We start from the raw sequence: 57,671 nt of genomic DNA, 5'->3' as shown, positions 1-57,671 counted from the left end.
CTTACGTGTTCACGCATTTGGATTTATTGAGTTAATTACTCGTACACCGATGATGGTTAATGCAGGATTAACTAGAGATTTAATCAATTTCGTTATCGTTTCATTAGTATTCTTCGGTCTGAACTTTACATTATTCAATTTCTTAATTAAAAAGTTTAACTTACCAACACCAGGACGTGCAGGTAACTACATTGATAATGAAGATGAGTCATTAGAAGGAACAGGAAATGTACAAGATGGTTCATTAGCGACAAAAGTTATTGATTTATTAGGTGGTAAAGAAAATATTGCTGACGTAGATGCTTGTATGACGCGTTTACGTGTAACAGTAAAAGACTTAGATGTTGTTGCACCAGAAGCACAATGGAAACAAAATGGTGCTTTAGGACTTATCGTAAAAGATAAAGGTGTACAAGCAGTATATGGCCCGAAAGCTGATGTATTAAAGTCAGACATTCAAGATATGTTAGGTGCGTAATAAGATGAAATTGCTAACTTTAAACTGTCACTCTTGGCAAGAAGAGAATCAACTAGAAAAGATAAAATATCTTGCTAATGTCATTCAAGAAGAAGATTATGATGTGATCGCATTGCAAGAGGTAAGTCAGTCTATACAAGCTGAAAATGTATGCGGTCACAAGAAAAAAGATAATTTTGGACTTTTACTATTAGAAGAGTTAAGAGCGTTACATGTAAAAGATTACAATATTACTTGGGATTTCTCTCATATTGGATATGATGTGTATGAAGAAGGATTAGCGATTCTAACGAAACATAATGTTATAAAAGAAGATACGTTTTTTGTATCAGAAAATAAGGATACAAAGTATTGGAAAACACGCAAAATTGTAAGTGCAACAATTGCTTATAATGGTAAGAACATCACGTTTTACTCTTGTCACCTCGGTTGGTGGAATGATGAAGAAGAGTCATTCAAAGGTCAAGTTGATCGTTTAATGGAGCGTGTAAATCGCAATGAACTTTCCTTCTTAATGGGTGATTTTAATAATAATGCCCGTTTGCAAGGAGAGGGTTATGAGTATATGATGCAAAAAGGTTTGTATGACACATATGAACTAGCAACAGAGAAGGATGAAGGAACGACTGTCCAAGGTGAGATTGCTGGTTGGGATGAAAATAAACATAATTTACGAATCGATCTAATATTGTGTAACCAAAATGAAAAAGTTCGCTCTTCAAAAGTCATTTTTAATGGTACAAACCGAAATGTAATTTCAGATCATTTCGGTGTAGAAGTACAAGTAGATATATAATAGAAGAAAACCTCACAGATAATGAAAAGCTGTGAGGATTTTTTTTAGGAATACAAGTATTTCCAAGAGAAAATACTTGTATTTTTTATGACATTTCCTATATATTTGTTATTATTGAATGTAAAACTAATTTGGTCATTTTGTATGCATACTTTTTTTACTTCGTTATATAATGAAGTAAGTGAAATATTTAATGGGAAAAATAGTGTGTTTTCGTTTAATCCACGATGTAGAAAGTGATATAATTGCAAAATGTATGTATCATTTTCTAAAGAAGGAAAAATATATAATTAGGTGATAACTTCTATGAAACAAATTTGGCGTATTTATAAGACAGATTTACGGAATGTAGCTAAACATTGGGCTGCAATTGTTATTGTTTTAGGGTTAATGATTTTACCATCGTTATATGCATGGTTTAACATTAAAGCTTCTTGGGATCCATATGGAAATACAAAAGAGGTTCCCATTGCAGTTTCTAACCAAGATGCAGGCTCTAATTTAAGAGGGAAAGATATCAATATCGGGGACGAGATTGTAGATTCTCTTAAGAAAAACAAAAATCTTGGGTGGAAATTCGTAGATCAAAAACAAGCAATTTACGGAGTTGAGCGCGGGGATTACTATGCAAGTATTACAATCCCAAAAGATTTCTCTGAAAAGATTGCAACTGTTCTGGATGAAAATCCACAAAAGCCAGAACTTGATTACTATGTAAATGAAAAAGTAAATGCGATTGCACCGAAAATTACAGCAAAAGGTGCATCAGGTATTACAGAAGAAATTAGTAAAAACTTTGTTAAAACAGCAAACGGTGAGATTTTTAAAGTTTTTAATGATCTTGGAATCGATTTAGAAACAAACTTACCAAGTATCGAGAAAGTAAAAGATCTCGTGTTTAAGTTAGAAGCGCAGTTCCCAGAAATGAATACATTAATGGATAAGGCGTTAGATGATGCGACTCGAGCAGAGGATCTGGTAAAAGTAGCTCAGAAAGAGTTGCCAGTTGTAGAAAGTGTTATCAATGATGGGCAAGAAGCGTTAGGGAACTTAGATAAGTTCTTTGCCAACAATGATGAAACATTAAAGAATGCACCTGGAACAATGAGGAATAATTTAACTGTAGCAAAAGATGTAATGGATAAGGCCAATACTTTTACGAACTTTTTAATGAATCCAGGGATAGACCTTTCTGGTATGAAGGGATTACCGGAGTTTCCAGCACGCCCGGATCTTTCAAAGATGAACGATGAAGGTTATAAAAATATTGCAAGAAACATTAATCAAACAGTGAATAATGTTTTAAACTCAGCACGTGCAGGAACAGCATACGGGAAAAGTGTTGTGAATGGATTGCAAAATGGCCAGTTTGATCCAGAAAAGGCAAAACAAGACCTTAATGCGGTTTCTGAAAATCTTCAAGGTCGTACAGATAGTATTGCATACCTTATTAATGTATTTACTGAACTTCAAAAATCGGCAACGACTGATTTTGGTCAAAGCTTTTTCCAAGGGCGAGTGGATCGCTTAACTAAGCTGAAAAGCGGTATGGAAAATGCAAACAACGGTATTAAAGATATTGTAAATGTTATCGGTACAGGACAAGAAGTAAAGAAAGATGTAACAGATGTAGCGAATCAAAAATTAGATGCAGCAAATGGATTAATTGATCAAGCGGAAAAAGATTATAATGAAACGTTTGTAGCAGATTATAAAAAAGCAGTTAGCACAGTCGATCAAGCTAAAGCTGATGCAAATGAAGCATACGATAGTGTGAAAAATGAATATGAAAAGGCAAAAAATAATTTTGAAGGTGTTATAGCAGACGTAAATAATAGAGGTGTTAATGGATTAGATAGTACAAAAGTAGCTTTAAATGATTTAAATGGTCAACTACAAGCTACTAATAATCTAATTGGTGATGCGATTCCGGTTCTAGAAAGTACAAATAAGGTATTAGCAGATGTAAATAGTGACAAAAACCTTAATGGCGGAATTGCAAAATTAAACAAAATACAAAATTCTGTTCAAAAAGGTATAGATGCAACGAATAAGGCAACTACACTAATCAATAATGGACAGAAGCCTACAAAAGAGGTCGTAGAAAGTATTAATGAAGCAACTAAAAATGCTTCAGCTCAATTAGGCGATTTCTTAGCAACATATGATTCAGAAATCGTTCCAAACTTTAACACAGCAATTGAACGTACGAAACGTATGTCTAAAAACACATCTCAAATTTTAAAAGAAGCAGACAAAAAGCTTCCAGATGTTAAAAAGCTACTAGAAGATTCATCAAAAGGCTTAGTAGACGGTAAAAAGAAATTAACAGACATTAAGGCTGACATGCCGGAAACTGAGAAAAAGATTAAAGACTTAGCAAATAAAATTCGTGATTTTGAATCGGAAGAGGATATAAAAGACATCATACGCTTATTGAAAAATGATGTTGAAAAGCAAAGTGACTACTTTGCGAATCCAGTAAATTTAAAAGAGAATAAATTATTTGCGATGCCGAACTATGGTTCAGCAATGTCACCATTCTATACAGTGCTTGCATTATGGGTAGGCGCATTATTAATGGTTTCATTATTAACAGTAGAAGTACACGAAGAGGGCGCGAATTATAAGAGCCATGAAATTTACTTCGGACGTTTATTAACATTCTTAACGATAGGTCTTTCACAGGCGTTTATCGTATCGATGGGAGATATATTCTTACTCGGTACGTACGTAGTCGATAAGTTCTGGTTTGTATTATTTAGTTTATTTATTGGTGGGGTCTTCGTTTGTATCGTATACTCACTCGTTTCTATTTTCGGAAACGTTGGGAAATCGATGGCGATCATTTTACTTGTACTGCAAGTAGCAGGATCGGGTGGAACATTCCCAATTCAAATGACACCAGCGTTCTTCCAAGCAATTTATCCGTTCTTACCGTTCACATACGCAATTAGTGCAATTCGTGAAACAGTAGGCGGAATGCTATGGGATATTGTAACTCGAGATTTACTTGTGTTAAGTGCTTTCGTAGTAATTATGATTGTTGCTGCGTTATTACTGAAAACACCAATTAACAAATCGAGTGAAAAATTCGTTGAGAACGCAAAAGGAAGTAAAATTATTCATTAATAATAAAAGGTTCCTACCGATAGAGGTAGGAACCTTTTTATTTAATCGAATTTTAATTTCTTTAAAGCTTCTGTTTGGTGATTCTTAAACGAGTTATGTCAATTATGACTGATATATAAGGTGCCCCTTACAGCTCTTCTTGAAAACTGTGGTATATTAAACAGTATATAGTTAGTAAAGGAGTTTGAATAAATGGCAAAGAGTGTAGTAATTGCTGAGAAACCATCAGTTGCACGTGATATAGCAAAAGTATTAAAGTGTACAAAAAAAGGTAATGGATTTTTAGAAGGTGACAAATACATCGTGACTTGGGCTCTTGGGCATTTAGTGACGCTTGCAGATCCTGAGGCTTATGATAATAAGTATAAAACATGGAATCTTGAAGATCTTCCAATGCTTCCAGAACGTATGAAATTAGTTGTTATAAAACAAACGGGAAAACAGTTTAATGCTGTGAAACATCAAATTACCCGAAATGATGTTAATGAGCTGATTGTGGCTACCGATGCAGGAAGAGAGGGCGAATTAGTCGCACGTTGGATAATTGAAAAAGCAAAAGTAAATAAACCAATTAAGCGTTTATGGATTTCTTCTGTAACAGACAAAGCCATTAAAGAAGGTTTTAATAATTTGAAACCAGGTAAAGCTTATGACAATTTATACGCTTCAGCTGTTGCACGTTCAGAAGCAGATTGGTATATCGGTTTAAATGCTACTCGTGCACTAACAACAAAATTCAATGCGCAACTAAACTGCGGTCGTGTCCAAACACCTACTGTTGCTATGATCGCTAATCGTGAAGATGAAATAAAGAACTTCAAAGCTCAAACTTACTACGGCATTGAAGCACAAACAACAAATCAGTTAAAACTAACTTGGCAAGATGCAAATGGCAATAGCCGCAGTTTTAATAAAGAAAAAATTGATAGTATTGTAAAAGGTTTAGATAAACATAATGCTAATGTTGTGGAAATTGATAAAAAACAGAAGAAGTCATTCTCTCCTGGTCTTTATGATTTAACTGAATTGCAGCGTGATGCAAATAAAAAGTTCGGTTACTCTGCAAAAGAAACATTAAACATTATGCAGAAATTATATGAGCAACACAAAGTGCTAACATACCCTCGTACAGATTCGCGTTACATTTCATCTGATATCGTTGGAACACTTCCAGAACGTCTAAAGGCGTGCGGAGTTGGAGAATATCGTTCTTTAGCACATAAAGTATTACAAAAGCCTATCAAGGCTAATAAATCATTTGTTGATGATAGTAAAGTAAGCGATCATCATGCGATTATTCCAACAGAAGGATACGTTAACTTCTCAGCATTCACAGATAAAGAACGCAAAATTTATGATTTAGTTGTAAAACGTTTCTTAGCTGTTTTATTCCCAGCATTCGAATACGAACAACTAACGTTACGCACAAAGGTCGGCAATGAAACATTCATTGCACGCGGAAAAACGATTTTACATGCTGGTTGGAAGGAAGTATACGAAAATCGATTTGAAGACGATGATGTAACTGATGACGTAAAAGAGCAGATTCTACCTCACATTGAAAAGGGCGATACATTAACTGTAAAGTTACTTATGCAAACATCAGGTCAAACGAAAGCACCTGCACGCTTTAATGAAGCAACTTTACTTTCAGCAATGGAGAATCCTACAAAATATATGGATACGCAAAATAAACAACTTGCTGATACGTTAAAATCGACTGGTGGATTAGGTACTGTAGCGACACGTGCAGATATTATCGACAAACTTTTCAACTCTTTCTTAATTGAAAAACGTGGTAAAGATATTCACATTACATCAAAAGGTCGTCAATTACTTGATTTAGTACCAGAAGAATTAAAATCCCCTACACTAACTGGTGAATGGGAACAAAAACTTGAAGCAATTGCAAAGGGTAAACTGAAAAAAGAAGTATTCATTTCGGAAATGAAGAACTATACGAAAGAAATTGTTTCTGAAATAAAATCGAGTGATAAAAAATATAAACATGACAACATTTCAACAAAGTCTTGTCCAGACTGCGGTAAACCAATGCTAGAGGTAAACGGCAAAAAAGGAAAAATGCTCGTTTGCCAAGACCGTGAATGTGGTCATCGTAAAAATGTATCTCGTACAACAAACGCTCGTTGTCCTCAGTGTAAGAAAAAATTAGAATTACGTGGTGAAGGTGCAGGACAAATCTTTACATGTAAATGTGGCTATCGCGAGAAATTATCCACATTCCAAGAAAGACGTAAAAAAGAATCTGGAAACAAAGCTGATAAGCGCGACGTTCAAAAATATATGAAACAACAGAACAAAGAAGAAGAACCATTAAACAACCCATTTGCAGAAGCATTAAAAGGATTGAAGTTTAATTAAAGTGGATTCTTAATGAATACCAATGGATTGTCAAAAGATAAATTGTTTTATAATTTAAAAGAAACCAATGTACTTTTATTTTAAAGTTTAGTTCTTGTTTAGAAGCTTCGAAAGGAAACACAATTGATTTTTTTCCTAAACAAAACAAGAAACCAGAAGGCTGCAAAGCGCTTTTTCAAGAAAGCTTTGCGGTCTTTTTATTTTTCAAAGCCATGTGTTATAACAGTCTATAAGAACCCAGCTTATCCTGTAGCAATTGAACAGTTAAAAAAAGAAAAAAGCATACCTGATGGTATGCAATTTAGACAACAAAAGTACTTGAATAACATAGTAGAACAAGATCATCGCTTTATAAAGAAGCGATGATCTTGTTCTATGCTAGGGTTCAAATGTTTTGATACAGCTACATCCATTCTTTCTGGAGTAGGAGTCAAAAAGAACAGCTTGATTTACGGGACCAGTCTGTCCAAAATCAGAAAGAATTCATTCAGCAATTGTTTGGATTTGCAGCATAAGCTACAATTCCGTTAGGAATATATGCGCTTTATGCTCTTTTATTTTAGCAATAGAACTAGAATTACTTACTATTCTTTATTAAAAATACTCAGGCCATTTTGAACAGTGCGTTGTAATCGTTTAAATTCAAGTTCTAAAACTTCTTTACCTAAGGAGGTTAGTACGTAATATTTCTTCCTATCCATGGATGCTACCTCAACAATTAGCTTTTCATTCAATAACTTTTTTGTATTCCCATACAATGTACCAGGTCCAAGTTTGACTTCTCCATGTGTAAGAGTTTCTACCGCTTGCATAATTCCATAACCATGTAGGGGTTTTAGTAATGATAATAAAATATAGTATTTTGCTTCTGTTAATGGGATGTATTGCCCTGCTGCATTATTTATTATAGCCACCTCCGATATATCGTTAATCGATATTTTAAGGCGTTTTTCCAATAAAAGCAACCAATGTTATTTTTAATATATACATTGGAAGAAAAAATTGAGGCACGTTCAATTAATCTGTTTTGAAAGTGCACTCTAAATAAAGGTGGTGCTCATGCCGTTAATTTTGGGCATAGATAGTTTTAGTATTAAAGGACAGGTTTGAATCTTTATATTACCACTAAATTTTTTTTTGATTACTAGTTACTAAATGAATATGCATTATTGCATATTCATTATTCGTAATTTTGTGTTATCCTTAAATTGTTATATATGGTATTTATTTATTATTTTCCTCCCAGATGATGGGTGGAAAATAATAATTAAAAATCATATATTGAATCATTTATTTTGTTTATATATATAATTTAATAAATGATTTTTAGTTGATGCCTCTGAAGGATAAATGAAAGGAGATGAACGAATAATGTTATGTCTAAAATTCTTAGAAATTGAAACTGAAGAATTAAATTGCGGCTGGTGCATGGGCGCTGGAGTAGTTGTAGGTGCAGGTGCCTCTGTAGGAGTCGGTGTTGGCATTGCTATATTAACATAAGGAATGATTAATGTAATTATGAAAAAATTATACTTTAAAGAAATTCAATTAGAAGAACTGAACTCGACACCATTATGGGCTCAAACAGCAGCTATGGCTGGGGTAGGAGCAGCAGCAGGCGTTGGGGTACTTATTATCGTAACCTGATTATGTGTATATTTCATTTTGTAAGGAGGTGAAAAGAATGAAGAAATTATATTTTAAAGAAGTTGAATTAGAAGAGTTAAATTCGTTCTGGGAGGGAGTAGCTACTGGAGCAGCTATTGGAGCAGGTCTTGCCGGTGGATTACTTGTAATTACATGATCACAGCAGTAAAAAAATAAAAAATTCAAATAAGGAGGCGAAAAAGTATGAAGAAATTATTCTTTAAAGAAATTGAATTAGAGGAATTAAATTCACATGGTACGGACTTCTGGACTGGAGTGGGCATTGGAGCAGGTGTTGTGGGTGCAGGAGCTACAGTAGCTGGAGTAATACTTACATGATTAATATCCATAATCAGTATATATATATTATAATCCCTGCATTAATAGTGTTAGGATTGGTTGCTATTATTAATAGTACTAATTTATACATTAATATTCTTTTAGGAACGTTAATGACTATAGGCTCTGGGATTTTAGTAAGTAATGTACTACAGAAACGTAATAATTAAATTAAATAGATTGTAAGATAAAAAACTTCAGAGGTATCAACTAGAAAAATCAGGGGGACAAACTTATGATTGGAATTTCTTGTGTAATTGAGGAGCAAGGTTTATTTAAAAATGCATTAGAAAGTAACTCAAAAGAGTTACTTTCTAATGCATCTATCGATATACATTTTGATAAATTTGATTTTGATAATAACACATTTATTGATTTTGTTGACTATCTAGATTTTCAAGAGTATCAAAAATATATATTTATCGTCAGTGGTAGCTTGGAAAGAATATATAAGTTAGTGGGATTTTTAGAAAAGGAAGTAGAAGGAACTGAATTTTATATAGTAAATGATAATTTAGAAATGAAACATGGTAATTTAGAGTTGCTAGATGTATTACAGCCTTTAAAAGGAAAATTCCAAATAGATCAAGAAAAGATGAAGATGACTCATTTACTATATTTAAGAAATGGGTTAATGTCATTGTTCTCAGGGGTATACCCGCATACTATAAATAAAAATTTATTAAAACATCTATACATGGATAATAGCAAAAATATTAAAAGTATTAACGCGGAAGTTTACTATAATATGGCAATTAATAGCTCGATTTTTATAGATCAATCAAGTGAGGAAGTTGAATTTGAAGCGGATTCCTTGAAACAAGTACCTAATATTATTCTTTTTAACAATACATTAACAAATTTCCAAAAAGAGGATTTAATTTCTGTAGATAAAGATGAGTTCGATACCTTAATAAGCAAGTTTAAACAAACGAGTGTAGTCGAGAACATGCAAAGTAAAAAAGCAATTTTTGATTATGCAAGTTTGACAGAAACTATTACAAATAATAGATTATTTTTCTTTTCGGATGGAATTTTCAATGATTATATGAAAGAGAATCTAGTTTCAAGAAATATTAATTTAAGTTATTTTGATATTTTGTCAAAATATCAGACGAATAATGGAGAACAAGATAAGTATGATTCTGTAATTAAGAGTATATTTCCATTGATATTCAATCTATCATCATCATTTAAGGGGGATGAAACCACCTTTATTACGCCATATACAAAGAATACATTGGATCCATTAATAGATACAATTGTTGAATTTAAGCTAATTGGTATTAAAAACAATAAAGGTTCTTTTGTTTATAATATCCAGACAAATAAAATTTTTGAAACAAACGCAACGTTCCTTGAAATTTTAGAAGCGGATCAAAAAAATAATCATAATTTTCTAAAGGAACGTTTTAATGAACAATATGATGAGATTTTGAATGAATATAAGGGATTGGTGGAAAATGCATAGTAAGTATATATTTGGTCCCTTTTTGAAGAAAATACAGAAGGGGAACGTGGAAATTTCAGATAACATTTATTCAGATTCACATTTTGCTGAATTTTATAACCTTTCGGTAGGTGATAAATTTGAAATAAATGATTTAGATTTTTATAGAGAAAAAATAACTAAACGTGATGTAGTACTGGAAATAGGATCTGGTAACGGAAGGGTATTTAATGTTTTATCTAGAGAAGGTTTCAATATTTATGGTGTTGAACCACAATTGGAAATGATAAAATATATAGACCCTAAATATAGAGAGAAAATTTTTACTATTGGCATTGAGGATTTAGAAACTATTAATAAAAATAATTTCACAAAAATTATTATACCAGCTACAACTGTATCTTTATTTTCAGAAGAACAGTTTAAAAGCTTTTTAATAAAGGCTAAAGGTATTTTGGATAATCATGGGGAGATAATATTTGATTTTCTTAATCATAATTATATCAAAGATAATTATGGAGAAGTTTTGAATTATAAAACAGATGATAGTATGTTTTTTATAAGTAATTCCATTATAGATAATAAGTATGTTTTGAATATTTACATGGAGGGAAATGGTGTGAAAAAGGTAGGGTATTCAGTAAAGTTTTTACATACCATGGAATTCTTTAAGGAAGTTTCTCGAGAACTAAATTATAAATTAAAGTTATTATACAATGGGAAAATGTTGTATTTTTTGGAGCTGAAAAATAATGAAAAATAATACTTATGTTGTTCCAATGGGAAGTATTACTCAAACCACCTTTTATAATATCGAACTTGAGGAAGCTAAAGATAGTTATTTATTTGATACTAATGGAAAAAAATATTTAGACTTAAGAAGTGGTCTATGGAATGTCTCATTAGGATATAATAAAGAGTTATATCAAAGAGTATCATCTCAATTCGATTCGTATTTACAAAAATCATTGCCTTTTTTAGATATCCATGCTTACAACCATCATATTTACAGTGATTATAGTGATGCTTTATTAAATTTTATTAATGAAAAAGATTTTGTATATAATAAAGTCTTTTTTACTAATAGTGGTTCGGAAGGAACAGAATTGGTTACAAAAATTGTAAGGCATTTAAACATGAATGACAAAAAAATAGTTACTTATGATAAAAGTTATCATGGAACATTTTTTGCGGGTATATCAGCTAGTGGATTAGATGATCAGATTACTGAAGAATACAAACCTAAATTAGAAGGGTTTTGGAGTATTAAAACACCTGAAAATCAGGATGATGAAGAAAATGTGCTGAATTTTATAGAAGAAAATCATCAAAATATATCAGCCTTTTTATTTGAGCCCATTATTGGTTCAGGTGGGGTTTTTATTTTTAATAAAAAATTTATTATCGAATTATATAGAACATTAAAAAAATTTGACATATTACTGGTTTTCGATGAGGTTGCAACAGGTTTTTATAGAACAGGTAATCGTTTTTTCTTTAAAGAATTAGGAGTGCAGCCTGATATTTTAATTTTAAGTAAATCTATAAACAATGGAATTCTTCCTTTTGGGGCAGTAATAATTTCAAAAGAAATAGAAGACGCGCTCAAAAATAAACATATAGAGCACTTCTCTACTCAAAATGGTAATTTGCTAGGAGTTTTATCAGCGAAAATGACATTAGATTATATTCTAGAAAATGAACAATTCATTATTAGTAATGTACAAGAAATAGATAATATTGTATCAAATACTCTAAGTAAGCAAAATATCACTTATACGGGTATTGGAGGAATGTTTTCTATCCCTATAAATGATCAAATCAAAACTATAGAATTAGTTAACAAGTTAAAAGAGTTAGGTATCTTAGTATACCATTATATGAATAACGAAGATGATAATGGTATTACATTATTTCCTACGCTTTTAATAAATACTAATGTATTGTCAAAAGCTATGAAAATAATTGCAAAGAGGGTATTAGTTTGAAAGAGGTACATAATTTAAATGTTTGCAATGTAAACCTTGAATACTACATAGAAGATTATGTTTATATATATAACCCTAAAAATGAAAGAATGTTACAAGCAGATCAGAATACATTAGAGTATCTTAAAAGTTATAATATCGAAACAAGTGAAAAAGTTGAAGGGTTAGAAAGATTTTTATTTGGTAATAAAAAATATAACCTTTTAAATTTTAAGTTACTAACTTTAAGTGTAAGCACAAAGAGGTTTGAGACATTATATAAAATAGAAAACATTAAATTTTTTAAATACTTATTCCTATGTTTACTTATAATTTTTGGAACGACTTTTCCTTTTGTTATTAAGGAGGCTTATTCATTTTACAATAGCAACTCAATGAACTTTAATGTGTATTATTTATTGTATATATACATAGCTCAGCTATTTATAATTTCGTTTCATGAATTTTCTCATTATTATACCTATAGAAAGTATATAAATTCTAATAATATGCGTTTTGGAATAATAATTAGATATTTCTTTTTATTGTTATTTTTCACAAATGTTAACTATATGAGAACGCTTGAAAGAAAACAGAAAATATCTATAATGTTATCAGGTATTGTTGGCCAAATGCTTTTAGGAAGCTTATTAGCCATAGTGTATTTCCTTTCAAAATCCGATGTAATATTATATGTATATTTAATAAATTGTATAATTATTTTTATTAATATGATGCCGTTTTTAAAATTAGATGGTTATTGGGTTATAAATCTAATTATAGGTTCAGAAGATTATATGAAAAACTTCAAAAAATTTATATTAAATAGACAAAAGATAAAGTCTTCTGAGTTACTGTTAGGGCTAGTAAATTTTATTCTCATAACAGCAGTTATTTCGAGTGGTGTATATTGGGTATTCGATATTGTAAGGAGAGGAATAAATTGAGTGGTAATATACTGATACTAGGTGCTAATGGATTTATCGGTAAAGATTTACAATTAGAAATTGAAGATACAAAAAATATATACTGTATCGATAAAACTTATAAAGAAAAAAGAATGAAAGATACTAATAAATTCTATTTTAAATTAGATGTTAATCAAGAAGAAGATATTAGATTTTTATCCAATTACTTAGAAGAGAATAATATAACTATAGATTGTATTATCAACTTGATAGGGCTTAATACTTTATCTAATTTTTATAATGTGACAAATGCAGAGTGGGATAAAACATTTGATTTAAATATCAAGTGTTTTGTTTTTTTACTCAAATCCTTATACAGTTCATTTTCACAACGTGTCTCAATAATTAGTGTAGCCTCACAAAATGGTATAGTGGCACATGAGGATAGAATTGCATATGGGGCATCGAAAGCGGCTCTAATTCACTTAACTAAAAATTTAAGTATTGATTTTTTGAAGGATAAAAAGAGAGATATTAAAGTTAATTGTGTGTCACCTTCCTATATTATAAACGATAGTAACGAAAATTTATTGAAATCTTTTGAAGGGGATAAGTTATTAAAAAAGATACCGTATAGAAAATTTGTTGAAATTTCCGATGTTACAAATGTCATTTTATTTTTAATGTCTGATAAGAGCGATGCAATTAGGGGACAAAATATTGTGGTTGACTATGGATATACAATTGTATAAAAAAATCATTTTGGGGATTAAGGGTGTGGATAATGACTTTAATAATTAAAGATTTAACAAAGAAATTTGATGATCATGTCGCGGTAAATAATTTGAATATCGAGATACCGAAGGGTGAAATATTTGGATTCCTGGGTGGGAATGGAGCTGGTAAAACTACTACATTTCGAATGATACTTGGACTATTATCAAAATCAAGCGGATCTATTTCATGGAATGGTAAACCTATAAATTATGATGTTACTGATAAGATTGGCTATTTACCAGAAGAACGTGGTCTTTATGCGAAAATGACTGTCAAAGAACAAGTTAACTTTTTTGCAAAACTAAAGAACATGAAAAGTAAAGATGCAGAAAAGGAGCTTCTATATTGGCTGGAGCGTTTTAATATATCAGAGTATTTGAACAAAAAAGTAGGAGAACTTTCAAAAGGTAATCAACAGAAAATCCAGTTAATAACAGCGATTATACATAAGCCTGAACTTTTGATTTTAGATGAGCCATTTAGCGGTTTAGATCCAGTAAATGTTGAAATGTTAAAAGAAGCTGTTCTTGATATGCAAAAACAAGGTTCGTCAATTCTTTTTAGTTCGCATCGTATGGAACATGTGGAAGAGTTATGCCAACACATTTGTATCATGCATAAAGGAGTACCTGTTGTTCAGGGTGACATTGCTAAAATTAAAAGTGATTTTGGTAAAAAGAATGTTGTAATCGTTGGCGATCATGACTTTGACCATTTGAAAGAAATAAAAGGTGTAGAAAGTATTAAGAAACGTAAGAATGCGGTTACTCTTAAAATTTCGTATGAAGAAGTTTCACATGTTTTATTTAAAGAAATAACGAAGTTAGGGTATGTTAAAAAGTTTGCAGTAGAAGAGCCTACACTAAATGATATCTTTATTGCGAAAGTAGGTGCACAATATGAGTAGTTTCTGGACAATTTTTTTACAAAACTATAAATCTAAGGTGAAATCAAAATCATTTATTGCTATTACAATAATAATTTCTATGTTAATTATAGGATTGATGAATGTTGACAAGATTTATGACTTTTTTGTGGGGAATGGGGAAGAAAACGTTGTTGTTGTTACAGAAAAAGAAGAATTATATACAACAATTCATCAAGTATTTAAAAATGTCGATAGTAAATTACATGTAAAGCACAGTACGGATAAACAAAAGGCAGAATCGGGCGTTAAAAACGGTGAATATACATATGCAATAGTTATAGAGGAATTGGATAATAAACAGCTGAATGCTACGTATATAGCTGAGACAGATGTAAATCAGGAAGATGTTACAAAGGTTCAAACTATTTTATCTCAAATACAATCTTCAAATTTCGCTCAGCAATTGAATCTTTCGCAAAGCAATTTAAAGGTACTAACTACGCCAGTAGAAATACAGACCAAAACAGTTTCAGATAAGATTAAAGATGGAGAGCATAAAGAAAGTGTAGCAATTTTAATTAATGTATTTATTTTCCTTAATTATTTAATGATACTAATGTATGCTGCACAACTAGCTACAGATGTTGCAACTGAGAAATCTTCGCGTGTAATGGAGTTAGTTGTTTCAAGTATATCGCCTACAAAACATTTATTTGCAAAGCTCTTTTCAACATTATTAGCTGGGATTACTCAAATAATAATTTGGGGCTTTGTCGCAACTGTAGGCTATAAAACAGCAATTAATGGATCGAAGAATGATATTTTAAATGGAATTGATTTATATTCATTCGCTCCTACCTTAGTGGTGTATGGGATTATATTCTTCACTTTAGGATTTTTATTATATGGCTCATTATCTTGTCTATTCGGCTCCATTATTAGTCGTATAGAGGAAGCTTCTCAAGCAGTTATGCCGCTGACAATCATGTTACTTGCTGCTTTGTATATCGCACTTTATGGCATTTCAAATCCAAGCAGCTCTTTTATTACCATTACTAGTTATATACCATTCTTCACTCCTATTGTTATGCTCGTACGAATTGGATTCTTGAATATCCCAGTATGGGAAATTGCTCTTGCATTAGTTATTCTATTAACAACAATATTTATAATGATAGGTTTAACGAGCCGTGTTTACCGCGGGGGGGTACTATTATATGGTAAAGGTGCATTCAGTAATATAAAAAAAGCAATCAAGTTAGGAAAGTAATTGTAGTCCCATATGGTGTATTGATAATTGTTAGCTAGGTAGTCAACTTGATTAATTCATCTGAATACTCATTTTCATTTTCAGATTCTTTTAGCTTGGCAGATCTGTCTATTTTGGGTGAGCACACTTTTAGTTCTGAAATTAAAGCGATACGGTTAAAATCATTAATGTTTAACCTCGTACTAGAAGAATTTTTGAAGAGTGTATCTAATACTTTTATTACAGTAAATAAATAAGAGGCACATAATTTAAAGATAAATTATGTGCTTCTTTTTATGTACAATTATAAAAGTATTAGATACCACAGTTAAATTAAGGATGAAAGGTGTTTTAGGATTTATGTGCAATTATATTTTATAGAGATAAATCAGCATCTGTCGCTACAATAATGTCATTTACATCTTTTCTAAGTAGCTGACTTTTTACAGCGTTAAATTGTTTCCCAGTTTGTTTAATAACTGTTAATTTCAAACGCTCAGGTAGCATCGGTAAATCTTCTAAATTCCACTTTTTATATTTCACATCGTAGCTTTCTGGATCTGCTAATGTAACAAGATGACCTAAAGCCCAAGTTACAATATATTTACTACCTTCAAGGTAGCCATTTCCTTTTTTATCGCACTTAAGTACACGCGCAATATCACGTGCAACGGAAGGCTTTTCAGCGATTATAACGCTTTTTGACATATTTAAAACATCCTTTCAAATTTCCATACGTTAACTATAGCATACATCTTCTTGAGATTCAGTTTCGCTCTAGATTTGAACGTTTTTTAGTGGGATAACATCCATTTGAAGGTGAATGATGGCGATAGAACATAATATGCACCATGATGAGACTATGAGAAATAGATATTTATTATGCGTGTTGTTTTATTATTGCTTCTATATGAAATAGAAAAGTAAAGAACTTGTTATTTTACTAGAATAAGAGTAGACTTTGAAGTAGATGAATACTAAACACATGGGAGTTTGTGGATGCAAACTGAGAGTATGACTAATCCGTCATTGACCATTTGAACCTGTTGGATAATGCCAGCGTAGGGAGAGTGTAAAAGCACATGTTCAGGCACTTTGCGTACGCGCAAAGTGCCTTTTTGTGTATCTCCCATCACTATAGTTAGGGGATGAGAAGGATGAATATGAAAGAAATTAGTAAAGTAGTGGATTTGGTGAGAGAATCTAATCCGCTCGTTCATAATATTACAAATGTGGTTGTAACAAACTTTACAGCTAACGGTTTGTTAGCGTTAGGGGCATCGCCTGTAATGGCGTATGCAAAAGAAGAAGTAGCAGAAATGGCTAGCATTGCTGGAGCGTTAGTATTAAATATGGGGACACTTCGTCCTGAAGAAGTAGAAGCGATGTTACTTGCGGGTAAATCAGCAAATGTGAATCATGTACCAGTATTGTTTGATCCAGTTGGTGCAGGAGCAACATCGTATCGAACAGAAGTTGCAAGACATATTCCAGCTGAAATTGATTTAGCGATTATCCGCGGAAATGCAGCTGAAATAGCGAACGTTATTAATGAGAGATGGGAAATTAAAGGAGTAGACGCCGGTGCTGGAAATGGAAATATCGTAAGTATCGCAAGGCAGGCAGCTGATGAATTAAATACAGTTGCGGTGATTACTGGAAAAGAAGATGTTGTTACAGATGGAGAGCGAACGATTCTTATTCGAAATGGTCACTCTATTTTAACGAAAGTTACGGGAACTGGTTGTTTACTAACTTCTGTAATAGGAGCATTTGTAGCAGTAGAAAAGGATTATGTAAAGGCAGCAGTAGCTGCATTAACGTTTTATGGTGTAGCTGCGGAACTGGCAGCTGCTAAGACGGTGGAGCAGGGACCTGGTAGTTTCCAAATTGAATTTTTAAATCAGTTAGCGAATATAACTTCAGATGATATTGAGAAGTATGGGAAGATTGAGCTTATATAGTAAGGAGGGGGAATTAGATGTCACGTATTACAAAGGCTGAAATGTCTAGATTGTTATCAGTATACTTTATTATGGGAAGTAACAATTGTACGAAGAAGCCACTACAAGTGTTGAGAGATGCACTTGAAGGCGGTATAACAATTTTTCAATTCCGTGAAAAGGGGGAAGGGGCTTTAACGGGAGAGAAACGTATTCGTTTCGCAAAAGAACTACAAGTAATTTGTAAGGAGTACGGTGTCCCATTCATTGTAAATGATGATGTGGAACTAGCTATCGAGTTAGATGCAGATGGCGTGCATGTTGGACAAGATGATGAAGGAATTACTTCTGTTCGTGAAAAAATGGGAGATAAAATTGTTGGTGTATCTACACATACAATTGAAGAAGCACACTGGGCAATTGAAAACGGAGCTGATTATTTAGGTGTTGGCCCTATTTTTCCAACGAGTACGAAAAAAGATACGAAAGCAGTTCAAGGAACGAAAGGTTTAGCTCATTTTAGAGAACAAGGAATTACAATACCGATCGTTGGGATTGGTGGCATTACAATTGAAAATACAGCCTCAGTTATAGAAGCAGGTGCGGACGGTGTTTCAGTTATTTCTGCGATTAGTTTAGCGGAATCTGCGTATGAAAGTACGAAGAAGTTAGTAGAGGAAGTAAATAAGAGTTTGTAGAAAAAAGCTATGTAGTATTAAAATGCTACATAGCTTTTTTGGTATTAATAATTAGAAATAGGGGGGATTATTTGAAACGGAATAGGTTTGTAGCGTTGCAAAATGAGTTGTTTCGTTTATTTGAAAAAGGGGAATTTGATGCAATTTATAGATGCATAAGTGAAGCGGAAAGAGAATTTCCTGAAAGAATAGATAAAACGAGTTTTTGGAAAGCTTGTGCATATTCAGTAGAAGGCAAGGATGAAGAGGCGATTGCTATTTTAAATGGGGCTATGCAAAAAGGGATATGGTGGAATCCCCATACACTTATGTATGATGAAGACTTAAAGGGGCTACAAGATAAAGCGGATTTTAAAGTAATAGTAAAAAGGTGTGAAGAAATATTTAAGAAACAGCAGTTAACAGCTAACCCGGAGCTATACAGTTATGGAAATGAAAAAGCAAAAACTGGACTATTTTCTTTACATTGGAGAGGATCAAATATAAATGATTTTGCACCATATTGGTGTGAAGAAAAAATACTAAGTGAGTATATGTTAGGTTTTTCTCAATCCTCGCAAATATATGGAATGAACTCTTATAGCTGGGATAATCATGATATAGCTATAAAAGATGCTATGACAACTTTTAATGAGTTCACAGATAAATATAGATTGGGGGACATCATTATTACAGGAGCTTCTCAAGGTGGGAATATAGCGATAGAGTTAGCGTTAAAGAATATGTTAGGGACTCAAAAATTTATTTCGGTTATACCTGCTATTCGAGATGTAGAAGCGATTGAAAGGATGGTTGCATCAAGCCAAGTAGCAAATGTGAAAGGATATATTATTACGGGAGATAAAGATCCATTTTATGAAAACACACTTCAATTAATGTCTATGTTTGAGAAATATAATGTGGACTGTAAATTAATTGTGAGAGAAGGCTTAGGTCATCTTTTCCCGGAGGACTTCACACAACTATTAAAGAACATAATGGAAGAATGGACGGTTAAAAATATTTAAACAAACGTTTGATTAAAAAAGCACAAACCCTTTAAAACTGTAGGTTTGTGCTTTTTCTTTAAAACATAATTGAAATTAAGAGCATTCCAATTCCGATAGAAGTGAATGTTGCGATTAGGCCTGGAATCATAAAGCTATGATTTAAAACATATTTACCAATGCCAGTTGTACCAGTGCGATCAAAGTTAATGGCAGCAACGATTGTTCCATAGTTTGGAATAAAGAAATATCCATTTACTGCAGGGAACATCGCGATTAGTAGTGCTGGTGGAATACCGAGTGATAATCCAAGAGGCATTAAAGCACGTACTGTTGCGGCTTGGCTATATAGTAAAATAGATAGAATGAATAATGCGATGGCAAATAGCCATGGTGCACTTGTTACTAGGTGCTGAATTGATCCTTGAATCATATTTAAGTTTCCGTTAAAGAAAGTATCTCCCATCCAAGCGATACCGAAAATAGCAACAACTGCTGTTGCCCCCGCTTTAAAGACGTTACCAGACACGATGCTTTCTACATTTGGTTTGCAGAAAATAATAATAAGAGCTGCGATAGTTAACATAACCATTTCAATTGTGTTTGGCATGGAAAGACGAGCTAACTTCCCGTCGACCATCCATCCTGGACGAAGTGCTTCAAATGAACCGAGAAGTACGACAAGGAAAGTTCCTACTAAGAAAAGGATAACGGATAGTTTAGCACCTTTTAAACCAACAAATTCTTTCTTCTCTTCAATTTTAGGAATCATTCCTTCTTTTAATCGCTTCAAGTATTCAGGGTCTTCATTTAATTCTTTCCCCATTTTGCTAGCAACAAATGCAGCTACCATACAAGCGATGAAGGTAGAAGGGATACTTACTTTTAAAATATCTAATAAAGTGATTTTATAGTCAGCTAACATTGCTAAAAGAGCAACTGTTGCAGCTGATATAGGGCTAGCTGTAATTGCTTGTTGGGAAGCGATTACGGCAATTGACATTGGTCGTTCCGGTCTAATCCCAGATTCGCGAGAGACTTCTGCGATAACAGGAAGTACAGAATAAGCAACGTGACCAGTTCCTGCGCACAGTGTAAATAAATAAGTAACAATTGGAGCAAAGAATGTAATGCGCTTTGGATTTTTTCGCAATGCTTTTTCAGCCAGATGAACAAGGTAGTCCATTCCTCCAGCGGCCTGCAGTGCACCGGCAGCTGTAATTACTGCTAAAATCATAAGCATTACATCAATAGGAGGAGCTGTAGGTTGTAAGTGGAAGACGAAAACAAGTATTGCCATACCAACGCCACCCATTACTCCTAGACCAACTCCGCCTAGGCGTGCGCCAATAAAAATGCAGAGTAGTAACGTAAGAAATTGTAGCCAAAACATAATAAACTACCTCCGAAATTCATTAGTTAAGATATATTTAAATAATTTAATTTGAATGAAAATTAAATTAAATACTCAAAACAATCCTTGTGTTATATATATTTTTTATTATATAACACAAGAATTGTAACATTCACGAACTTTGTTAAATTATTTCGAAAAAATAATACGTTGAAACTTTACATTTGCATCTCTAAATAGGTAGACATTTTAATTTTTATGTTGTAATCTTTGATAGAGAATACTTTAATTCTCATAGAACTCCCATATCGTTCAACTCGTTCAGCGAGAAAGGCAAACTAATGGAAACATTAGGACGCAAAACTACAGGAGCTAAGGCCGTAAGGCTATGCTAGCCAGTTACCGGACGGATAGGGTTGGTCTTGACCAATGCTCTTTTCATTGGTCTTTTTTTTGTGTGTAAACAAATGAGGATAATTATCATTTATTAATAAGGTGTATATTTTAATAGCGTTACTTTATAGTAAGTTAATTAAGAAAGGTGATGTTAATGAAAAAATATTGGCACAAGCTATCATTTCTTCAAAAAAATGTATTGCTAACTGTATCAGTTATTTTGACGCTTGTTGGTACTATGGGAGCGTTAAGTTTTAACATGTTTCAAAATAGCATGATGTCTATATTTGAAAGGCATTCTTTTGAAACAGGAGATACGGTATTACATAAATTAGACGCAGAAATATTAAGGGATGTTGCAAAAAATCCAACCGCAGAAAGAGAAAAAAGAGAGAAGTTAACAGAGAAATTAGATGAATCAACGGAAGAATTGAACAGTGTTGGACAAACGTATATTGTTGGAGCGAAAAAAAATGAAAAAGGTGAGCTACAAATCATTGATTTGTCCACAGGTTTAGCAAATGTTGTAGAAGTAAGACCGGGGGAATATTATAAACAACCAGATCTTTGGATGGAAGCATATGATAAAGTAATGAGCACAAAAAAAGCAAACATGACAGTAGTATATGAAGACGCATTGGGATCATGGGTAACGATATTAGAGCCAATTAAAGATGAGAAAGATAATATTGTGGCAATCGTTGCAGCCGATGTAGATGCCTCTATTGTTCCTATGACAAAAGAAAAGTTCATTATACAAGGTTTAATGTTTATTTGTATTTCTGTTTTAATTGCAACGGTTATTCAATTTCTAATCGTACGTAACGCACTTGCTCCATTGCGGGATTTACGTGAAGGATTGCGCAAAGTCGGTGAAGGTGACTTAAGTATTAAATTAGAGGAAAGACCAGATGATATTGGTATTATTAATGCGTATTTTAATAATACCATCGAGAAGTTTAAAGGGATTATAGATAAAGTGAAGCAGACAGCAGAACAGGTTTCCTCATCTTCACAAGAATTGTCAGTGAGTACGAAAGAGAATAGCATGGCAATCCAAGGAATCGTAAGTTCTATAGTTGAGTTAAGGGCTGGTATTCAATTACAAGAAACTGCAGTACCAAAGTATTTAGAGATTATATATGAAATGGAAGATAGGATGGAAGAGATAACTAATACTGCAAAACAAATGGCGAAAGAGTCTGAAGGTACAAAGCATCATTCAGTAAAAGGGAATGGTATTATTGAACAGACGATTAATCAAATGAACATAATACAAAATGCAGTACAAGATTTATCTTCTATTATTTATTCTTTGGAAACAAGATCAAAAGAAATTAGTGAAATTGTAACAGTAATTACTGGTATTTCAAATCAAACGAATTCGCTAGCTCTAAATGCTACTACTATTGAAGCTTCATGTGCTGAGAAAACTGGTGAGGGATTTGTCGTTGTTGCGGATGAAGTGCGTAAATTAGCAGAGCAGACCGCAGCGTCAGCAAAAGATATAGCAAAATTAATAGGGGAAACACAAGCTGGGACGGAAGAAGCTGTTGTTTCAATGCAAAATGTTTTAAAAGAAGTAGAATCTGGAATGAAACTTGTTGAAAGTAGTGGTGCTTTCTTTGATGGAATTTCAAAATCAGCACAATCTGTTACAAATCAAGTTAGAGTTGTTTCTGACAATTCAAGTGATATATTGCAAAATAGCCAAAATATTGTTCGGGTTATAAATGAATTATCACTTATCGCAAATACGTATGCGAATAGTAATAGTAATGTTGAAGAAAGTATGAAAGAACAGGAAATGTCTGTACAGGATATTGCTGAATTAGCTAGCTCTTTAAGCTGGCTTTCACAGGAGTTACAAGAGTTAATAGGGGAATTCAAAAGTTAAATGAAATGATTATACGTGCTTTTGTTTGTTCAATAAAATAAATCATGCTACAATGAAAACGAATTAAGGACCGGGGAGCCAATTGGCTGAGAGGATGTAAACAAACATCGACCCTCAACCTGATCTGGATAATGCCAGCGTAGGGAGTTACTTAAAGTGATGTAGCATATGTTATTCTATAATAACTTGCATACAAGGCTTTCCTACGTAGTAGGAAAGCCTTTTCTTGTTTTAAAATTTAATTTCATAAGGGGGATTTTACTATGTCACAACAAGTTACAATTTCATTTTCAGTAGTACCACAAGCGAAGCACAAAGATGTGTATTCTGTTGTTGATAAAGCAATTGAGGTTGTACAACAATCGGGAGTTCGTTATGAAGTAGGGGCAATGGAAACAACGCTGGAAGGAGAATTAGATGTACTTCTTGATGTCATTAAACGTGCACAACAAGCGTGTGTGGATGCTGGAGCAGAGGAAGTGATTACTTCTATTAAAATCCATTATCGTCCAAGCACTGGTGTAACGATAGATGAAAAGGTTTGGAAGTACCGTGATGAATATGCAAAACCAGAAGCAATCTAAAATAATTACAACTATTTGGCTTATCCTTCTCATTGCGATATGGGAAGGATCTGTTTCATTATTTAAAATTGAACCGTGGATTTTACCGAAGCCTTCTGCCATTGTTCAAGAATTAATTGGAATGAAAGATTTACTATTACCGAATACGATGCAAACGTTACAAGAGGTTCTAATCGGACTGTTTTTTGCGATTTTAATTGGGACAAGTATTGCAATTATTATGGATATTATCCCTTTATTTCGTATTTTAATAAATCCGTTGCTTGTTATTTCGCAAACGATTCCAATCGTTGTACTTGCACCGTTATTTATTATTTGGTTTGGATATGGAATGCTACCGAAAGTAATGGTAGTCATACTCGTTTGTTTCTTCCCGATTGCGCTTAGCATTTTAGAAGGTTTTCAAACGGTAGATAAAAATATGTTGAAGTTGTTGCAAACGATGAAGGCAACGAAATGGCAAGTTTACCAGAAAGTAAAGTTTCCAGCAGTGCTTCCGTACTTTTTCTCAGGGTTAAAAATTGCAGTTACATATAGCGTAATGGGAGCGATTATTGGGGAATGGCTCGGTGCCAGTGAAGGGTTAGGAGTTATGCTTACGCGAGCTACAAAATCCTTTTTAACAGCCCGAGTATTTGGTGTGGCAGCAATTATTGTTATGGTGACATTATGCCTGTATTTTATCGTGGAGTTTATGGCAAGAATAACAGCACCATGGATATATAGAAAGGACGGCAGAAAATGAAAAAAGGTTTAAAAGTTATGTTGGCTGCCTTATTAGCAGTAGGTGTGGCTGGATGTAATCCGGCGAAGAAAGAAGATAGTGCAAGTAAAGATCAAAAAGTAAAAGTAGTATTAGATTGGTTTCCAAATACGAACCATACTGGCTTATATGTAGCGCAAGCGAAAGATTATTATAAAAAGCAAGGCTTAGATGTAGAAATTATTCAGCCTGGTGATAATGTGACAGCGGAGCAAATGATAGCTTCAGGAAAGGCTGACTTCGCAATAAGCGCACAAGAAAATGTAACGTTGGCTCGTGTGGAAGGTATTCCTGTTGTATCTGTCGGAGCGATTATTCAGCATAACACTTCAGCTTTTGCATCGCTTAAGAAAGATAACATGACTTCACCGAAAGATTTTGAAGGTAAACGTTACGGAGGTTGGGGAGGACCAGCAGAAGAAGCAACGTTGAAGACAATTATGGAGAAACATCAAGCTGATTTTAATAAAGTTGAAAAAATCATCTTAGGACAAACCGATTTCTTTAAATCAATCGGCCGTGATGCAGACTTTGAATGGATTTATTACGGATGGGATGGAATTGAAGCGAAGCGCCAAGGAAAAGAGTTAAATACGATTATGGTGAAGGACTTAGATCCAGCGCTTGATTTCTATAGTCCTGTTATGATTACGAGTGAAAAACATACGAAGCAAGATAAAGACTTTGTGAAAAAGTTTATGAGTGCAACGACAGAAGGGTATAATTTTGCAATTAAAGAGCCGAAAGAAGCTGCTGATATTTTAATTAAAGCTGTTCCAGATGTAAATAAAGACTTAGTACAAGAAAGTCAAAAGTGGTTAAGTACGAAGTATCAAGATGATGCAAAAGCATGGGGAGTACAGAAGGAAGAAGTTTGGACGAATTACATGAATTTCTTATATGATAACAAAGTTATTAAGAAGAAGATTGATGTAAAAGATGCCTTTACAAATGAGTTCCTTCCAAGCGAAAAATGAGTGGATTACAAATAAAAGATATTGTGAAATCTTTCGATGGAAAGAATGTATTAGCAAATATTAGTGCTTCTATACGAGAGGGAGAGTTTGTATCCTTTGTAGGACCGAGTGGTTGCGGGAAAAGCACATTATTAAATATGATTGCAAATGTTGAAAATCCAACAAGTGGGGATGTAACGTATAACGATAAACAAATGCAAGAGCAAGATGTTGTAAGTTATATGCCGCAACAGGATTTATTACTGCCGTGGCGATCAGCTTTGCAAAATATAGTTCTTCCATTGGAAATCGAAGGGAAACCGAAAAAACAAAGGCTAACAGAGGGAATGGAAGCATTAAAGCAGTTTGAACTAGATGAATATGCAGACCATTATCCAGATGAATTGTCTGGTGGTATGCGTCAAAGAATTAGTTTTCTGCGCACATATTTATGTGAAAAGCCAATTATGCTACTTGATGAGCCTTTTGGAAAATTAGATGCCTTTACAAAAATGGAAGTACATAGCTGGCTTTTAAACTCTTGGCACCAAGAGAAGCAAACAATCGTTATGGTCACACATGACTTAGATGAGGCAATCTTGCTTTCGGACCGCATATTTATTTTATCTCAAAGACCAGCATCAATAGTTGGTGAGGTACAAGTGAAATTACCTAGGCCGAGAACGATGGATATGTTAACATCACTTGAGTTAAAGAAGGATAAGGAAGAAATTCTGAGAGTATTAGCTCCGTATATGAAAAAATAGAAAAAGCCTTTTAACAGTTATTGGTATAATTACTGTTAAGAGGCTTTTTTATATAGGGGGAGAAAGATGAAATCTATAGAGCAAATAGTTGATTCGTTAACTGCTGATAATCTTGAAGAAGGAAAGTCCTTATTAAAAAATCATATCTTATTAATGAAGTATGGTATGGAACATCATGAATTAAGAGAAGAAGAAATGACAGAAGTTTTAAAGTGGGTGCAAGGCCGGGATCAATTGAGAAAAGATGTTCCAGAATTACGTGATTTACATTTAGTTAAAAAGTTTCAAGCGCTATTAGATGAATTTATTCATTCTATAATTTCAACTGGTTATGTGGAAGATGCGGTAGAAGTTTTAGAGAGTGTATTGAAAAGTATGGGAGCAGTCGCTCATATTGTAAAAATTATGTTTGTTGGCAAAAGAAAAGTTAATAGAAATTCTTTAGAAATGGTAGAAGAGTTAAAACGAGAGTGCTACAACTTAATGGAACAGCGTGCTGCTGTCGGGTTGCATGCTCAAATCTTTCACGTTTTAGGTTTTGTTCATTCCATTCAGTTTGATTTAGAAGAAAGGTCGCAGGAACATGGACGAACTGTAATAGGGTTTTTAACAGATTTTAAAACGAATGAATTGAAGTCTGTACAACAGTTTCAAAACGAAGAACATATTCCAGAAGTGAAAAATATGGTTAGTAAAGAGTATGGGATAGAACTACAAAGAAGAATTTATATGTGGAAATCGTTAACGCTCATCTTTACAAGTCCATATGCATTAGAAAAGATGTATAAAGAAATTTACGCAGAAAATGAAAAAACGGAGAAGGAACAAAAGAAAAAATAGAGAATAGAATATAACAGAGTGGTTTATACTCTTAATATAACAAATGTTAAAGGAGTGAAAGGATAAAATGACTTTATCAACTGTTCTTCAAATGGTTTTAGCTTGATGCGGGAGAAGTCTGCCCATTTTTAACAATTAAGCTAAATTGAAGACAGCAGGTAAAGAACCTTAATCCTTTTTTACGATAATATGTAATGGGTAAGGTGTATTCACCTTACCTATTTTTTATATATACAATTAAATAAGGCTTTATACTGTTGTTCTCTCTATTTAGCTTATGAACTATAAGTAGAGGAGAGAAAAAAATGAGTATATTAACAGTAGAAAATTTAAGTCATTCGTATGGTGAGAAAACCATTTTATATAATGCGTGTTTTCGACTATTAAAGGGCGAGCATGTTGGATTAGTTGGGAAAAATGGAATTGGAAAATCAACATTGTTAAGGATTTTAACAGGAGAACTTATACATGATGACGGAAACATTGAATGGTTCCCACATGTGAAGATAGGTTTTTTACAGCAGCATATGGATTTACAAGAAGGAACAACAATTGAGGGATACTTACAAAGTGCATTTTCTAATCTGTATGCGATTGAGTGTGAAATGTTAAAAATTGCTGAAGAAATGAATGGGGCAGGAGAGATAGAAAAACTGTTAGTAAAGTATGGAGAATTACAAACTATATTGGAAAGTTCTAATTTCTATCAAATTCATACAGAAATTGAAGAAGTAGCAATCGGCTTAGGCTTATTTGAAATAGGTTTGAAAAAGGATGTTTCACAGTTAAGTGGAGGACAGCGAACGAAGTTATTACTTGGGAAGCTCCTTTTAGAAAAAGCTGATGTTTTATTGCTAGATGAGCCAACAAACTATTTAGATACAGCTCATATAGAATGGTTGCAATCGTATTTGAGACTGTATGAAAAAGCTTATGTGATCATTTCACATGACGAAGTATTTTTGAACAGTATTACGAATGTTATTTATCATCTAGAAGAACGGAAAGTGAAGCGGTACGTAGGAAATTATGAAAAATTTGTGCAAAGTTATCAATTACAAAGGAAACAATTACAATCGGCGCATGTGAAACAACAAAAAGAAATTGCTCAGTTAGAAACGTTTATTCAAAAAAATAAAATTCGAAAAGCGAAACAGGCTAAGAGTCGAGAGAAAGTATTAGAGAAAATGCAAAGGATTGAAAAGGTTAATCATGTAACTCGATCCCGTTTTGATTTTACTGTTTATGAGGAGCCAGTAAGTCGTATATTGCAGGCTGAGAAACTAAGGATAGGTTATAGTGATCCGTTATGTCCAGAGTTGAATTTACAAGTGAAAAAGGGAGAAAAGATAGCGATTGTTGGACATAATGGAATCGGAAAAACGACGATGTTAAAAACGTTATTAGGCCAAATAAAGCCGCTAAGTGGTTCAATTTCTGTTGGCGAGCGAGTAAATCCTGCCTATTTTGCACAGGAAGAGTTTGCTTCAGAAACAACACCATTAGAGAAAGTTTGGGCAGAACGACCAGATATGACAAGGAAAGAAGTACGCCAAGCATTAGCAAAGTGTGGTTTGAAAGAAGAGCACGTGTTAAAACCTATTCGTTTATTAAGCGGTGGAGAACAAACGAAAGTGCGTTTATGTGAACTTATCGTAACGAAAAGCAATGTTTTAATTTTAGATGAACCGACTAATCATTTGGATGTAGAAACAAAGAAGTCTTTGCAGGAAGCGTTACAACAATATACAGGAACAGTTTTACTTGTCTCACATGAGCCTTCTTTCTATGAAGCGTGGATCACAAAAGTATGGAATATAGAAGAATGGAACGCTGAACAATAATCACAAAGAAAAGGCATTAGCTTATATAAGCTAATGCCTTTTCTTTGTGATTAACATGATTTTCGAGAACTCTTACATGAGAATTGTATGAAGAAGCACTCTTATGGTGCGCTTATAAGCGTGCTTTTTCTTATGTTATGTTTATATTTAGATGCCTTTCCCTAATAGGCGACTATCTTTTCTTTGTATATATAGATAGTTTAAAGTGGAATGAAAAATAATTCCTATATGTAAAGGATAATGTGATTAGTATAGGAAGACAATAGAACTTAAAGGAAATTCATGTAAAATTCAGATGAACTTCACATGAACTTCATATTAGAAACCAAATATAATTATAATAGGTTATCGTAATATAGATTTGCGATTTTTCATAAAATTAAAAGTTTGAATTTAGGTCAGAGCATTCAAACCTAAATTCAAACTTTAGTGAAATAATTAATGGAGGTTACGTTTAGTTTTCGCTAATAGATGCATTTAAAAGTTCAGCAGGATTGCCTGTTCCTGCTCCTCCGATTGTAATCGATCCACCAGGAGGAATTTCACCATTCCATCCTGCATTCGTAATTACGTAATGATTATTTATTTTACTACTAATTTTAGAATCCCAAACTTGTGTTAAATTGCCGTTATAATCAAATTCTAATTTCCAGTTTTTAATAGGGGTCGTTCCACTATTTTTAATTACAATCGAGAAGTTGTAACCACTTCCCCAATTTGAAGTGACTGAAAAGGTAGCATTCCCATTTCCATCAGGAGGTGTTGTGTTAACGGCATCTGTTTTTACAAGAATAGAAGTAGGCTGTGATTTATTCCCAGCAGCATCCTTTGCTAATACTGAAAAGGTATATTCTGTATTAGGTTTTAAGTTTTTAATTGTAATACTATTTGTTGTTGTACTCCATTTTTCTTCTCCGGCATTAATTTCATATTCCGTAACTCCTACATTATCAGTAGATGCAGTCCAGTTTAATTGAACTGAGTTTGAATTTTTATTTGTAACAGCAATATTTTTTACGTTTGTTGGGGGCTCAGTATCTTTTTGAGCAATAGGTCCACCAAGTAATTCTTTTACTAACGTATCAAGTAATTTTGGTCCACTACAACTATATTTTGGACTTGTACGGCAATCCCCGCTTAGTTCCCAAAACATTGCGCCACTTAAACCCTTTGTCTTTATATAGTCTGTTTTATATTTCATAGATTCGTTGTCATCATAGCTAATAAACGCTCCTGTAGTCGCATTATATAAATAAGGTACTTTTGCTACATCGTTCCATCCGCGAACAAAACCATTTTTATTCACATAATTAGCTGCTAAATCACCGTAATCGTAGACACCTGTGTCACCGGTAGAATAATCATCCCAAGTACCTTTAGAAGCTAGCTTTCCGTCACTACCTGGTTTACAAGGTTGGTATTGCCCATTATTTTCTTTTCCGCAACTTTTCCATCCACGTCCGTAAAAAGGTACACCTAATACGAGTTTATCCGCTGGAACCCCTTCATTTGTATAAATGTCTATCGCACCATCTACGTAAAATTTTGTATCCGCTGCTGGGTCATTTGGATCTTTGTATAGTGCTGCATTATGGTTAGAAGTAGCTTCCCATCCACCGTGGAAATCATATGTCATAATATTAATCCAATCCAGTATTTGAGAGATCTTCTTTAGCTCTGTATGATCCGCATAACGTTGGCTTGCACCTGAAGCGATTGTTAGTAAATATTGTTTCCCATCTTCTGCACTAGCTTTTGTTAATGCATTTCGAACATCTTGAAGGAGTAGGGTGAAGTTTTGTTTATCTTCAGGACGATAACTACCACCAGGAATCGTTTCAACACCCGGGTATTCCCAGTCTAAATCCACGCCATCAAATCCATATTCGCGAAGAAAAGCTACTGTAGATTCAGCGAATACTTTTCTTGTTTTTTCATCAGCGGCCATATCAGAAAAACGGTTAGACCAAGTCCAGCCACCAACTGAAATAATTGTTTTTAAGTGAGGGTACTTAGCTTTTAATCGTTTCAGTTCTCCGAAATTTCCGCAGCGGGCATATTTATCACAATCTTCCCAAGTTGTACCCGATCCTGGATAAGATTTTGTGACATCAGCCCATGGTTCGCCGAGTACGAGAGTGCCATTAGGGACCTCTTTATTTTGCAGTGGTACACCAGATTCTTTACAGTTCCACGTTTGTTTATTTGGATTATCGGGGTGAGTAGAAGGGTTTCCATGTTTTCCATTCCAGCAAATATCAGCGAAAGCATAGTTTAAATGAGTTAGCTTTGATGCATCAATGTCTGCAACTTGATAATTACGTCCGTAAATGCCCCACGAAGGAAAATACCCAACAATTTTTTGACCTTGCTTTGGTGAATCTGCTAATGCGAAATTTGGAGTAATAAAGTTTGTGAGAAAAAGAGGTAAGAAGAGTAGTAGGGATAGTAATAGCAACGTGAATTTTTTTGATTTCATAGTCATTTCTCCTTTCAAAATAAAAAATATATTTAAAGGCATGCGCCAATAAACCAAAATGAATCTAGACGTATTAAAGCTTGATAAAAATGATCAGACATCACGAAGTCTATACAAGGGAGCTGGGGGTGATTAAATCGTAGCAAATGTAAGATTTGGTGTAAACGCTTTATTGGACTCGAAAAGACTTTCTCAATATGAAGTGGCTTTAATACAGATTACACATGAAAATAAAATATTGATTAGGGGGGAAAAGGCTCCTCGTAATTAAATTTGAGAAAAAATTGTATGGGGTCAATTTGTAATAGCGTAGCAAGATGAGAAAATATCATGTAAAATAATAGTAAAAATATGTAAAGGAGCGAATGGTGTGGATGTCTTTTTGAACATTGCTGAAGAAAAAATTCGACAAGCAATACGGAATGGAGACCTTGATCATATTCCGGGAAAAGGAAAACCACTACAATTAGAAGACCTTTCAATGGTACCTCCAGAACTTAGAATGAGTTATAAAATTTTAAAAAATGCGGGCATGATTCCACCAGAAATGGAACTACAAAAAGATATATTAAAAATACAAGACTTAATTGCGTGCTGTTATGATGAAGCAGAGAGAAAAGAATTACAAGAAGAGTTAACAGCAAAAATGCTTCGTTTTCAGCAGGTAATGGAAAAGAGAAAGATTAAAGATAGTTCAGCTTTTCGTATGTATCAGGGTAAAGTATTTCGTAAATTACGCTAAGAGGGATAAGATGAATACATTTGAAACGATCGAAGAATTAGCAACATATATTGAAGAACAACAATTAGTGCTGCTCTTTATTAAAACGGAAAATTGTGGTGTTTGTGATGTTATGCTAAGAAAAGTAAATGGTGTACTAGAGAATTATGAATACGTAGAGAAAGTAGAAATATTACTACAAGACATGCAAGAAATTGCGGGGCGATATGCAGTATTTACAGGGCCAACAGTTTTATTATTTTATAATGGAAAAGAGATCCTTCGTGAATCGCGCTTCATTTCACTTGAAAATCTAGAAAGAACCATTCAATTATTCGAAGATTAAGGGAGGCTTTTATATGGAATTTATTATTGTCATACTATTATTTGTTGTAGTTGGAACGATCGTAACAGCAGTTCGATCAAACAAAAAGAAGGTAAATCTTACGAAACAAAATAACATTCATAATTCATCTAACAACTCATCACCATTATTTTTCTTTGCTGGATCTGATAATGATAGCTCGCATGGAGGATCACATGATTGTGGGGGATCTTTTGGCGGAGATAGCGGAGGTAGCTGCGATGGTGGCGGAGGCGGCGGTGATTGATGAGAATACGCCCTATAACGGGCGTATTTCTTTTTAAACAAACGTTTGATTAGTTGGCTTACATATGCATAACAACAGTTAAACAAACGTTTGATTAATATTTTTAACGTACTAAGGGGAATAGAAATGAAAAGGGAACTGAAAGTGAAAAACAAGGGGAAAGTAGTGTTATTTTTATTAGCTGCGGGAGGCGTAGTTCTTGTTAAATTAGGATTTAAAATTGGAATCATACATATGATTCGAACGTGGTTTGAAAGTACGTTTTCTTAAATAAGGAATATAGCCTCTTGCGATAGAGGTTTTTAATTTGTTATTATTAGACTGAACGGTCGGTTTAAAGAGGTGTGAATATGAGAAGAAGCGCAGAAGAGATAAAGAAAGAAATTGCCTATAAAGCAGAAAGTCTGTTTTCACAGAAGGGCTATGCAGCTACATCTATGGAAGAGATTTGTGAAATTACAGAGAGAAGTAAAGGAAGCATTTATTATCACTTTAAAAGTAAAGAAGAATTATTTTTATTTGTAGTGAAACAGCATACGTATGATTGGCTTGAAAAATGGAATGAAAAAGAGAAGTTGTATAGTACGAATACTGAAAAACTATATGGTCTCGCGGAATATCATGTCGAGGACATACAGCAGCCCATTTCAAATGCAATAGAGGAATTCTCTATGAGCCAAGTTGTAAGTAAAGAGATTTTGGATGAACTATTGGCTTTAACTAGAGAATCATATGTTATGTTTGAGAAACTAATTGAAGCAGGCATACAGTCTGGAGAGTTTCGTGAAGATAATACGCGTGATCTTATGTATATTGTGAATGGATTATTATCGGGGCTTGGAGTACTTTACTACGAGTTAGATTATAAAGAGTTGCAACGTATTTATAAAAAGGCAATAGATGTATTGTTAAAAGGAATGGCAGCTGAATAATAAGTCAGTTGCTTTTCTTACAAAATTAATTAGACCGAACGGTCGGTTTATGAAAGGGGAATGAAAATGAACGCTTTATTTAAAAACCGAGCATTTATGCTCGTTATGGCGTCTGATATTTTACAACAATTTGCAATTTGGATCAGAAATATGGCTCTTTTATATTTCATAATGGAGCGAACGAATAATGATCCAGTTTCAGTTTCTTTGTTATCGGTTATGGAATATGCACCTATTTTTATTTTCTCGTTTATCGGTGGGGCGCTAGCTGATCGCTGGAATCCGAAAAGAACGATGGTTGCTGGAGATGTATTAAGTGTACTGTCTATTGTAGGAATTGTCTTGTTGTTAAAGTTAGATTATTGGCAGGCTATATTTTTTGCAACACTCATTTCCGCGATTGTAGGTCAGTTTTCTCAGCCATCATCTTCGCGTATATTTAAGCGCTACGTAAAAGAAGAACAGGTAGCAAATGCGATTGCATTTAATCAAACATTACAGTCATTATTTCTGATTTTTGGACCAGTAGTAGGATCGCTTGTGTACACACAACTTGGTTTATTTACGTCACTATATAGCTTAATCATTTTATTTTTGTTATCTGCTATTGCTCTTTCGTTTTTACCAAAATGGGTGGAACAAGAGCAAGTGGCGAGAGATTCATTGAAAAATGATATAAAAGAGGGGTGGAAATATGTTCTTCATACGAAAAATTTACGTATGATTACGATCACTTTCACCATTATGGGCTTAGCTGTTGGACTAACAAATCCATTAGAAGTGTTTCTTGTAATAGAACGGCTTGGAATGGAAAAAGAAGCAGTTCAATATTTAGCCGCAGCTGATGGAATCGGTATGTTAGTCGGTGGGATTGTTGCTGCAGTTTTTGCTTCAAAAGTGAATCCGAAAAAGATGTTTGTATTCGGTATGAGCATATTAGCAATATCATTTTTAGTAGAAGGGCTATCTACATCATTTTGGCTTACTAGTTTCATGAGGTTTGGAACAGGTATTTGTTTAGCTTGTGTTAATATCGTTGTCGGTACGCTTATGATTCAACTTGTACCAGAAAATATGATTGGAAGAGTAAATGGAACAATTTTGCCACTGTTTATGGGGGCAATGTTAATTGGAACTTCACTAGCTGGAGGATTGAAGGAGATGACCTCACTAGTTACTGTATTTTGTATAGCAATGTCACTTATTTTATTTGCGATAGGGCCAGTTCTACGCATGCAAATAAATAAAGAAGATGTCGCTAATAAAGAGGAACTAACAAATTCGTTAGCCTCGAAATAACCATTGTAAGGGAGCAGAATTGCTCCCTTTTCTTGTGGCAGTCTTTTGACAATGAAATGTACCGACTATATACTAATGTTGTAAAAACGATTTTACATGTTAGGAGAAAAGATGTGAAAAATCAAATTTATGAATTACGCACTGAAAACAATATTTCACAAGGTGCATTAGCTGATAAGTGTAAAGTTTCAAGACAGACGATAAATGCAATTGAGAATAATAAATATGATCCAAGCTTAGCGTTAGCATTCCGTTTAGCTGAAGTATTAGGAACAACTGTTGATAAACTATTTTTGTACAAGCTGTAGGGGGAATAGTTGTTGGGGAAAGAGAAAATAAGCCTTGTAGTTACGACATTAGTGGCTATAAGTACGTTAGTGTTTGCACTTTATTATTGGTTAATTGAACTTCAAGTAAACTGGTATGCACTATTTATTTGTAGCATCGCATTACATTATATGTTTAAAAGTTTGGCATCGCATAATGTGGAAGGGACAACGGAGGAGAAAGAAGATGTAGAAAAGCATGTATTAAAAACAAGTGCAAATGTTACGTATTATGTACTTGTTGTATTAATTTTTGGTTTGTTTTTCGCATCGGTAGGTTTTAATAAATGGATTGATTTTCATAACATACCGCTTTTGTTTGCGTTATGCGCTGCGATAGTTGTAAAGCCGGCTGTAGAATTTTTAATTGTAAGACGTTATCGATAAAATAAGAAAAAGATCCTCTTCTCATATGAAGAGGATCTTTTTCTTATAGCGTTTTCGTTTTTGGACTAGGTGGTGTAACGGATGTACTATTTTCAGGAACTCTAGTTAATAAAAATCCGCCGATAACGAACAGTACAATAATACTAAGGACACCAGCGTTTGTTTTTCCCGTTAATTGCGTTGTAACACCGACTAATACGGGACCCATAATCGCTGCGAACTTGCCAAATATATTATAAAATCCGAAGAATTCATTTGCAGATTCTTTAGGTACTAGTTTTGCAAAATAGGACCGACTAAGCGCTTGAATACCACCTTGAGAAGTGGCAACTAACATTGCTAAAATCCAGAAATCGAGTGTTGTTTTTAAGAAATAAGCATATGTGCAGATAATGATATAAATAATAATACCGACATATAGCATTTTTTTCCCTGTAAATGTTTCTGATAATTTTCCGTATAATAAAGCGAATGGACAAGCTACAATTTGTGTAACAAATAAGATGATTAATAGATTCGTTGCACTAATACCGAGATCTGTTCCGTAAGCGGTAGACATAGTAATAATTGTATCGACCCCGTCAATGTAGAAGAAATAGGCGATTAGGAACATAAAGACTGTTTTATATTCTTTAATATTTTTAAAAGTATCAGCAAGGCGTTTGAAGCTCATTGCAATTGGTCTTGGATCGCGTTCAATATAGTGCGTTTGCTCTACGTTTTTTAGCATTGGAATTGTAAACAATCCCCACCAAAGAGCTGTTATCGCGAATGAAATTTGACTAGCGATGCCGACTGATAAAGGGATAGTTCCTTTTTGAGCAAGAATAATAAGAGCGATACAACCGATAAAAGGAATGGTGCTCCCAATATAGCCTAATGCAAAGCCTCTTGTAGAAATTTGGTCCATTCTATCTTTAGAGGTAACATCTACTAAAAATGCATCATAAAAAATGTTTGCTCCCGCAAAACCGATTAGTGCTAGCATATAGCAGCCTAGTAATAAGTACCACTGAGATGTTGGGACGACTGCTAGCATACTTGTAAATACGATGCCGAGTCCGAAGAAGAATGTGAAAAATCGTTTTTTAAACCCTTTATAATCAGCAACTGTGCCGAGAATAGGAGCAAGTATAGAAATTAAAAGTGTAGCGAACGAGTTTGCATATCCCCAATATGCTGTTGAAGTTGCACCAGATAGTCCAGCTTCTTTTGCGGCTGCTTTAAAGTAAATTGGGAATAATGCAGTTGTAATGACGAGCGAATATACCGAGTTCGCCCAATCGTATAATATCCAGCTTTTTTCTTGTCTGGACATTTTTTTCATATAATGTTCCCCCTTAAATTTGTTCTACTAACAGTGTACAAAAATAAAAATTATAAAAAGAGAAACAGTGATGATTTTTACATAACTTTTACATATATACACAGTTCTTTACAATTGAAGTAAATCCTCTACAATTGATCCGTCTGTTTCACCTAAGTGTAAACCGAGTAGTCTAGCGATAGTCGGACCTTCATCAATAAGCCTCATATATGGAATGGTAATGCCGCTTTTTATCCCTTTCCCAGCAGCGATAAAAATTGTTTCATAGTTAGGTTTTGTTGGAGAGTATCCATGCGTACCAAATGTATATTTTTTACTAGGCGTAACATCTTTTTCAGTAATTTCCTTTATAAAATCTCCTGTATAGTTTTCAGTGAAATAATAGCCTTCTTGTGCTTCCAACATAAATAAACAATTACCATCTGCACCGCAGTCTTTTACAGCTTCATCATGTAGTATAAATTCAATACCGTTTTGTTTATTTTGAAGTAATTCTTCAAGTAGTAGTTGTACTTTTCGAATGGTATCTGTATCATTTTTGTCTTTCACATATACATAGGCAGAGCCGTCGCAACTTTGGCAATAGACCTTCCAGTCTATTAATTTTCCTTTTGAGTTTATAGATATAAGCTCGTTTTGATGGAATAGTACATTTAATTGAATGGCTTTGTTTTCACTTAAAGCGCTATGATCACCAAGAGCGATAATTGTACTCTCTTCGTATAGGTTACTGTCTTTTAAAGCTTGAATAATTTTTCCTAGCCGTTCATCGTGTCTATGAATTGCAGCTATTGTTTCTTTTGATTCAAAGCCGTGATAGTGTCTTTGGGTGTCTAAATCGGTGAAATGTACAAACATGACATTCGGCTTTTTCGTCTGAATTGTATGCACAGCAGAAGCGAGTACGAAATCATCGAGTTCAGGCTGTGATAAACCATTTCTTATATGACCAAAACGCTGATTCAAATCTAATTGATATAGCGGGCTACCGCTAAATAATGAAACTAAAATTTGATTTTGCCACGGTCTATTTGGAAAAATTTCAGGTAAATTGTAATCAATATTTGCTCTGCCGGTAACAGGCCATAGAAGGGCAGCTGTCGTTAAATTTGCTTTACGTGCTTCATCGTATAACGTTGTTCCTTTAATGGATTTTCGGTACCAATGCCAATCTGGTGACTCGCGTCCAGGTTGAAGTAACGTATTGCTAACTACGCCATGTTTATTAGGGTAGTTTCCAGTAACGATTGTTGAGTGACTTGGGTATGTTACAGAAGGATAAATAGGTTCCACTTTTCTCGCCATCGCGCCCTTGTTTATTAATGTTTGGAAATTAGGAAGTTTTTGTAATATAGGAAAATCTAAAGCTGATAAGCAATCGAAAGATAAAATAATGACGTGATTTGTTAATGCTTTATCCATAAAGTTCCCTCCTGATTATATAAAACCTATTCTTATATATTACTATTAATACCTAGTAATAAAAATATATTTCTAGGTAAAAATTTATTATTTATTTTCAGAAAAGTTAAACATATAATTAAGTATAAGGGAATGAATGGAAGGAGGGAATACTGTGGATTGGCTAGATGAATTTAGTATCTTTTATATCATTGGCGGAATTACGATTATTCTTGTATTTGCTATTTCGTATTTACTAAAGAAACGGTTTCCAAACAAACAGTTCGATATTATATTTGCACTTAGTTTAATACTTCTTTGCTTAGCATCCTTTCCGGTTACAATGATGGTGATTGGTGGATGGGAAGGAATGGGATATGGATTTATTGGTTTCTTCGTTCTACTTGGTACACTTATCGGTATGATTGCACATCAACTTTTAAAAATCACGAGAAAAAGCTACGTATAAAACTGCAAAAAATGAAAAGAATATATAAAAATGAGAAAATTAGCTATTGTTTTAAAAAAGAATTTGTATTATGATAATCAACAAATTTATTTCGTTATAACGATGAGAAAGGACTAGTACATGTTCAACCTTTTTAGCAGAGAGAGAATCCAGTAGGCTGAAAGATTCTTAAAAAGGCGATATGGAACCTACCTTTGAGTTCTGCATATGCAGCGGGAATTTCCCGTTATCAAAAAGAGAGCATGCGCAATTTTTGTGCATGAATCAGGGTGGTAACGCCGGCAAAGCTCGGTCCCTATTTAGGGACGCGGGCTTTTTTGTATTTTCAAAAGGAGGAAGACTGACTATGGCAAAAGAACAAGTACAAGCGATTACGAAGATGGAAGAGGATTTTGCACAGTGGTACACAGATATTGTAAAAAAAGCAGAACTTGTTGATTATTCAAGTGTAAAAGGATGTATGATTCTACGTCCGTACGGTTATGCCTTATGGGAAAATATGCAGAAAGTTATGGATGAGAAGTTAAAAGCAACTGGTCATGAAAATGTGTATATGCCAATGTTTATCCCAGAGAGTTTATTGCAAAAAGAGAAGGATCATGTAGAAGGGTTTGCTCCTGAAGTAGCGTGGGTGACACATGGCGGGGATGAAAAATTAGCGGAGAGACTTTGTGTACGCCCTACATCTGAAACTTTATTCTGTGAACATTTTTCAAAAATTGTGCAATCCTATAATGATTTGCCAAAGCTATATAATCAGTGGTGTTCAGTAGTTCGTTGGGAGAAAACGACGCGACCATTCCTTCGTACAACTGAATTCTTATGGCAAGAGGGTCATACAATTCATGAAACAGCAGAAGAATCTCAAGCTGAAACGTTACATATTTTAAATCTATATGCTTCTTTCTGTGAAGACTACTTAGCGATACCAGTAATTAAAGGACAAAAAACAGAGAAAGAAAAATTTGCGGGCGCAAAGGCGACTTATACGATTGAAAGCTTAATGCATGATGGGAAAGCACTTCAAACAGGAACATCTCATAACTTTGGAACGAATTTCTCTGAAGCATTTGATATTAAGTTTTTAGATCGTAACGGTAAGTGGCAATATGTACACCAAACATCTTGGGGTGTATCAACAAGAATGATAGGTGGACTTATTATGGTTCATAGTGATAATAATGGGCTTGTAATGCCTCCTAAAGTTGCGCCAGTGCAAGTTGTTATTGTACCAATTGCTCAGCATAAAGAAGGAGTTTTAGCGAAAGCAACAGAGTTACAAGAACATATTCAAAAGGTTGCACGAGTAAAAATAGATGCTAGTAATAAAACACCAGGCTGGAAATTCAATGAGTATGAAATGAAGGGCATTCCAATTCGATTAGAAGTTGGCCCTAAAGATATTGAAAAGAATCAAGTCGTACTTGTAAGAAGAGATACGAAAGAAAAAGAATTTATATCAATGGATCAATTAGAAGAACGTATTCCAGCATTACTTGAGGAAATTCATAATTCTTTATTTAATAAGGCAAAAGTATTTCGCGATGAGAATACGTATAGTGCGACGAATTTCGAAGAGATGAAAAAAGTAGCGGATGAAAAGCAAGGATTTATTAAGGCAATGTGGTGCGGAGAATTGGCTTGTGAAGAGAAACTAAAAGAAGAGGTTGGAGTATCTTCACGTTGTATGCCTTTTGAGCAAGAGCATGTAGCTGATGAATGTATTTGTTGTGGGAAAGAAGCTAAACAAATGGTGTATTGGGGAAAAGCGTATTAATGCGCTTTTTGATAGAAGATGAAAAGGACTTTGGGCTGCATAATAAAATGCAATCCAAAGTCCTTTTTAGTTTTACAATTTGCTTCATGTATGTTTTAGATGGAAGGATGTGTTTTATTTTGCATTTTTACGGCGAATAAATAGTAACATACCGATTAGGAATGTTGAAATTCCCATTAAAATAGATGCAGGATAATGTGTTGCCGTATTAGGTAACTTATCGCCTTGTTTTTTCTCATTATCTTTTACATTGCCACCTTGAGAACCGTTGCCCCCCTGAGAGCTGCTATCGCCTTTAACGCGGTTGCCGCCTTGAGAACTGTTATCGCCTTTAACACGGTTACCACCTTGAGAGCCGTTACCACCTTGAGAGCCGTTGCCATCAGAGCCATTGCCACCAGAACCATTGCCACCAGAGCCGTTGCCACCAGAGCCGTTGCCACCAGAGCCGTTGCCACCAGAGCCATTGCCACCAGAACCATTGCCACCAGAACCATTGCCACCAGAGCCATTACCACCGGAGCCATTACCACCAGAACCGTTATCACCAGAACCACTGCCGCCAGAACCACTGCCGCTAGAACCACTGCCACCAGAACCGTTACCACCAGAACCGTTACCACCAGAACCATTACCACCAGAGCCGTTGCCGCCAGAACCGTTATCACCGGAACCATTGCCGCCAGAACCACTGCCACCAGAACCGTTACCGCTAGAACCGTTGCCGCCAGAACCATTGCCACCAGAACCATTGCCACCAGAGCCGTTGCCGCCAGAGCCGTTGCCACCAGAGCCGTTACCACCGGAGCCGTTGCCACCAGAGCCGTTGCCACCGGAGCCATTGCCACCAGAGCCGTTATCACCGGAACCACTACCACCAGAACCGTTACCACCGGAACCACTGCCACCGGAGCCGTTGCCACCAGAACCGTTGCCGCCAGAGCCGTTATCACCGGAACCACTGCCACCAGAACCGTTACCACCGGAACCACTGCCACCGGAGCCGTTGCCGCCAGAGCCGTTATCACCGGAACCACTGCCACCAGAACCGTTACCACCAGAACTGTTGCCGCCAGAACCACTATCGTCCTGAGAACCATTGTTTCCTGGTGGTTTATTATTATCTTTTGAGTTGCCTTCTGCTAAATGATCGTTATTTTGTACAATTGCGTTTGTTGCTGGAGAGAAGTTTTCCGTTGCTGCATTACCGATATTTAAACCGCTAAAAAAAGATAAAGAGAGTGTTGATGCTAAAATGAAGATTTTCGTCATTGTTTTCCTCCTAAGAAATTAATATTCCATCTAAAATACATCCCTTTGTAATATTTCTTAGGAAAAAGAGTTTTATGCAAAAAAAACTATATATAGAAAAAGGTGGTGTATTTCTGAAGAGAGAAAAGAGTTAGTGTAAATTCTTTATAATAGTAGAGTGGTGAGAATGTTACACGCATTACAATAGAGGAAGTGACAGCAGATGAAAGAATATATTGCATTTGATATTGGTGGTACACAAATCAAATATGGAATTGTTTCAGAAACAGGAACAGTACGAAAGCATAAAACAGTTTCAACAGAAATTCATTTGGGTGGGGAACAAATCATTCAAAAACTTATTCTTCTATCCAAACAATTAATGAATGAACATACGATTTCAGGAATTGGCATTAGTACTGCGGGAATTGTTAATATTCATAAAGGAGTTGTAACGGGAGGGGTGGAGCATATTCCGAACTACGCGACTATTCCTATTATCGATAGATTGCAAGAGGTATTACAAGTTCCTGTGTCTCTTGAAAATGATGTGAATTGTGCAGCTTTGGGTGAGAAGTGGAAAGGTATTGGAAACGGAAAAAGAAATTTTATTATGCTTACTCTTGGAACTGGTATTGGAGGAGCGATTTTTATAGATGGAGAGTTATACAGGGGACATTCTTTTAGTGCTGGTGAATGGGGAAATATGTTAATAGAAGGAAAGCAGTTTGAAGAGGTCGCTTCCATTTCAGGGTTAATTCGTCTTGTGCGAAAATATAAAGGTGAAAGTGATTGGAATGGAAAAACGATTTTCGAACTGTATGATAAAGGAGATAGAGAAGTTACGCAAGCGGTTGAGGTTTTCTTTAAACATTTAGCGATTGGAATTAGTAATCTTGCTTATATTTTTAATCCAGAAATGATTGTTATAGGTGGAGGAATTACTGGTAGAGGAAATCAGTTCTTAAAAGAAGTAAAAGAAGAGATAGAAAAATATTTAAACAAAGAGATTTATAGTAATTGTGAGATTGAACTTGCACAAAACGGTAATTGCGCAGGAATGATTGGTGCTATTTACCACTTCTTACATCATCATAAGTAAATTATATGAATGTTTTCATATAACTGAGAATTTATCCTTTTTATCACTAGGTAAATAATGCTACAATATAAGGGAAGAATACAATATTTTCCGCCTTGGAAAATGCTTTGTAGAAAGGAAGAAACTGCATGCCTATTATTTTAGAAAAAGGTCAAAAGATCGATTTAACGAAAGGACAACCAAAAGTAGCAAAACTACAGGTTGGCTTAGGCTGGGATCCAATTGGGCAATCAGGTGGGTTTCTGTCTTCATTATTTGGAAGTAAACCAAATGTAGATTGTGATGCATCTGTTGTTATGTTAGAAGGGGATCGTTTTTTAAACAAAAACGATTTAGTTTACTTCGGAAACAAGCTTTCTACTTGTGGTAGTATTATTCATTCAGGAGATAATTTAACAGGTGAAGGCGCTGGTGATGACGAAACAATTTTCGTAGAATTACATAAAGTTCCGAGCCGTATTAATCGTTTAGTATTCGTTGTAAATATTTATGACTGTGTAAATCGTCGTCAAGATTTCGGGATGATTCGTAATGCATATATTCGAATTCAAAACCCGCAAACTGGTGAAGAATTAGCACGCTATAATTTATCGGATAATTATGCTGGAAAAACGACTCTAATTGCAGGTGAAATGTATCGCCACGGAAGTGAGTGGAAGTTTTCAGCTGTTGGAGAAGGCACACAAGATAAAAACTTAAGTGAGATTGTATCACGTTATCAATAAAATAAACCGAGGAGGAATTGAATATGGCATCAATTTCATTGAAAAAAGGACAAAAGGTAGACTTAACAAAAACAAATCCAGGTCTTTCAAAAGTTCTTGTAGGACTTGGTTGGGATACGAATCGTTATGACGGACAAAACGATTTCGATTTAGATGTTAGTATTTTCTTAGTAGGTGCTAACGGTAAAGTTTCAGGTGCAGAGGATTTCGTCTTCTATAATAACCCAAAAGGTGCGAATGGTGCTGTCGAGCATTTAGGAGATAACCGAACTGGTGAAGGTGAAGGCGATGACGAATCGATTAAAGTAGATTTGAAAAATGTACCTGCACATATTGAACGTATTTGTTTCACAATTACAATTTATGATGGAGAAGGGCGTAGCCAAAACTTCGGACAAGTTTCTAACTCTTTCGTACGTATTTTAGATGAAGAAAAGAATGCAGAGCTAATTCGTTACGATTTAGGAGAAGATTTCTCTATTGAAACAGCTGTTGTAGTAGGGGAATTATACCGTCATGCAGGTGACTGGAAGTTCAATGCAATCGGAAGTGGATTCCAAGGTGGATTAGCGTCTCTATGTAACAATTTCGGTTTAGATGTAGAGTAATAGCTTCGTATATCCATCGGTGAAACAGATGTTTACTGATGGATATATTTTTTAAGATTAAAATATAGAGGTGAATATAAATGGTTATTCAATTACAAAAAGGACAGAAGATTGATTTAGGTAAGACAAGTCCTGGTTTAACAAAAGCAGTAATTGGTCTTGGGTGGGATATTAAATCTTATGACGGTGGATCAGATTTCGATTTAGATGCATCAGCATTCCTATTAGATGCGAACGGAAAATGTACGAAGGAAACTGATTTTATCTTCTATAATAATTTACAGTCTCCTTGTGGATCTGTTATGCATACAGGGGATAACCGTACAGGTGAAGGTGAAGGCGATGATGAGCAACTTGTTGTGGACTTAAAGAAAGTTCCAGCAGATGTGCACAAAATTGCTATTACAGTTACGATTTATGATGCAGAAGGCCGTAGTCAAAACTTTGGTCAAGTAGGAAATGCGTTCGTTCGTTTAGCGAATGAAGAAACGAATGAAGAAGTTCTTCGCTTTGATTTAGGGGAAGATTTCTCCATCGAAACAGCAGTTGTCTTTTGTGAATTATACCGTCATAATGGACAGTGGAAGTTTAATGCAGTAGGAAGCGGTTTCCAAGGTGGCCTAGGTGCGCTTGTAAGAGCGTATGGCTTGGATGCATAGAAAGGAAACGATATTCGTTTCCTTTTTTTGACCTTTCTATAAATCTAGCAAAGAATAGGGGATAAAGGTAAGATGAGTATTTTGCAAGGAATCCTTGATACGTATGCTCAGTTTTTCGACTTGGACATGTGGATTAAAGTGTTGCAAGATCCAGTATCTTGGGGATTAATAGGTACACTTGTTGTACTTGAAGGTTTGTTATCTGCTGATAATGCACTTGTATTAGCAGTAATGGTAAAACACCTTCCGGAAGAAAAACGTAAAAAGGCATTATTCTATGGACTCATTGGAGCTTATGTATTCCGATTTATTGCGATTGGAATTGGAATGTTTTTAATTAAATTAGCGTGGGTAAAAGTGTTAGGTGCACTTTACTTAGCTTGGCTTTCAGTTAAATACTTCATTGATAAAAGAAAAGGTAATGCAGAAGAAGAGGAAGCTCATGGTATGAACCAAAACAGTATTCTCTTCAGAATGTTTGGTGTCTTCTGGGGAACAGTTGCGATGGTTGAATTAATGGATATCGCGTTCTCTGTAGATAGCGTACTTGCTGCATTTGGTGTATCAAATGAAGTGTGGATTCTATTATTAGGTGGAATGCTCGGTATTTTAATGATGCGTGGTATCGCTGGTGTATTCTTAAAATTGTTAGAGCGTATTCCAGAACTGGAAACGACAGCATATATTTTAATCTTAATTATTGCAGCAAAAATGTTACTGTCTGTTATTCATATTGAAATAAGTCATATGCTATTCTTTATCATTTTAGTTGTAGCATTTGGAGCAACATTTATACTTCACTACATGAAGAATTCTGGACAAGCTAAAGAAGAAGTTGCAGCTACTAAAGAAGACAATAAATAATTGAAATGGGTTTGCTCGTTTTACGAGCGCCCATTTTTTATAACCAAAAATAGTTTATAATAGAAGAAAGACTTAGAAAAAACGTAAATGTTTTTGGAGGTGAACTGTTATGTTTTCACGTTTTACACTTCAACCATATGGATTAAAAGATGAATCAGATTTAAAGCAATTTGAAACACTTTTAGAAAAACGCCCACAATATGAACTGACAGAGAATGAGATGAAATTTAGTTATATAGCATGTCGAATCCTTGGCGTTCCTAATGATGTAGATGAATATTTTAATGAGCTATTTGATTATAGTGAAGCAAAAGGAATCGAAGTTTTACACGAACAAAATTTAAACAAAGTGATTGATTCGGAAAAGCTTCGTCATATTCAAGAAGTGTTCGGATTACATCAAGAAGCACCAAACGGTCTGACAGTAAATAGGCTAGTGGCACACTTATCTGGGAAACAACTTTTACCGAAAGTAGACAATCCTGACTTACAGCATTATATACATACGACGTTTATTTCTTTATTGAAATTGTATGAGAAACAACATAACCAATCGTTAAAAACAGAGGGATTCCGTCGTTTCTTAATTGATATAATTAAATTAAGTGAAAATTACGTAGCGAAGTGGTTTTCTACGGTTAATTATAAGAAACAAATGCCGCGTATCGTTTGGTACGGTGATGCGACGGAAAGCCGTATATATTTCTTATACTTCCTTATTATGCTCGGCTGTGATGTACTTTATTATCATCCAGAAGGAAAAGATGGATTTGAGAATGTTGATGAGGAAGGAAGAAGTTTTGTTGTGTCTCATTCAGGTCGCATTTCTCTTGAGCAATTTCCAGATCGCCGCCGCGAACGTGTTGCAACAGTAGCGTATCAAGCTTCAAAAGAAATTGAGCAAGTACTTCACCACGATAATTCACTGCTGTACAAGCCGTGGCAATTCCGTTCATATACGCCTGTAGCTCGTACGCTCAAAACAACGTATGATGAACTCTTTTTAATTACGAAAGAAAAGGCATTTGTACGCCCGACATTCTTTGTTGAGAATAAACACATTTATATCCCTTCTTTATTTGCAAAAATATCAGGTGTTTCAAAAAATGATAAAGAGTATTTTCAGCGATTAAAGGCTGTTACATCATTTGATAACAGTTTATTAATTAATACATTCCCGTTTACGAAAGAACAAAAAGCAAATTTCCAATATCATTACCGAGATGCTTTAGACCGCGGGGGGAAATTACATCCAGATTTAATTATGAACAGTCATTGGTGGCCACATAAACGATTGCCAGAAGGATTACAACATGGTATTGCAGAGGCGATCATTCATGCGTGCGAAAGTGAAATGTGTAAACCAATTGCAAAAGAGACGAAACAAGATGTAGCGCTATATGTTTTCGCACAACTTTCTCAAATACCACCGAACATTTTAGAACAGCTTGAGAAATTTGATTATTCACAAGATGTACCGAAAATTGTTATATTTAATAATGAGAAGAGTGGAGAATTAACTCGTTCTGATGCTGTTTTATTACTATTTTTAAATCAAATAGGAGTAGATGTATTTCACTTCAATCCAACGGGACGAAATGATATTGAACCGTATATTGATGCAGCAGCATTTGATTCACATTGGCTTGAAGAAGTTAATTTCGATCTTGAGTTTCATGGTTCATCAGCCTATAAAAATTTATCACAAACAATAAAAGGACTATTTCGTCCATTTTTATAAGGAAAGGGAGAATACCATATGAATAACCCAGTCGTACTAGATTCGAAAACAGAATTAAATGAGCAAACAGCACAAGATGTTCGCTTGCAACTTAGACAAGATGCAGATGTGCAACGTATTTATAATGCGGTAGATATTAAGGATCAGTTAGAATTAATCGAGCTTGGAAAAGAACCATCTATGGAAATTTCACGTTTTGCTGATCAAATCTTACATACAATGTCTTTATCAAAAATAGAAGACTCTGGAGAATTATTAAAACAGCTTGGTAAAATTATGGACAGATTCGATAGCAAAGACTTTGCGGAAGAGAAAAGTGGTTTCTTCTCACGTATGTTCAAAAAAGCGGATAAAATGATTGAACAAATCTTTAGTAAGTACCAAACGATGGGCCGCGAAATGGATAAAGTATACGTAGAAATTACAAAGTATCAAGATGAAATGAAAAAATCTATTGGTACGTTAGACGGTTTATATGAGCAAAACTTAAAATATTATTTAGACTTAGAAAAATACGTAGTAGCAGGAGAAATGTTATTAGAGCGTTTAAATACAGAGCTAGTTCCAATGTATGAAGAGCGTGTACGTAACAATGACCAATTAGCAGGTATTGAATTAGAGTCGCTTAAAAACTCTGTTGAAATTTTAGAGCAGCGTATTGATGATTTAGAGAAAGCACGTATGGTTGCGTTACTTACAGCACCACAAATTCGTATGGTTCAACGTGGTAACAATAAATTAATTGGTAAAATCAATACAGCATTTATTACAACGATTCCTATCTTTAAAAATGGTATCATTCAGGCGGTAAATGCGAAGCGTCAAAAGCTTGTTGCAGATTCTATGGCTGAACTGGATCGCCGTACAAATGAATTACTTAAGAAAAATGCACAAAATATCGCAACGCAAAGTGTGGAAGTAGCGAGATTATCGGGTTCTTCTAGTATTAAGATGGAAACACTTGAGGAAACTTGGAACATTATTTCAAGAGGTATGCAAGAAACACAACAAATTGAAGAACAAAATAAACGTGAGCGAGAAGAAAGCCGCAAACGAATGGCTACATTAACAGAGAACATTAAAAAAGAATTACAAGGATAAATGAAAAGGCAATGAGGAGCAGTCCTCATTGCCTTTTAGTTTCTCTTCACTAATTTAATGATCTCATTCACAACAAGCGGGATGATACTTAATAAGAGAACAAATCCCCAATCTCGCATCGTTAATGCATGCACACCGAATATATTTGCAAGTGGTGGGATGGAGATGATACAAACTTGCATAAGAACCCCGATAAGAAGAGAGAAAACTAAATATTTATTTGTAAAGATCCCAATTGAAAAAATGGATTTCGTTCTTGAACGCAAGTTAAATGAATGAACGAGCTGAGAAAAACTAAGAACGACAAATGCCATCGTTTGAGCATGTAATAGAGCATCCTCATCAATTCGCTCTGGGAAAAGAGGGAATAAATTTGTATCTCCGGTATAGAATTTTGCTCCGGCGATAAAGGCTATTAGCGTTAAAAGTCCAATGACAACCCCATTGAAAATAAGAAAAGGAACGCTACCACTAAATAAACTTTCTTTCGCATGCCGTGGTTTTTCCTTCATCACATCTGGATCTTCAGGATCAACCCCAAGTGATAATGCAGGCAGTGTATCTGTAATTAAATTCACCCACAAAATGTGAATAGGGCGAAGTGGTGTTGCCCAGCCGAGTAAAATAGCTAAAAATAAAGCGATAATTTCTCCGAAGTTACAAGAGAGTAGGAAGAGGATTGATTTTTTTATGTTACGATAAATATTTCTACCTTCCTCAACAGCTTTCACGATAGATGAGAAATTATCATCTGTTAACACGACATCCGCTGCCCCTTTTGCAACGTCTGTTCCTGTAATGCCCATCGCTACGCCAACATCTGCTTGTTTTAAAGATGGTGCATCATTGACGCCATCACCAGTCATAGAAACGATATTGCCTTTTGCACGTAATGCTTTTACAATCTTTACCTTATGTTCTGGAGAGACCCTAGCGAATACATGTAAGTGATCAATTTTGCTTGCTAGTTCTTTATCTGAAATGTTATCTAATTCAGTTCCAATCATAATTTCAGATATTTCTGTAGCAATGCCAAGTTCTTTGGCGATTGCAAAAGCGGTATCTTTATGGTCACCAGTAATCATAACTGTGCGAATACCGGCTTTTTTACATTCTGTAATTGAATCTTTTACTTCAGTTCGAGGTGGATCAATCATACCGACAAGACCGATAAAGATGAGGTTTTCTTCAAGATGATTTATATCCACAGCATTTGAATTGTATTGTTTAAATGCGAATGAAAGTACTCTTAAAGCTTCTCGGGACATTGCCTTTGCAGCTTCTAATATTTGATTTTTATCAGCCTCTGTTAGAACCTCGATTTTACCGTTTTTAAATATGTGGGTACATCGAGGTAAGAGTTTATCAATAGCACCTTTCGTCATGCTATAGTAGCTTTTATCGAATGTATGCACGGTTGACATCATTTTACGATCTGAATCGAAAGGCAACTCGTTAACGCGCTCATGTATCTTTTCTAAATGATCTTTTTGCATATTAAAAGTGCTTCCAGCAACGAGAAGAGCAATTTCAGTCGGGTCTCCGGTTTGTGATTCGTTATTGTAAGACGCATCATTACATAGCACCATATTCTCTAACAATAGACGTTGCGCATCGTTATTTACATTTAAATTTTCTAATTGATCGTATAAGTTATCGCTATAAAAGTGAGTAACGGTCATTTTATTTTGTGTTAACGTACCTGTTTTATCTGAACAAATAATTGTGACAGAACCGAGAGCTTCAACAGCTGGTAGTTTTCGAATGATAACGTTTTGTTTAATCATGCGCTGGACACCAATTGCAAGAACGATGGAAACGATAGCTGGCAAGCCTTCTGGAATAGCTGCAACGGCTAAACTAATAGCAGTCATAAACATTTCTAACGTATCCCGGCCTTGTAAAAAGCCGATGAAAAACATAACGATACAAATAGCTACAGCGACAAAGCCTAAATACTTGCCGACTTGTGCCAAGCTTTTTTGGAGTGGTGTCATATCATCGTCTGCTTCATGTAAAAGGGTAGCAATCTTGCCAATTTGTGAGTTCATGCCAGTTTCAACAGCAACACCGACGCCTCGTCCATATGTTACAAGAGTAGACATAAAGGCCATGTTTTTTTGATCGCCTAATGGTACTTGTTCATCACTTTGCATGGAAGGGTGGTAAATTGCATCTTTATCAACGGGGACGGATTCACCAGTTAGAGCAGATTCTTCAACTTTTAAATTTGCGGTTTCGATAAGTCGTAAATCGCATGGGATATATCGGCCAGCGTCGAGCATAACGATATCACCGGGAACGACGTGCTCAGATGGAATTTCTTTTAGTTCACCATTTCGCTTGACGATTGCTTTAGGTGTCGCCATCTTTTTCAATGCCTCTAAAGCTTGTTCTGCTTTTGATTCTTGGACGACACCAATAACAGCGTTTAAAACTACAACGAGCGCGATAATACTTGCATCAGCCCATTCACCTACAAAGGCTGAAATAAGAGCAGCAATAATAAGGACATATACGAGGACATCATTAATTTGGGCGAAAATCCGCTGCCATAACGTGCGTTTTTGTTTTGTAGCTAATTCATTAGAGCCGTAGTGCTTTAAACGTTCATTTACGATTTCATCTGTTAAACCGTGTTGTTCGTTTGTTTCTAGGTCGATTAATGTTTGATCTTTCGTCTTACTGTACCAATTGCTCATAAGTAAGCACCTCCAGTAAAAACAGTTAGCAATGGTAGTGTTGCTATTATTTGTGAGTAGTATGTATGAAGAAAAAATCTAAGGTGAGGTTCTACTTCTATTGTACAATATTTTACAGTTGGTTGAGGGAAAGAGAAGAGTTGTCATGAATTTGTTGGAAATAAAAAAGAGCCTCATAAGCGAGGCTTCTTACTTTTTAATTAATGTACCTAACTCTTCTGTAATAGCTTGCATTTCACTAATGCTGAATGTTTCACGTTTCATAACATGATCATAAATGTCACGTAAGTCTTCGTACATTTCTTCATTAAAGCTAGCAGCTCTCATTGCTCCAGCATTAACCATACGTAATTTTTCTTTAATAGCTTCGACCATATATTCAACGTTTTCTTCTGACTTTACGGATAAATCCACCGAAGTGTCCCCCTTTAAAATAACATAAGGCTATCTTAACATTTTTTATCATTTTCGTTAATGAATCTTTTCAATCCTATTAAATTAGTAGGGATTTCCTTTATAATTAATAATTGGTTGTTTATACTATAAGTATATATAAAGAAATGCACCAAGAAGGGAAGAAACAAAAATATGGTTCAAGTATTGTTTGTTTGTCTTGGGAACATTTGCCGTTCTCCGATGGCAGAAGCGATTTTTCGAGATCTTGTCGTAAAAGAGGGACTCGAAGAGAAAATTGTCATTGATTCTGCAGGAACTGGAGATTGGCATGTTGGCCATCCGCCACATAAAGGAACACAAAAAATTTTAAAAGAAAATGCAGTCACTTTTGAAGGAATTAAAGCAAGGCAAGTAGAAAAAGAAGACTTAACAAAGTTTGATTATATTATTGCCATGGACAACAAGAATATAGCAGATTTAAAAAGTTTAGGTAAAACTGGAGGCTATATTGGTAGACTGTCCGATTTTGTTCCAGACGGTGGCTGGACAGACGTTCCCGACCCTTACTATACAGGGAATTTCCAAGAAGTATATGACCTTGTAACAGAAGGGTGTGCAAAGCTATTAGCTTTCATTCGAAATGAACAAGGAATATGAGGAAGCTTAGAAAGAAATACTTTCTAACATAAGAAATGAAAGGGTGAAGGAATATGGCAAAGAAAAATAATATTGCTCGAAACATTGCGATTGGTGTAGCTGCAGGTGTAGCTGTATCTATGTTGAAGAAGGAAAACCGTGAAAAAGTAAAAAATACTGCGGAAAAAGCAAAAACAAAGATGATTGAAATCGGTGAAAATGCAAAAATCAAAGAAAAAGTGCAAACTGTTACAGATAAAGGGCGCGAACTCGCTGACTTCAATGTAGTAAAAGCGAAAGTAGCAGAAATTAAAAAATTGACGCCGTCTGTTGTAGAGACGTTAAAAGAAACGAAAGAAATTTTTAGTAAGAAAAAGGTTGAGCCAGCAGAGAAGCCAGAAACAATTGAAATTCAAGCTGTATCTACAAAGGTAGATGAGCTGAAAGCAGAGGAAGAGCCAATAGTTGCTGAAGATGGCGGTATGAAGGAAGCGCGTGAATTATTTATGAAAGACTCAAATGTAGAGGAAAAAAAAACTGAAGCGTACATTGAGTTAAAGCAAGATAAAGAAGAGAAGAAAAGCGTTTAAACATATATGAGAAAAATTTTAGAAAAGGTGAGGAGAAATCGTACTTATTCGTTTGGTAAAGATTTGTATGACCGAACGATGCGCGATGATGTAGCGGGCTTGGCAGCACAGCTCGCTTATTTCTTCTTGCTTGCGATTTTTCCTGGGCTTGTTTTCTTAATTACGCTTCTTGGATTCATTGACCTTCAAACAGAAAGTGTGCTCAACTTATTAGAACCGTACGTACCCGAAGATGCAATGTCTTTAATTGAAGTAAACGTTGATAAGGTTGTAAATGAGCAAAATGGTGGTTTATTATCATTTGGTTTATTATCGATGCTATGGTTTGCTTCAAACGGGGTAAATGCGGTTATGAATGCTTTTAACCGTGCGTATGATGTAACAGAAACACGTTCTTTTATTAAAACGAGAGCTTTATCAATTGTGTTTACGTTAGCAATCATTTTTATGATTGTGTTTGCGCTAATTGTTCCAGTGTTTGGACAAGTGATTGGGGCAGCGGTATTTAAAGCAATTGGTTTATCGGATAGTTTTTCTTACGTGTGGAGTGTTACGCGGTTAGTAGCGAGTTTCTTTGTTTTATTCGCATTGTTTAGTTTTTTATATACATTTGCACCAGATCGAAAGTTAAAAAGAAGAGAAGTCATTTCAGGAGCAACATTTGCTACTGTAGGATGGATTGTGGTATCGTACTCATTTGCTTATTATGTAGATAAATTTGCGAATTACGCCAATACATATGGTGGTCTCGGTGGTATTATTATTTTAATGTTATGGTTTTACTTAACTGGGTGGGTAATTTTACTCGGCGGCGAAATTAATGGTTTACTCCATCATTATAGAACGGGTGACAATAATTCCCGTAATGAAAAGTGAGCTCTTGTTCCATAATAAAAGGGAACAGGGGGGATATTTCATGAGTAATAATAAAAAGAACCACAACAATAAAAATAACAATAAACAAAAGAGCAGTTCGCATCCAAAGCATAAAACGAGTAGTAGTGCGAACGGGCATAATAGCTATCATTAGAAAAAAACGGGTCCTCTATGAGGGACCCGTTTTTATTAGTTTCCTTTTAATAATCGTAAGCCATTCAAAATGACAAGAATCGTACTTCCTTCATGTCCAATAACACCGAACGGAAGAGCTAAAAATTGCAAGAAGTTTGAACAAATCAGCATTGCAATTACAGCTAGTGAAAAGATTACGTTTTGCTTTACAATACGGTTCATTCGTTTTGATAAGCGGATTGCTTGGGAAAGTCGAGATAATTCGTTTTTCATCAGTACAACGTCTGCAGTTTCTAAAGCTACATCTGTTCCTTCACCCATTGCTACACCAATGCTAGCGGTAGCGAGTGCAGGGGCATCATTTATACCATCTCCGACCATTGCTACTGTCCCATATTTTTCTTTTAGTTTCTTAATCGTTTCAACTTTTGTTTCTGGTAAGCATGATGCATAATATTCCTTTATATTACTTTCAGAGGCAATTGCTTTTGCCGTCTCTTCATTATCACCAGTAATCATAATTGCTTCAACACCAATGCTTTGTAATTCGCGAATAGCAGCTATTGTTTCTTGGCGAAGTGTATCTTTTAAAGCGATAAGTCCAAGGATACCATCCTCATCACGAATATAAACGACAGTTTTACCTTCTTTTTCAAGTGAGGCAGAAATACCATTATGAAATGTCTTTGTTTCTTCACCGATAAAATCAGCTTTACCTATTTTATAAGCTTTGTTTTCGAATATTCCTTTTAGCCCAAAACCAGTAACATCTTCAACATTTTCTGGTTTTTGTAATGTAATGTCATGCGCATGTTGTGCATATTTAACAATAGATTCAGCTAAAGGGTGTGTAGAGTGACTTTCGATTGCTGCTGTAATAGAAAGTACTTCTTTTTCTGTCATATTTTCTCGAACATATACATCTGTTACGGTAGGTTTTCCTTGTGTTAATGTTCCTGTTTTATCAAAAGCGATTGCTTTTACTGAAGCGAGGCGTTCTAAATGTATGCCACCTTTAAAGAGAATACCATTTCTTGCTCCGTTAGAAATTGCAGATAACGTTGCTGGTGTAATGGCAGCAACGAGTGCACAAGGAGATGCGACTACAAGTAAGATCATAGCGCGATAAAACGTTTCATTCCAGCTCCAGTCCAGTAAGAAATGAGGAACGAACATCATAAGCGCAACAACGAGTAGTACACCTTTTACGTATGTTCCTTCAAACTTTTCGATGAATAGTTGTGATGGTGATTTTTCGCTTTGTGCACTTTGGACAAGACGGATAATTTTTTGGAATAATGTTTGATCGCTCGGCTTCGTAATTTTAACTTCGATAGCACCGCGTAAATTTACAGTACCGGCAAATACTTCATCACCGAATTTTTTCTCATTCGGAATAGGTTCCCCTGTAATAGTAGCTTCATCGATATTTGTTTCACCGTTATGAATCGTACCGTCAGCAGGAACACGCTCACCTGGCTTAATTAAAATAATGTCGTTAATTTGTAATCGTCCTACAGGAACACGTTCCTCGGTTCCATTAGAAATACGTAATGCTTCTTCAGGTTGTAAATCAAGAAGCGCTGAAATTTCTTTTTGACTTTTACTTAATGTATAAGATTCCATCGCACCGCTCAGTGCAAAGATAAAGATTAAAATCGCGCCTTCTGCCCAGTAGCCAATGATTGCAGCACCGATAGCAGCAAAGAGCATGAGCATTTCGACATTTAGCTCTTTCTCTTCAATGGTATCTTCAATACCTTCTTTCGCCTTTGCATATCCACCAACTATATAAGCAAGGATATAGCAAGTAATACCTACATTCATTGCATCGTTCTTTGTGAATAACCAACCAGCTAAAATGAAAATACCAGATGCGATTGCAAAGATAAGTTCATAATGTTTCTTTAATGTATCCCATAAAGAGGGATGAGAAATAGACTTTTGTACTTGTAATGTTTTTACTTCTGAGTTCATTACTACTCGCTCCTTCCAAATTCTTATTGAGAAAAAGAATCAAAATCGAAACCCCTATAAAACGACGAAAGCTGCCATCCATAATGGATAGCAGCATTTCTGTTGAATCTGATTTTAATAGTTATTATGTTGTAATTATTCTATAGTATAGCATATGTTTTCGTTAGATGATATGTTTTTGTTTGCGCATAAACTGAAAACTTGTGTTTTCACACTTCCTTTGGTATATATGAATATTGTTCATAAAAAGATCGGAAAGGAAGACAACAAGTGAAGACAGAGAAATTTTTTACCCATCCGATTGGCGTACTGATTGCTGCAATAGTAGCGACTTTTTTATGGGGGAGTGCATTCCCATTTATTAAATTAAGTTATGCTGAAATTGGAATTCAGCCACAAGAAGTTGGGGAGCAAATATTATTTGCTGGTTATCGTTTCTTTTTATCTGGAGTCATGCTCTTATTATTCTTTAAAGTGTTAGGAAAAGATATGAGCTTCAAAAAAGGAACGGGGAAGCAGTTAGTACAAATTGGTTTATTTCAAACATTTCTTCAATATATATGTTTTTATATTGGAATGAGTTATAGTTCTGGCATTGAAGGAGCTATCATTTCAGGAACATCATCATTCTTTCAAATTTTACTTGCTCACTTTTTATATAAAGATGACGCTCTCAATATGAGAAAAATAATTGGGGTCTCTATCGGCTTTTGTGGTGTCATTTTAGTAAATGTACCGAGTGATGGTAGTTTATCATTCCATTTCGGAATTGGTAGCTTATTACTTCTTAGTGCAGCAATGTTGTATTCATATGGAAACATATTGGCGAAAGAAGGTAGCAAAACATTAGATGTTGGCTATATGACAGCATACCAAATGATTTTTGGTTCTATCGGGTTATTATGTATAGGGGCTTTGCAAGTTGGAATCATGCCATTTAAATTTAGTGTACATGCAATACTTATGCTTCTCTACTTATCTTTCTTATCCGCAGCAGGTTTTTGTATTTGGAATACGATTATGAAGTACAACAAAGTTGGAAAAGTATCAATGTACATGTTCTTTATACCCGTATTTGGTGTGTTATTGTCGAGCATGATCTTAGGAGAAGCAATTCATTCATTTGTATTATTTGGTTTAGCATGTGTAGCTGCGGGAATTATCGTGGTGAATCGTACGCCAGCTAAGCAGAAAATCGAGCAAGAAAAACAAGTAGCATAAATAATAGGAAAACGATTACAATGGAAGAACAGTACTGTTCTTCTTTTTTTATATAGAAAAAGGATAATAGACTAGGTATAACGAAAAAAGATACAAAAAGCATTTATTGAGGAGAAAGAAACAGTAAACAAAAACATAGACAAAAGTAGGCATATATAGTGAAAAGTAATTATGAAACAATATAAACCAAAAGAATTTTCAGAAATGCTTAATGTCTCTGTTAAGACATTGCAAAGGTGGGACAATCAAGGTGTTTTACCTGCTTACCGAAACCCAAAAGGAAGAAGATATTATACAGAAGAACGGTATAAGAAATATATGGGTATGCAAGAAGAAC

Annotated in this window: 55 protein-coding genes, 2 pseudogenes, 3 riboswitches and 1 other annotated feature (1 of these 61 running past the window's edge); of the genes and pseudogenes, 47 read left to right on the top strand and 10 right to left on the bottom strand. The window is 34.7% G+C overall.

The genetic code is table 11. The features are described 5' to 3' along the window. From FOT98_RS17995 to FOT98_RS17975, 5 genes and pseudogenes are all read left to right on the top strand, one after another. Positions 1–478: the 3' portion of a PTS transporter subunit IIBC gene (locus tag FOT98_RS17995; protein ID WP_063262191.1), read on the top strand. The gene continues 1,160 nt to the left of window position 1, outside the view; only the last 478 of its 1,638 coding nucleotides appear in the window; the start codon falls outside the window, past its left edge; the stop codon is at positions 476–478. A 4-nt stretch (positions 479–482) separates the two neighbouring features. Beyond that, the gene (locus FOT98_RS17990) at positions 483–1,274 is read left to right on the top strand and encodes an endonuclease/exonuclease/phosphatase family protein (protein ID WP_063262190.1); all 792 of its coding nucleotides are present in this window, start codon (positions 483–485) and stop codon (positions 1,272–1,274) included. A gap of 306 nt (positions 1,275–1,580) precedes the next feature. Beyond that, positions 1,581–4,406: a YhgE/Pip domain-containing protein gene (locus FOT98_RS17985; protein ID WP_063262189.1), complete on the top strand. Its 2,826-nt coding sequence runs from the start codon at positions 1,581–1,583 to the stop codon at positions 4,404–4,406. Between the two features lie 192 nt (positions 4,407–4,598). Continuing rightward, positions 4,599–6,788 (top strand): DNA topoisomerase III, encoded by a 2,190-nt coding sequence (topB, locus tag FOT98_RS17980; RefSeq protein WP_063262188.1) that lies wholly within the window; start codon positions 4,599–4,601, stop codon positions 6,786–6,788. 107 nt (positions 6,789–6,895) lie between these two features. Then, a pseudogene (locus FOT98_RS17975) lies at positions 6,896–7,303 on the top strand (DDE-type integrase/transposase/recombinase); the annotation flags it as partial. Positions 7,304–7,372: 69 nt separating this feature from the next. Here FOT98_RS17975 and FOT98_RS17970 read toward each other — a convergent pair. Next, a complete protein-coding gene (locus FOT98_RS17970; RefSeq protein ID WP_063262218.1) occupies positions 7,373–7,693 on the bottom strand; it encodes a PadR family transcriptional regulator in 321 nt (106 codons plus the stop codon). Between the two features lie 466 nt (positions 7,694–8,159). Here FOT98_RS17970 and FOT98_RS32980 point away from each other — a divergent pair, with 466 nt between their 5' ends. The 10 genes from FOT98_RS32980 to FOT98_RS17935 all read left to right on the top strand — a co-directional run bounded on the left by FOT98_RS32980 (position 8,160) and on the right by FOT98_RS17935 (position 16,014). Then, the gene (locus FOT98_RS32980; RefSeq protein ID WP_257150069.1) at positions 8,160–8,288 is read left to right on the top strand and encodes a hypothetical protein; all 129 of its coding nucleotides are present in this window, start codon (positions 8,160–8,162) and stop codon (positions 8,286–8,288) included. Between the two features lie 18 nt (positions 8,289–8,306). Next, positions 8,307–8,435, top strand: a complete 129-nt coding sequence (locus FOT98_RS32975) for a hypothetical protein (protein WP_257150070.1) — start codon at positions 8,307–8,309, stop codon at positions 8,433–8,435. Between the two features lie 204 nt (positions 8,436–8,639). Continuing rightward, positions 8,640–8,774, top strand: a complete 135-nt coding sequence (locus tag FOT98_RS32970; protein ID WP_257145089.1) for a hypothetical protein — start codon at positions 8,640–8,642, stop codon at positions 8,772–8,774. A gap of 235 nt (positions 8,775–9,009) precedes the next feature. Beyond that, a complete protein-coding gene (locus FOT98_RS17965) occupies positions 9,010–10,245 on the top strand; it encodes a hypothetical protein (protein ID WP_063262187.1) in 1,236 nt (411 codons plus the stop codon). 46 nt (positions 10,246–10,291) lie between these two features. Further along, the gene (locus FOT98_RS17960; protein WP_235608005.1) at positions 10,292–10,987 is read left to right on the top strand and encodes a methyltransferase domain-containing protein; all 696 of its coding nucleotides are present in this window, start codon (positions 10,292–10,294) and stop codon (positions 10,985–10,987) included. Beyond that, positions 10,977–12,212, top strand: a complete 1,236-nt coding sequence (locus FOT98_RS17955; protein ID WP_063262186.1) for an aminotransferase class III-fold pyridoxal phosphate-dependent enzyme — start codon at positions 10,977–10,979, stop codon at positions 12,210–12,212. Before FOT98_RS17960 ends, FOT98_RS17955 begins: the two co-directional genes overlap by 11 nt. Continuing rightward, the gene (locus FOT98_RS17950) at positions 12,209–13,138 is read left to right on the top strand and encodes a M50 family metallopeptidase (RefSeq protein WP_063262185.1); all 930 of its coding nucleotides are present in this window, start codon (positions 12,209–12,211) and stop codon (positions 13,136–13,138) included. Before FOT98_RS17955 ends, FOT98_RS17950 begins: the two co-directional genes overlap by 4 nt. Beyond that, positions 13,135–13,851, top strand: a complete 717-nt coding sequence (locus FOT98_RS17945; protein ID WP_063262184.1) for an SDR family oxidoreductase — start codon at positions 13,135–13,137, stop codon at positions 13,849–13,851. The genes FOT98_RS17950 and FOT98_RS17945 overlap by 4 nt, the downstream gene beginning before the upstream one ends. Positions 13,852–13,883: 32 nt before the next feature. After that, the gene (locus tag FOT98_RS17940) at positions 13,884–14,783 is read left to right on the top strand and encodes an ABC transporter ATP-binding protein (RefSeq protein ID WP_063262183.1); all 900 of its coding nucleotides are present in this window, start codon (positions 13,884–13,886) and stop codon (positions 14,781–14,783) included. After that, positions 14,776–16,014: an ABC transporter permease gene (locus FOT98_RS17935; RefSeq protein ID WP_063262182.1), complete on the top strand. Its 1,239-nt coding sequence runs from the start codon at positions 14,776–14,778 to the stop codon at positions 16,012–16,014. Before FOT98_RS17940 ends, FOT98_RS17935 begins: the two co-directional genes overlap by 8 nt. Before the next feature lie 369 nt (positions 16,015–16,383). Here the strand turns inward: FOT98_RS17935 and FOT98_RS17925 are convergent. Further along, positions 16,384–16,701: pseudogene (locus FOT98_RS17925) on the bottom strand (toprim domain-containing protein); the annotation flags it as partial. Positions 16,702–16,968: 267 nt separating this feature from the next. Beyond that, positions 16,969–17,078, top strand: a riboswitch (TPP riboswitch). Positions 17,079–17,141: 63 nt separating this feature from the next. Here FOT98_RS17925 and thiM point away from each other — a divergent pair. The 3 genes from thiM (at position 17,142) to FOT98_RS17905 (ending at position 19,641) form a co-directional block, all read left to right on the top strand. Beyond that, positions 17,142–17,957 (top strand): hydroxyethylthiazole kinase, encoded by an 816-nt coding sequence (thiM, locus tag FOT98_RS17915; RefSeq protein ID WP_116758380.1) that lies wholly within the window; start codon positions 17,142–17,144, stop codon positions 17,955–17,957. Between the two features lie 17 nt (positions 17,958–17,974). Beyond that, entirely contained in the window at positions 17,975–18,634 is a 660-nt protein-coding gene (gene thiE / locus FOT98_RS17910; RefSeq protein WP_063262179.1) for a thiamine phosphate synthase, read from the top strand. 71 nt (positions 18,635–18,705) lie between these two features. After that, complete coding sequence (locus FOT98_RS17905) at positions 18,706–19,641, top strand: alpha/beta hydrolase (protein WP_063262178.1); 936 nt, start codon at positions 18,706–18,708, stop codon at positions 19,639–19,641. Between the two features lie 58 nt (positions 19,642–19,699). Here the strand turns inward: FOT98_RS17905 and FOT98_RS17900 are convergent, their stop codons facing one another. Further along, on the bottom strand, positions 19,700–21,013 hold the full coding sequence (locus tag FOT98_RS17900; RefSeq protein WP_000498711.1) for an anaerobic C4-dicarboxylate transporter family protein: 1,314 nt from the start codon (positions 21,011–21,013) through the stop codon (positions 19,700–19,702). 283 nt (positions 21,014–21,296) lie between these two features. Further along, positions 21,297–21,381, top strand: a riboswitch (cyclic di-GMP riboswitch). 143 nt (positions 21,382–21,524) lie between these two features. Between FOT98_RS17900 and FOT98_RS17895 the strand changes: the two genes are divergently transcribed. The 7 genes from FOT98_RS17895 (at position 21,525) to FOT98_RS17865 (ending at position 29,021) form a co-directional block, all read left to right on the top strand. Further along, a complete protein-coding gene (locus FOT98_RS17895; RefSeq protein WP_063262177.1) occupies positions 21,525–23,267 on the top strand; it encodes a methyl-accepting chemotaxis protein in 1,743 nt (580 codons plus the stop codon). 61 nt (positions 23,268–23,328) lie between these two features. After that, positions 23,329–23,430, top strand: a riboswitch (TPP riboswitch). A 100-nt stretch (positions 23,431–23,530) separates the two neighbouring features. After that, positions 23,531–23,851, top strand: a complete 321-nt coding sequence (locus tag FOT98_RS17890) for an MTH1187 family thiamine-binding protein (RefSeq protein WP_061676686.1) — start codon at positions 23,531–23,533, stop codon at positions 23,849–23,851. After that, positions 23,823–24,596, top strand: a complete 774-nt coding sequence (locus FOT98_RS17885; protein ID WP_061676687.1) for an ABC transporter permease — start codon at positions 23,823–23,825, stop codon at positions 24,594–24,596. The genes FOT98_RS17890 and FOT98_RS17885 overlap by 29 nt, the downstream gene beginning before the upstream one ends. Continuing rightward, complete coding sequence (locus FOT98_RS17880; RefSeq protein ID WP_063262176.1) at positions 24,593–25,591, top strand: ABC transporter substrate-binding protein; 999 nt, start codon at positions 24,593–24,595, stop codon at positions 25,589–25,591. The genes FOT98_RS17885 and FOT98_RS17880 overlap by 4 nt, the downstream gene beginning before the upstream one ends. Further along, positions 25,588–26,337 carry an ABC transporter ATP-binding protein gene (locus FOT98_RS17875; protein WP_063262175.1) on the top strand — a complete coding sequence of 250 codons (750 nt, stop codon included), beginning with the start codon at positions 25,588–25,590 and terminating at the stop codon, positions 26,335–26,337. Before FOT98_RS17880 ends, FOT98_RS17875 begins: the two co-directional genes overlap by 4 nt. A gap of 66 nt (positions 26,338–26,403) precedes the next feature. After that, a complete protein-coding gene (locus FOT98_RS17870; RefSeq protein WP_063262174.1) occupies positions 26,404–27,177 on the top strand; it encodes a hypothetical protein in 774 nt (257 codons plus the stop codon). Between the two features lie 305 nt (positions 27,178–27,482). Beyond that, positions 27,483–29,021 (top strand): ABC-F family ATP-binding cassette domain-containing protein, encoded by a 1,539-nt coding sequence (locus tag FOT98_RS17865; protein WP_063262173.1) that lies wholly within the window; start codon positions 27,483–27,485, stop codon positions 29,019–29,021. 454 nt (positions 29,022–29,475) lie between these two features. On the opposite strand, the gene FOT98_RS17860 is transcribed toward FOT98_RS17865, so the two are convergent. Continuing rightward, entirely contained in the window at positions 29,476–31,500 is a 2,025-nt protein-coding gene (locus tag FOT98_RS17860; protein ID WP_063262172.1) for a glycosyl hydrolase family 18 protein, read from the bottom strand. Positions 31,501–31,870: 370 nt separating this feature from the next. Between FOT98_RS17860 and FOT98_RS17855 the strand changes: the two genes are divergently transcribed. From FOT98_RS17855 to FOT98_RS17820, 8 genes are all read left to right on the top strand, one after another. After that, positions 31,871–32,242, top strand: coding sequence for a DnaJ family domain-containing protein (locus FOT98_RS17855; protein WP_063262171.1), 372 nt, complete (start codon positions 31,871–31,873; stop codon positions 32,240–32,242). Between the two features lie 10 nt (positions 32,243–32,252). Further along, on the top strand, positions 32,253–32,567 hold the full coding sequence (locus FOT98_RS17850; protein ID WP_063262170.1) for a thioredoxin family protein: 315 nt from the start codon (positions 32,253–32,255) through the stop codon (positions 32,565–32,567). A 13-nt stretch (positions 32,568–32,580) separates the two neighbouring features. Continuing rightward, a complete protein-coding gene (locus tag FOT98_RS17845) occupies positions 32,581–32,832 on the top strand; it encodes a hypothetical protein (protein WP_000394367.1) in 252 nt (83 codons plus the stop codon). A gap of 126 nt (positions 32,833–32,958) precedes the next feature. Then, positions 32,959–33,102: a hypothetical protein gene (locus tag FOT98_RS17840; RefSeq protein ID WP_000817921.1), complete on the top strand. Its 144-nt coding sequence runs from the start codon at positions 32,959–32,961 to the stop codon at positions 33,100–33,102. A gap of 80 nt (positions 33,103–33,182) precedes the next feature. Beyond that, positions 33,183–33,764, top strand: coding sequence for a TetR/AcrR family transcriptional regulator (locus FOT98_RS17835; RefSeq protein WP_001254436.1), 582 nt, complete (start codon positions 33,183–33,185; stop codon positions 33,762–33,764). Positions 33,765–33,830: 66 nt separating this feature from the next. Next, entirely contained in the window at positions 33,831–35,063 is a 1,233-nt protein-coding gene (locus FOT98_RS17830) for an MFS transporter (protein ID WP_063262169.1), read from the top strand. A gap of 56 nt (positions 35,064–35,119) precedes the next feature. After that, entirely contained in the window at positions 35,120–35,371 is a 252-nt protein-coding gene (locus FOT98_RS17825; RefSeq protein WP_080119822.1) for a helix-turn-helix transcriptional regulator, read from the top strand. A 12-nt stretch (positions 35,372–35,383) separates the two neighbouring features. Next, positions 35,384–35,776: a hypothetical protein gene (locus tag FOT98_RS17820; RefSeq protein ID WP_061676696.1), complete on the top strand. Its 393-nt coding sequence runs from the start codon at positions 35,384–35,386 to the stop codon at positions 35,774–35,776. A gap of 43 nt (positions 35,777–35,819) precedes the next feature. On the opposite strand, the gene FOT98_RS17815 is transcribed toward FOT98_RS17820, so the two are convergent. After that, complete coding sequence (locus tag FOT98_RS17815; RefSeq protein WP_063262168.1) at positions 35,820–37,103, bottom strand: MFS transporter; 1,284 nt, start codon at positions 37,101–37,103, stop codon at positions 35,820–35,822. A gap of 108 nt (positions 37,104–37,211) precedes the next feature. Beyond that, the gene (locus FOT98_RS17810; protein WP_063262167.1) at positions 37,212–38,525 is read right to left on the bottom strand and encodes an alkaline phosphatase family protein; all 1,314 of its coding nucleotides are present in this window, start codon (positions 38,523–38,525) and stop codon (positions 37,212–37,214) included. 154 nt (positions 38,526–38,679) lie between these two features. On the opposite strand from FOT98_RS17810, the gene FOT98_RS17805 reads away from it, so the two are divergent. Together FOT98_RS17805 and proS are read left to right on the top strand one after the other, a co-directional pair. Next, positions 38,680–38,973: a YesK-like family protein gene (locus FOT98_RS17805; RefSeq protein ID WP_073518143.1), complete on the top strand. Its 294-nt coding sequence runs from the start codon at positions 38,680–38,682 to the stop codon at positions 38,971–38,973. 93 nt (positions 38,974–39,066) lie between these two features. Next, positions 39,067–39,273 (top strand) — a binding site (T-box leader). A 46-nt stretch (positions 39,274–39,319) separates the two neighbouring features. Next, positions 39,320–40,750 carry a proline--tRNA ligase gene (gene proS, locus FOT98_RS17800; RefSeq protein WP_063262166.1) on the top strand — a complete coding sequence of 477 codons (1,431 nt, stop codon included), beginning with the start codon at positions 39,320–39,322 and terminating at the stop codon, positions 40,748–40,750. 114 nt (positions 40,751–40,864) lie between these two features. Here the strand turns inward: proS and FOT98_RS32965 are convergent, their stop codons facing one another. Beyond that, a complete protein-coding gene (locus tag FOT98_RS32965) occupies positions 40,865–42,022 on the bottom strand; it encodes a cell wall anchor protein (RefSeq protein WP_144291098.1) in 1,158 nt (385 codons plus the stop codon). Positions 42,023–42,224: 202 nt separating this feature from the next. Here FOT98_RS32965 and FOT98_RS17790 point away from each other — a divergent pair, with 202 nt between their 5' ends. The 7 genes from FOT98_RS17790 to FOT98_RS17760 all read left to right on the top strand — a co-directional run bounded on the left by FOT98_RS17790 (position 42,225) and on the right by FOT98_RS17760 (position 48,801). Beyond that, positions 42,225–43,103 (top strand): ROK family protein, encoded by an 879-nt coding sequence (locus FOT98_RS17790; RefSeq protein WP_063261375.1) that lies wholly within the window; start codon positions 42,225–42,227, stop codon positions 43,101–43,103. Between the two features lie 128 nt (positions 43,104–43,231). Next, the gene (locus FOT98_RS17785; RefSeq protein WP_001121586.1) at positions 43,232–43,828 is read left to right on the top strand and encodes a TerD family protein; all 597 of its coding nucleotides are present in this window, start codon (positions 43,232–43,234) and stop codon (positions 43,826–43,828) included. Positions 43,829–43,851: 23 nt separating this feature from the next. Beyond that, positions 43,852–44,436: a TerD family protein gene (locus FOT98_RS17780; RefSeq protein ID WP_000146729.1), complete on the top strand. Its 585-nt coding sequence runs from the start codon at positions 43,852–43,854 to the stop codon at positions 44,434–44,436. Positions 44,437–44,516: 80 nt separating this feature from the next. After that, positions 44,517–45,095: a TerD family protein gene (locus tag FOT98_RS17775; protein ID WP_061676704.1), complete on the top strand. Its 579-nt coding sequence runs from the start codon at positions 44,517–44,519 to the stop codon at positions 45,093–45,095. A 72-nt stretch (positions 45,096–45,167) separates the two neighbouring features. After that, the gene (locus tag FOT98_RS17770; RefSeq protein ID WP_061676705.1) at positions 45,168–45,959 is read left to right on the top strand and encodes a TerC family protein; all 792 of its coding nucleotides are present in this window, start codon (positions 45,168–45,170) and stop codon (positions 45,957–45,959) included. A 109-nt stretch (positions 45,960–46,068) separates the two neighbouring features. Then, positions 46,069–47,700 carry a YceG family protein gene (locus FOT98_RS17765; RefSeq protein WP_063261374.1) on the top strand — a complete coding sequence of 544 codons (1,632 nt, stop codon included), beginning with the start codon at positions 46,069–46,071 and terminating at the stop codon, positions 47,698–47,700. 18 nt (positions 47,701–47,718) lie between these two features. Further along, a complete protein-coding gene (locus FOT98_RS17760; RefSeq protein ID WP_061676707.1) occupies positions 47,719–48,801 on the top strand; it encodes a toxic anion resistance protein in 1,083 nt (360 codons plus the stop codon). Between the two features lie 35 nt (positions 48,802–48,836). On the opposite strand, the gene FOT98_RS17755 is transcribed toward FOT98_RS17760, so the two are convergent. After that, positions 48,837–51,503: a cation-translocating P-type ATPase gene (locus tag FOT98_RS17755; RefSeq protein ID WP_063261373.1), complete on the bottom strand. Its 2,667-nt coding sequence runs from the start codon at positions 51,501–51,503 to the stop codon at positions 48,837–48,839. A gap of 189 nt (positions 51,504–51,692) precedes the next feature. Then, complete coding sequence (locus FOT98_RS17750) at positions 51,693–51,917, bottom strand: DUF1128 domain-containing protein (protein WP_000366196.1); 225 nt, start codon at positions 51,915–51,917, stop codon at positions 51,693–51,695. 174 nt (positions 51,918–52,091) lie between these two features. On the opposite strand from FOT98_RS17750, the gene FOT98_RS17745 reads away from it, so the two are divergent. Genes FOT98_RS17745 through FOT98_RS17735 form a run of 3 tightly spaced genes read left to right on the top strand, consistent with a single transcriptional unit; the run spans position 52,092 to position 54,001 of the window. Continuing rightward, positions 52,092–52,556 (top strand): low molecular weight protein-tyrosine-phosphatase, encoded by a 465-nt coding sequence (locus FOT98_RS17745; protein WP_000250910.1) that lies wholly within the window; start codon positions 52,092–52,094, stop codon positions 52,554–52,556. Between the two features lie 53 nt (positions 52,557–52,609). Further along, on the top strand, positions 52,610–53,125 hold the full coding sequence (locus FOT98_RS17740; protein WP_061676709.1) for a DUF4075 domain-containing protein: 516 nt from the start codon (positions 52,610–52,612) through the stop codon (positions 53,123–53,125). Positions 53,126–53,131: 6 nt separating this feature from the next. Beyond that, positions 53,132–54,001 (top strand): YihY/virulence factor BrkB family protein, encoded by an 870-nt coding sequence (locus FOT98_RS17735; protein ID WP_063261372.1) that lies wholly within the window; start codon positions 53,132–53,134, stop codon positions 53,999–54,001. Between the two features lie 189 nt (positions 54,002–54,190). On the opposite strand, the gene FOT98_RS17730 is transcribed toward FOT98_RS17735, so the two are convergent. Continuing rightward, positions 54,191–56,113, bottom strand: coding sequence for a heavy metal translocating P-type ATPase (locus FOT98_RS17730; protein WP_063261371.1), 1,923 nt, complete (start codon positions 56,111–56,113; stop codon positions 54,191–54,193). A 270-nt stretch (positions 56,114–56,383) separates the two neighbouring features. Here FOT98_RS17730 and FOT98_RS17725 point away from each other — a divergent pair, with 270 nt between their 5' ends. Together FOT98_RS17725 and FOT98_RS17720 are read left to right on the top strand one after the other, a co-directional pair. Further along, entirely contained in the window at positions 56,384–57,334 is a 951-nt protein-coding gene (locus FOT98_RS17725; RefSeq protein ID WP_063261370.1) for a DMT family transporter, read from the top strand. Between the two features lie 171 nt (positions 57,335–57,505). After that, positions 57,506–57,671: MerR family transcriptional regulator (locus FOT98_RS17720; protein WP_144291097.1), on the top strand; the 166-nt coding region annotated here is incomplete at its 3' end.

Origin of the sequence: Bacillus sp. HY001 (assembly GCF_007558965.1) — a bacterium.
Lineage (GTDB): Bacteria > Bacillota > Bacilli > Bacillales > Bacillaceae_G > Bacillus_A > Bacillus_A mobilis.
This window is presented reverse-complemented; position numbering and strand designations above follow the sequence as displayed.

What these genes read in the sequence shown, in the direction of transcription:
- proS (WP_063262166.1), top strand. Translation starts at nt 39,320, where the DNA reads ATGGCAAAAGAACAAGTACAAGCGATTACGAAGATGGAAGAGGATTTT.
- FOT98_RS17790 (WP_063261375.1), top strand. Translation starts at nt 42,225, where the DNA reads ATGAAAGAATATATTGCATTTGATATTGGTGGTACACAAATCAAATAT.
- FOT98_RS32970 (WP_257145089.1), top strand. Translation starts at nt 8,640, where the DNA reads ATGAAGAAATTATTCTTTAAAGAAATTGAATTAGAGGAATTAAATTCA.
- FOT98_RS17940 (WP_063262183.1), top strand. Translation starts at nt 13,884, where the DNA reads ATGACTTTAATAATTAAAGATTTAACAAAGAAATTTGATGATCATGTC.
- thiE (WP_063262179.1), top strand. Translation starts at nt 17,975, where the DNA reads ATGTCACGTATTACAAAGGCTGAAATGTCTAGATTGTTATCAGTATAC.
- FOT98_RS17965 (WP_063262187.1), top strand. Translation starts at nt 9,010, where the DNA reads ATGATTGGAATTTCTTGTGTAATTGAGGAGCAAGGTTTATTTAAAAAT.
- FOT98_RS17765 (WP_063261374.1), top strand. Translation starts at nt 46,069, where the DNA reads ATGTTTTCACGTTTTACACTTCAACCATATGGATTAAAAGATGAATCA.
- FOT98_RS17740 (WP_061676709.1), top strand. Translation starts at nt 52,610, where the DNA reads ATGGCAAAGAAAAATAATATTGCTCGAAACATTGCGATTGGTGTAGCT.
- FOT98_RS17865 (WP_063262173.1), top strand. Translation starts at nt 27,483, where the DNA reads ATGAGTATATTAACAGTAGAAAATTTAAGTCATTCGTATGGTGAGAAA.
- FOT98_RS17840 (WP_000817921.1), top strand. Translation starts at nt 32,959, where the DNA reads ATGAAAAGGGAACTGAAAGTGAAAAACAAGGGGAAAGTAGTGTTATTT.
- FOT98_RS17810 (WP_063262167.1), bottom strand. Translation starts at nt 38,525, where the DNA reads ATGGATAAAGCATTAACAAATCACGTCATTATTTTATCTTTCGATTGC.
- FOT98_RS17835 (WP_001254436.1), top strand. Translation starts at nt 33,183, where the DNA reads ATGAGAAGAAGCGCAGAAGAGATAAAGAAAGAAATTGCCTATAAAGCA.
- FOT98_RS17985 (WP_063262189.1), top strand. Translation starts at nt 1,581, where the DNA reads ATGAAACAAATTTGGCGTATTTATAAGACAGATTTACGGAATGTAGCT.
- FOT98_RS17885 (WP_061676687.1), top strand. Translation starts at nt 23,823, where the DNA reads ATGAATATGCAAAACCAGAAGCAATCTAAAATAATTACAACTATTTGG.
- FOT98_RS17955 (WP_063262186.1), top strand. Translation starts at nt 10,977, where the DNA reads ATGAAAAATAATACTTATGTTGTTCCAATGGGAAGTATTACTCAAACC.
- FOT98_RS17845 (WP_000394367.1), top strand. Translation starts at nt 32,581, where the DNA reads ATGGAATTTATTATTGTCATACTATTATTTGTTGTAGTTGGAACGATC.
- FOT98_RS17850 (WP_063262170.1), top strand. Translation starts at nt 32,253, where the DNA reads ATGAATACATTTGAAACGATCGAAGAATTAGCAACATATATTGAAGAA.
- FOT98_RS17830 (WP_063262169.1), top strand. Translation starts at nt 33,831, where the DNA reads ATGAACGCTTTATTTAAAAACCGAGCATTTATGCTCGTTATGGCGTCT.
- FOT98_RS17760 (WP_061676707.1), top strand. Translation starts at nt 47,719, where the DNA reads ATGAATAACCCAGTCGTACTAGATTCGAAAACAGAATTAAATGAGCAA.
- FOT98_RS17870 (WP_063262174.1), top strand. Translation starts at nt 26,404, where the DNA reads ATGAAATCTATAGAGCAAATAGTTGATTCGTTAACTGCTGATAATCTT.
- FOT98_RS17785 (WP_001121586.1), top strand. Translation starts at nt 43,232, where the DNA reads ATGCCTATTATTTTAGAAAAAGGTCAAAAGATCGATTTAACGAAAGGA.
- FOT98_RS17730 (WP_063261371.1), bottom strand. Translation starts at nt 56,113, where the DNA reads ATGAACTCAGAAGTAAAAACATTACAAGTACAAAAGTCTATTTCTCAT.
- FOT98_RS17780 (WP_000146729.1), top strand. Translation starts at nt 43,852, where the DNA reads ATGGCATCAATTTCATTGAAAAAAGGACAAAAGGTAGACTTAACAAAA.
- FOT98_RS17900 (WP_000498711.1), bottom strand. Translation starts at nt 21,013, where the DNA reads ATGTTTTGGCTACAATTTCTTACGTTACTACTCTGCATTTTTATTGGC.
- FOT98_RS17815 (WP_063262168.1), bottom strand. Translation starts at nt 37,103, where the DNA reads ATGAAAAAAATGTCCAGACAAGAAAAAAGCTGGATATTATACGATTGG.
- FOT98_RS32975 (WP_257150070.1), top strand. Translation starts at nt 8,307, where the DNA reads ATGAAAAAATTATACTTTAAAGAAATTCAATTAGAAGAACTGAACTCG.
- FOT98_RS17990 (WP_063262190.1), top strand. Translation starts at nt 483, where the DNA reads ATGAAATTGCTAACTTTAAACTGTCACTCTTGGCAAGAAGAGAATCAA.
- FOT98_RS17770 (WP_061676705.1), top strand. Translation starts at nt 45,168, where the DNA reads ATGAGTATTTTGCAAGGAATCCTTGATACGTATGCTCAGTTTTTCGAC.
- FOT98_RS17775 (WP_061676704.1), top strand. Translation starts at nt 44,517, where the DNA reads ATGGTTATTCAATTACAAAAAGGACAGAAGATTGATTTAGGTAAGACA.
- FOT98_RS17875 (WP_063262175.1), top strand. Translation starts at nt 25,588, where the DNA reads ATGAGTGGATTACAAATAAAAGATATTGTGAAATCTTTCGATGGAAAG.
- FOT98_RS17890 (WP_061676686.1), top strand. Translation starts at nt 23,531, where the DNA reads ATGTCACAACAAGTTACAATTTCATTTTCAGTAGTACCACAAGCGAAG.
- thiM (WP_116758380.1), top strand. Translation starts at nt 17,142, where the DNA reads ATGAGAAGGATGAATATGAAAGAAATTAGTAAAGTAGTGGATTTGGTG.
- FOT98_RS17735 (WP_063261372.1), top strand. Translation starts at nt 53,132, where the DNA reads ATGAGAAAAATTTTAGAAAAGGTGAGGAGAAATCGTACTTATTCGTTT.
- FOT98_RS32980 (WP_257150069.1), top strand. Translation starts at nt 8,160, where the DNA reads ATGTTATGTCTAAAATTCTTAGAAATTGAAACTGAAGAATTAAATTGC.
- FOT98_RS17935 (WP_063262182.1), top strand. Translation starts at nt 14,776, where the DNA reads ATGAGTAGTTTCTGGACAATTTTTTTACAAAACTATAAATCTAAGGTG.
- FOT98_RS17860 (WP_063262172.1), bottom strand. Translation starts at nt 31,500, where the DNA reads ATGAAATCAAAAAAATTCACGTTGCTATTACTATCCCTACTACTCTTC.
- FOT98_RS17825 (WP_080119822.1), top strand. Translation starts at nt 35,120, where the DNA reads ATGTACCGACTATATACTAATGTTGTAAAAACGATTTTACATGTTAGG.
- FOT98_RS17880 (WP_063262176.1), top strand. Translation starts at nt 24,593, where the DNA reads ATGAAAAAAGGTTTAAAAGTTATGTTGGCTGCCTTATTAGCAGTAGGT.
- topB (WP_063262188.1), top strand. Translation starts at nt 4,599, where the DNA reads ATGGCAAAGAGTGTAGTAATTGCTGAGAAACCATCAGTTGCACGTGAT.
- FOT98_RS32965 (WP_144291098.1), bottom strand. Translation starts at nt 42,022, where the DNA reads ATGACGAAAATCTTCATTTTAGCATCAACACTCTCTTTATCTTTTTTT.
- FOT98_RS17895 (WP_063262177.1), top strand. Translation starts at nt 21,525, where the DNA reads ATGAAAAAATATTGGCACAAGCTATCATTTCTTCAAAAAAATGTATTG.
- FOT98_RS17755 (WP_063261373.1), bottom strand. Translation starts at nt 51,503, where the DNA reads ATGAGCAATTGGTACAGTAAGACGAAAGATCAAACATTAATCGACCTA.
- FOT98_RS17745 (WP_000250910.1), top strand. Translation starts at nt 52,092, where the DNA reads ATGGTTCAAGTATTGTTTGTTTGTCTTGGGAACATTTGCCGTTCTCCG.